Origin of the sequence: Rhizobium sp. CF142, from assembly GCF_000281145.1 — a bacterium.
In the GTDB taxonomy this organism is placed as follows: domain Bacteria; phylum Pseudomonadota; class Alphaproteobacteria; order Rhizobiales; family Rhizobiaceae; genus Rhizobium.
The window spans coordinates 57,672-115,342 of the sequence record NZ_AJWE01000102.1 but is presented as its reverse complement, the minus strand read 5'-3'; the positions used below and the strand labels follow the sequence as shown (position 1 = coordinate 115,342).

At 60.4% G+C, this 57,671-nt stretch carries 47 protein-coding genes and 2 pseudogenes (2 of these 49 cut by a window edge); 25 read left to right on the top strand and 24 right to left on the bottom strand.

Annotated elements, in window-relative coordinates; genetic code table 11:
- Together PMI11_RS23655 and PMI11_RS23650 are read right to left on the bottom strand one after the other, a co-directional pair.
- Positions 1–714, bottom strand: the 5' end (the start) of a protein-coding gene (locus PMI11_RS23655) for an NADH:flavin oxidoreductase (RefSeq protein ID WP_007822174.1). Its footprint begins 1,329 nt before the window's first position; the window shows 714 of its 2,043 coding nt (coding positions 1–714); the start codon lies at positions 712–714; its stop codon lies beyond the left edge, outside the window.
- A gap of 89 nt (positions 715–803) precedes the next feature.
- Positions 804–1,709, bottom strand: coding sequence for a DMT family transporter (locus PMI11_RS23650; protein ID WP_007822166.1), 906 nt, complete (start codon positions 1,707–1,709; stop codon positions 804–806).
- Between the two features lie 113 nt (positions 1,710–1,822).
- On the opposite strand from PMI11_RS23650, the gene PMI11_RS23645 reads away from it, so the two are divergent.
- Positions 1,823–2,698 carry a LysR family transcriptional regulator gene (locus tag PMI11_RS23645; protein ID WP_007822164.1) on the top strand — a complete coding sequence of 292 codons (876 nt, stop codon included), beginning with the start codon at positions 1,823–1,825 and terminating at the stop codon, positions 2,696–2,698.
- Here the strand turns inward: PMI11_RS23645 and PMI11_RS23640 are convergent.
- Positions 2,673–3,707 (bottom strand): GlxA family transcriptional regulator, encoded by a 1,035-nt coding sequence (locus PMI11_RS23640; RefSeq protein ID WP_081493296.1) that lies wholly within the window; start codon positions 3,705–3,707, stop codon positions 2,673–2,675. The genes PMI11_RS23645 and PMI11_RS23640 overlap by 26 nt on opposite strands.
- A gap of 56 nt (positions 3,708–3,763) precedes the next feature.
- Between PMI11_RS23640 and PMI11_RS23635 the strand changes: the two genes are divergently transcribed.
- The 10 genes from PMI11_RS23635 (at position 3,764) to PMI11_RS23590 (ending at position 17,500) form a co-directional block, all read left to right on the top strand.
- Positions 3,764–4,666 carry a 3-keto-5-aminohexanoate cleavage protein gene (locus tag PMI11_RS23635; protein WP_007822159.1) on the top strand — a complete coding sequence of 301 codons (903 nt, stop codon included), beginning with the start codon at positions 3,764–3,766 and terminating at the stop codon, positions 4,664–4,666.
- 7 nt (positions 4,667–4,673) lie between these two features.
- Entirely contained in the window at positions 4,674–6,164 is a 1,491-nt protein-coding gene (locus PMI11_RS23630) for a carnitine 3-dehydrogenase (protein ID WP_007822158.1), read from the top strand.
- Positions 6,165–6,174: 10 nt separating this feature from the next.
- On the top strand, positions 6,175–7,335 hold the full coding sequence (locus tag PMI11_RS23625; RefSeq protein ID WP_007822156.1) for an acyl-CoA dehydrogenase family protein: 1,161 nt from the start codon (positions 6,175–6,177) through the stop codon (positions 7,333–7,335).
- 3 nt (positions 7,336–7,338) lie between these two features.
- Entirely contained in the window at positions 7,339–9,393 is a 2,055-nt protein-coding gene (locus PMI11_RS23620; protein WP_007822154.1) for an acetate--CoA ligase family protein, read from the top strand.
- Between the two features lie 6 nt (positions 9,394–9,399).
- Positions 9,400–10,182: a carnitinyl-CoA dehydratase gene (locus tag PMI11_RS23615; RefSeq protein WP_007822153.1), complete on the top strand. Its 783-nt coding sequence runs from the start codon at positions 9,400–9,402 to the stop codon at positions 10,180–10,182.
- Positions 10,183–10,303: 121 nt separating this feature from the next.
- Entirely contained in the window at positions 10,304–11,893 is a 1,590-nt protein-coding gene (locus PMI11_RS23610) for an ABC transporter substrate-binding protein (RefSeq protein ID WP_007822150.1), read from the top strand.
- Positions 11,894–11,984: 91 nt separating this feature from the next.
- Positions 11,985–12,992: an ABC transporter permease gene (locus PMI11_RS23605; protein ID WP_007822149.1), complete on the top strand. Its 1,008-nt coding sequence runs from the start codon at positions 11,985–11,987 to the stop codon at positions 12,990–12,992.
- The gene (locus tag PMI11_RS23600) at positions 12,989–13,816 is read left to right on the top strand and encodes an ABC transporter permease (protein ID WP_007822147.1); all 828 of its coding nucleotides are present in this window, start codon (positions 12,989–12,991) and stop codon (positions 13,814–13,816) included. The genes PMI11_RS23605 and PMI11_RS23600 overlap by 4 nt, the downstream gene beginning before the upstream one ends.
- Positions 13,809–15,440 carry an ABC transporter ATP-binding protein gene (locus PMI11_RS23595; RefSeq protein WP_007822146.1) on the top strand — a complete coding sequence of 544 codons (1,632 nt, stop codon included), beginning with the start codon at positions 13,809–13,811 and terminating at the stop codon, positions 15,438–15,440. The genes PMI11_RS23600 and PMI11_RS23595 overlap by 8 nt, the downstream gene beginning before the upstream one ends.
- 56 nt (positions 15,441–15,496) lie before the next feature.
- Positions 15,497–17,500 carry a CocE/NonD family hydrolase gene (locus tag PMI11_RS23590; protein WP_007822144.1) on the top strand — a complete coding sequence of 668 codons (2,004 nt, stop codon included), beginning with the start codon at positions 15,497–15,499 and terminating at the stop codon, positions 17,498–17,500.
- Between the two features lie 3 nt (positions 17,501–17,503).
- On the opposite strand, the gene PMI11_RS23585 is transcribed toward PMI11_RS23590, so the two are convergent.
- Positions 17,504–18,418, bottom strand: a complete 915-nt coding sequence (locus PMI11_RS23585) for an alpha/beta hydrolase (RefSeq protein ID WP_007822142.1) — start codon at positions 18,416–18,418, stop codon at positions 17,504–17,506.
- Between the two features lie 405 nt (positions 18,419–18,823).
- On the opposite strand from PMI11_RS23585, the gene betC reads away from it, so the two are divergent.
- A complete protein-coding gene (gene betC / locus PMI11_RS23580; protein ID WP_007822140.1) occupies positions 18,824–20,338 on the top strand; it encodes a choline-sulfatase in 1,515 nt (504 codons plus the stop codon).
- A 145-nt stretch (positions 20,339–20,483) separates the two neighbouring features.
- Here betC and PMI11_RS23575 read toward each other — a convergent pair whose 3' ends face one another.
- The 3 genes from PMI11_RS23575 to PMI11_RS23565 are packed head-to-tail and all read right to left on the bottom strand — an operon-like array spanning position 20,484 to position 23,234.
- Positions 20,484–21,734 (bottom strand): Zn-dependent hydrolase, encoded by a 1,251-nt coding sequence (locus PMI11_RS23575; RefSeq protein ID WP_007822138.1) that lies wholly within the window; start codon positions 21,732–21,734, stop codon positions 20,484–20,486.
- A gap of 10 nt (positions 21,735–21,744) precedes the next feature.
- Positions 21,745–22,386: a TenA family protein gene (locus tag PMI11_RS23570; protein ID WP_007822136.1), complete on the bottom strand. Its 642-nt coding sequence runs from the start codon at positions 22,384–22,386 to the stop codon at positions 21,745–21,747.
- A 5-nt stretch (positions 22,387–22,391) separates the two neighbouring features.
- Complete coding sequence (locus PMI11_RS23565; RefSeq protein ID WP_007822135.1) at positions 22,392–23,234, bottom strand: BtpA/SgcQ family protein; 843 nt, start codon at positions 23,232–23,234, stop codon at positions 22,392–22,394.
- Between the two features lie 26 nt (positions 23,235–23,260).
- Between PMI11_RS23565 and PMI11_RS23560 the strand changes: the two genes are divergently transcribed.
- Positions 23,261–24,163, top strand: coding sequence for a PfkB family carbohydrate kinase (locus PMI11_RS23560; RefSeq protein WP_007822134.1), 903 nt, complete (start codon positions 23,261–23,263; stop codon positions 24,161–24,163).
- 3 nt (positions 24,164–24,166) lie between these two features.
- Here PMI11_RS23560 and PMI11_RS23555 read toward each other — a convergent pair whose 3' ends face one another.
- The 8 genes from PMI11_RS23555 to PMI11_RS23520 all read right to left on the bottom strand — a co-directional run bounded on the left by PMI11_RS23555 (position 24,167) and on the right by PMI11_RS23520 (position 34,095).
- Positions 24,167–24,937: a glutamine amidotransferase gene (locus tag PMI11_RS23555; RefSeq protein ID WP_007822133.1), complete on the bottom strand. Its 771-nt coding sequence runs from the start codon at positions 24,935–24,937 to the stop codon at positions 24,167–24,169.
- A 28-nt stretch (positions 24,938–24,965) separates the two neighbouring features.
- Positions 24,966–26,036: a phosphotriesterase family protein gene (locus PMI11_RS23550; RefSeq protein WP_007822127.1), complete on the bottom strand. Its 1,071-nt coding sequence runs from the start codon at positions 26,034–26,036 to the stop codon at positions 24,966–24,968.
- Entirely contained in the window at positions 26,036–27,040 is a 1,005-nt protein-coding gene (locus PMI11_RS23545; protein ID WP_007822125.1) for an ABC transporter permease, read from the bottom strand. The genes PMI11_RS23550 and PMI11_RS23545 overlap by 1 nt, the downstream gene beginning before the upstream one ends.
- Positions 27,037–27,843 carry an ATP-binding cassette domain-containing protein gene (locus PMI11_RS23540; RefSeq protein ID WP_085990561.1) on the bottom strand — a complete coding sequence of 269 codons (807 nt, stop codon included), beginning with the start codon at positions 27,841–27,843 and terminating at the stop codon, positions 27,037–27,039. Before PMI11_RS23540 ends, PMI11_RS23545 begins: the two co-directional genes overlap by 4 nt.
- Positions 27,843–28,793, bottom strand: coding sequence for an ABC transporter substrate-binding protein (locus PMI11_RS23535; protein ID WP_007822116.1), 951 nt, complete (start codon positions 28,791–28,793; stop codon positions 27,843–27,845). Before PMI11_RS23535 ends, PMI11_RS23540 begins: the two co-directional genes overlap by 1 nt.
- Entirely contained in the window at positions 28,790–29,851 is a 1,062-nt protein-coding gene (locus tag PMI11_RS23530) for a LacI family DNA-binding transcriptional regulator (protein ID WP_007822114.1), read from the bottom strand. The genes PMI11_RS23535 and PMI11_RS23530 overlap by 4 nt, the downstream gene beginning before the upstream one ends.
- A 336-nt stretch (positions 29,852–30,187) precedes the next feature.
- Positions 30,188–32,242, bottom strand: a complete 2,055-nt coding sequence (locus PMI11_RS23525; RefSeq protein ID WP_007822112.1) for an ATP-binding protein — start codon at positions 32,240–32,242, stop codon at positions 30,188–30,190.
- 317 nt (positions 32,243–32,559) lie between these two features.
- Positions 32,560–34,095 carry a sensor histidine kinase gene (locus PMI11_RS23520; RefSeq protein ID WP_007822110.1) on the bottom strand — a complete coding sequence of 512 codons (1,536 nt, stop codon included), beginning with the start codon at positions 34,093–34,095 and terminating at the stop codon, positions 32,560–32,562.
- Positions 34,096–35,282: 1,187 nt separating this feature from the next.
- On the opposite strand from PMI11_RS23520, the gene PMI11_RS36735 reads away from it, so the two are divergent.
- On the top strand, positions 35,283–35,582 hold the full coding sequence (locus tag PMI11_RS36735) for a GCG_CRPN prefix-to-repeats domain-containing protein (protein WP_007822103.1): 300 nt from the start codon (positions 35,283–35,285) through the stop codon (positions 35,580–35,582).
- A gap of 112 nt (positions 35,583–35,694) precedes the next feature.
- Here PMI11_RS36735 and PMI11_RS23510 read toward each other — a convergent pair whose 3' ends face one another.
- Positions 35,695–37,812 carry a carboxy terminal-processing peptidase gene (locus tag PMI11_RS23510; RefSeq protein ID WP_007822100.1) on the bottom strand — a complete coding sequence of 706 codons (2,118 nt, stop codon included), beginning with the start codon at positions 37,810–37,812 and terminating at the stop codon, positions 35,695–35,697.
- A 538-nt stretch (positions 37,813–38,350) separates the two neighbouring features.
- Between PMI11_RS23510 and PMI11_RS23505 the strand changes: the two are divergent.
- The 6 genes and pseudogenes from PMI11_RS23505 to PMI11_RS23485 all read left to right on the top strand — a co-directional run.
- A pseudogene (locus tag PMI11_RS23505) lies at positions 38,351–38,614 on the top strand (transposase); the annotation flags it as partial.
- 91 nt (positions 38,615–38,705) lie between these two features.
- Positions 38,706–38,880, top strand: a pseudogene (locus PMI11_RS38190) (histidine/lysine/arginine/ornithine ABC transporter ATP-binding protein); the annotation flags it as partial.
- Between the two features lie 173 nt (positions 38,881–39,053).
- Positions 39,054–42,302, top strand: a complete 3,249-nt coding sequence (locus PMI11_RS23500; RefSeq protein WP_007822096.1) for an adenylate/guanylate cyclase domain-containing protein — start codon at positions 39,054–39,056, stop codon at positions 42,300–42,302.
- A gap of 73 nt (positions 42,303–42,375) precedes the next feature.
- Positions 42,376–43,056 (top strand): peroxiredoxin-like family protein, encoded by a 681-nt coding sequence (locus tag PMI11_RS23495; protein WP_007822094.1) that lies wholly within the window; start codon positions 42,376–42,378, stop codon positions 43,054–43,056.
- A 56-nt stretch (positions 43,057–43,112) separates the two neighbouring features.
- On the top strand, positions 43,113–43,250 hold the full coding sequence (locus tag PMI11_RS37615) for a hypothetical protein (protein ID WP_162137080.1): 138 nt from the start codon (positions 43,113–43,115) through the stop codon (positions 43,248–43,250).
- Between the two features lie 256 nt (positions 43,251–43,506).
- Positions 43,507–44,340, top strand: a complete 834-nt coding sequence (locus PMI11_RS23485; protein ID WP_007822089.1) for an SMP-30/gluconolactonase/LRE family protein — start codon at positions 43,507–43,509, stop codon at positions 44,338–44,340.
- A gap of 8 nt (positions 44,341–44,348) precedes the next feature.
- On the opposite strand, the gene PMI11_RS23480 is transcribed toward PMI11_RS23485, so the two are convergent.
- Complete coding sequence (locus PMI11_RS23480) at positions 44,349–45,041, bottom strand: GntR family transcriptional regulator (RefSeq protein ID WP_007822087.1); 693 nt, start codon at positions 45,039–45,041, stop codon at positions 44,349–44,351.
- Positions 45,042–45,197: 156 nt separating this feature from the next.
- Between PMI11_RS23480 and araD the strand changes: the two genes are divergently transcribed.
- Positions 45,198–46,934 (top strand): L-arabinonate dehydratase, encoded by a 1,737-nt coding sequence (araD, locus tag PMI11_RS23475; RefSeq protein WP_007822085.1) that lies wholly within the window; start codon positions 45,198–45,200, stop codon positions 46,932–46,934.
- 16 nt (positions 46,935–46,950) lie between these two features.
- Positions 46,951–47,673 (top strand): ribonuclease activity regulator RraA, encoded by a 723-nt coding sequence (locus PMI11_RS23470; protein ID WP_007822083.1) that lies wholly within the window; start codon positions 46,951–46,953, stop codon positions 47,671–47,673.
- A gap of 30 nt (positions 47,674–47,703) precedes the next feature.
- Here PMI11_RS23470 and PMI11_RS23465 read toward each other — a convergent pair whose 3' ends face one another.
- The 7 genes from PMI11_RS23465 to ltnD form a co-directional block, all read right to left on the bottom strand.
- Positions 47,704–48,603, bottom strand: a complete 900-nt coding sequence (locus PMI11_RS23465) for a carbohydrate ABC transporter permease (protein WP_007822081.1) — start codon at positions 48,601–48,603, stop codon at positions 47,704–47,706.
- Between the two features lie 11 nt (positions 48,604–48,614).
- On the bottom strand, positions 48,615–49,547 hold the full coding sequence (locus PMI11_RS23460) for a carbohydrate ABC transporter permease (RefSeq protein WP_007822079.1): 933 nt from the start codon (positions 49,545–49,547) through the stop codon (positions 48,615–48,617).
- A gap of 81 nt (positions 49,548–49,628) precedes the next feature.
- Positions 49,629–50,933 carry an ABC transporter substrate-binding protein gene (locus PMI11_RS23455; RefSeq protein WP_007822078.1) on the bottom strand — a complete coding sequence of 435 codons (1,305 nt, stop codon included), beginning with the start codon at positions 50,931–50,933 and terminating at the stop codon, positions 49,629–49,631.
- Positions 50,934–51,085: 152 nt separating this feature from the next.
- A complete protein-coding gene (gene ugpC / locus PMI11_RS23450; RefSeq protein WP_007822076.1) occupies positions 51,086–52,153 on the bottom strand; it encodes an ABC transporter ATP-binding protein in 1,068 nt (355 codons plus the stop codon).
- Between the two features lie 78 nt (positions 52,154–52,231).
- Complete coding sequence (locus tag PMI11_RS23445; RefSeq protein ID WP_007822074.1) at positions 52,232–53,005, bottom strand: SDR family oxidoreductase; 774 nt, start codon at positions 53,003–53,005, stop codon at positions 52,232–52,234.
- Positions 53,002–53,988, bottom strand: a complete 987-nt coding sequence (gene denD / locus PMI11_RS23440) for a D-erythronate dehydrogenase (protein ID WP_007822071.1) — start codon at positions 53,986–53,988, stop codon at positions 53,002–53,004. The genes PMI11_RS23445 and denD overlap by 4 nt, the downstream gene beginning before the upstream one ends.
- 276 nt (positions 53,989–54,264) lie before the next feature.
- The gene (gene ltnD / locus PMI11_RS23435; protein ID WP_007822070.1) at positions 54,265–55,191 is read right to left on the bottom strand and encodes an L-threonate dehydrogenase; all 927 of its coding nucleotides are present in this window, start codon (positions 55,189–55,191) and stop codon (positions 54,265–54,267) included.
- 208 nt (positions 55,192–55,399) lie between these two features.
- Here ltnD and PMI11_RS23430 point away from each other — a divergent pair, with 208 nt between their 5' ends.
- The 3 genes from PMI11_RS23430 to PMI11_RS23420 form a co-directional block, all read left to right on the top strand.
- Positions 55,400–56,338, top strand: a complete 939-nt coding sequence (locus tag PMI11_RS23430; protein WP_051034638.1) for a LacI family DNA-binding transcriptional regulator — start codon at positions 55,400–55,402, stop codon at positions 56,336–56,338.
- Positions 56,339–56,513: 175 nt separating this feature from the next.
- Positions 56,514–57,437 carry an ArsR/SmtB family transcription factor gene (locus PMI11_RS23425; RefSeq protein WP_007822068.1) on the top strand — a complete coding sequence of 308 codons (924 nt, stop codon included), beginning with the start codon at positions 56,514–56,516 and terminating at the stop codon, positions 57,435–57,437.
- A 207-nt stretch (positions 57,438–57,644) separates the two neighbouring features.
- Positions 57,645–57,671, top strand: partial view of an arabinosylfuranosidase ArfA gene (locus tag PMI11_RS23420; RefSeq protein ID WP_007822067.1) — the 5' portion only. It continues 1,482 nt past the right edge of the window; 27 of the gene's 1,509 nt are visible here — the first part of the coding sequence; the start codon lies at positions 57,645–57,647; its stop codon lies beyond the right edge, outside the window.

Genomic DNA, 57,671 nt, shown 5'->3' with positions numbered 1-57,671 from the left:
TATGCCTTCCTCCCGCGATAGTCCCTTCTCCCAGTCCTCGTCGGCGACAAGGCGCATGCCGACGATGAAATCCGGCCCGACCGCTTCGCGAACCGCCTGCGTGACCATGACAGAAAACCGCATGCGGTTGTCGAGCGATCCGCCGAATTCATCTTCACGTTGGTTCGTTGCCGGCGACCAGAAACCATCGAGCAGATGACCGTAAGCTTCGATCTCGATACCGTCGAGGCCGGCTTCCTGCATGCGCTGCGCGGCGCTTGCATAATCGGCCACGATACGCTCGATGTCCCAGTCTTCCACCTCTTTCGGGAAGGCGCGGTGCGCCGGTTCGCGGATCGGCGAGGCCGCCAGAACGGGCAGCCAGTCGCCCTTGTTCCAGCTTGTGCGGCGACCGAGATGCGTAAGCTGGATCATGACCGCCGCACCGAACTCATGACAGTCGTCGGCAAGTCTCTTCAACCAAGGCACGATCTCGTCGCGATATGCGTGGAGATTGCCGAAGGACGGCGGAGAGTCAGGCGAGACGACCGCCGATCCCGCCGTCATTGTCAGTGCGATGCCGCCTCTCGCCTTTTCCCTGTGATAGAGCCGGTAGCGATCCGTCGGCATGCCGTTTTCCGAATAAGCCGGCTCGTGAGCGGTCGACATGACGCGGTTTTTCAGCGTCAGGTGCTTGAGTTGAAACGGCTGCAGCAGGGGGTCTTTGGAGGACATGTCCGCACTCGTTGCTTGGGTGGGAGTGGCAATCGAACCGCTATTCTGACCCATGCCGCCTGAAATGACGATCCGATCGGCGTCGCTTTCTAGCCGGCATGCGCCCGCCGGCTGCGGCTGAGGTCGACGGCGGTATGCCAGAGAACGGCTGCGAAGATGATGGCGCCGCCGAAAAAGGTGGCGACAGGTGGTTGCTCGGAGAACAGAAGCCAGACCCAGAACGGGGTCAGCACGATCTCCATCGTCCCGATCAACGCAGCTTCGGCCGGCGGCATTCGCCTGGCCCCGGCCAGAAAGAGCACAAGCGCCAGCGAAAAATTGGTCGCACCGAAAGCAGCAAGCACGATCCAGTTGTGAAGATCAAGCGAGCCGACCGAGCCGAAGGGAGCGAAGATGACGAGCGTCAGGAAGGCGCTGACAACAGTCGGCGGCAGGCTCGGCACCTCGGGATTGATGCGCGGGATGATGATGACGAGCGCGAAGGAAACCGTCATCCCAAGCGCCAGCAGGTCGCCGACCCCGGTGCCACCGCCGATCGACGAGGCGACGATAACCACGACACCCAGAAGAGAAATGCCCCCGGCAATAAGCGTGCGCCTTCCGACACCCTCTTTCAGGATGATCCATCCGAACAGGGCGGCGATAAAGGGTGCGGTCGAGTAGATCATCGTCACATTCGCGACGCTGGTCATATAGAGCGCGCCGATGAAGCAGCCCTGGCTGACCGTCTGGCAGACAATCATCGCCAGGCCGGACGGATGCAGGACCGAACGCCATTGCTTTCGTGATATCCCGCCTTCGAGGAACAGGCAGGGGATCAGCAGGAAAAGCCCGCCGAACAGCGATCGCCAGGCGATCGCCGTCCAGACGTCTGTCGTCAGGAGCCGCGAGTAGACCCCGCTGGCACTCCAGGCAAGTGTCGCCCCGATGACGAGAAGGATGCCCTTCTCGCGCTCGCCGGCACCGAGGTGCCTGGCCGGATGGTCAATGGTCACGCAAGTTAGTCTCGAAGGAGGAAAGTCGAACGCACCTCCTTTCTGCACCCGCAATTGACATCAGACAAACGAATAGTAGAGATGGATGTCATCGATTTTTTCTATGGCTGTCCATGCGCGAGCCCATCGAAAGTGATCTTCTCCGGACCTTCCTCGTTGTCGTCGAGACTACCAATTTCTCTGCGGCCGCACAGCGCGTCGGCAGAACGCAATCTGCGATCAGCGCGGCGATCAAGAAGCTGGAAGACACGATCGGCGAAGCACTGTTCGAACGCGGCGCCCGCGGGGTGGTGCTGACACGTCAGGGCGTCCAGCTCGTCCCCTATGCCCGCCGCGTCATCGATCTCCTGAGCGAGGCCGCGGCGACAATCCGCAGCAAACCGCTCGGCGGACCGGTTCGCATCGGCATTCCCGAGGAATATAGCCAGACCGTGCTGCCCGCAGCACTTGCGGCCTTCGCCGTGCGTCATCCGGCTGTCGAGGTCACGATCTCCTGCGATTATACTGTCCGCAACATCGCCGCCCTGGAACGCGACGAGCTCGATCTTGCCGTCGTCTTCGACTGGAGCGATCAGATGAGTGGCGAGGTGCTCTGCATCGATCCGACCGTCTGGGTGACCTCGATCGTCCACCGGCTGCACGACATTGACCCGCTGCCGATCGCAACCTACAGAGACTCGAGCTGGTGTCGCGATTTTGCATTGAAGTCGCTGCACCAGCTCGGTCGTAACTACCGGGTCGCCTTCATTGCCGATACCAGCTCCGGACTGAAGAACGCCGTGACTGCCGGTCTTGCCGTCACCACGCTGTCGCGCAGCAACATCCCACCCGGCTGCCGGGAACTGACGACCGAGGACGGCTTCCCGCCGGTCGATTCCTCAAGGGTCGTGCTTCGTCGCAACACCTTCCGGTCCAGCGAAGCGGTTCGCGAGCTTGCCGAGATGGTGCGCGATGCCTTCCAGCCTATGGCCGGACCTCCGATGGCCTGATCAGACGCCGCAGCCGTCGCCGCGTTTCCGAGGGGCTCTCGGAATAGCTTGCGCGATAGCTTCGCGCGAAGGCTGAGGCCGAATTGAAGCCGGTTGCGGCTGCAATGTCGGCGAAGGACGCCGTCGTCTCTATCACCTTGCGCCGCGCCGCGTTCAATCTCAGGGCAAGATAGTGGATATGGGGGGGCGCACCGATCGAGGCCTGAAAGAGATCCTGCAGGTGCCGGGCGCTGATCCCGACCCTGCGGGCAAGACGCGCCAGCACGATCGGCTGCTCGATGTTGTCCTCCATCAGCCGCACGGCGTGGGCCACCCGCGGATCATCCATACGCAGGCCTGCCGACAGCGCCTCGTCGGCATGAAAGGATGGCTGCTCGTAGCGGAACAGCCGGCTGACCTCGAGCGCCAGCGAATAGCTCTGGCGCCGCCGGATGATCTCCAGCATCAGGTCCACGGTCGGCAGCGAGCCTGATGTCGTCAGCCGCTTGCCGTCGATGACGAACCGGTCCTTGACGGCCGACACCTGCGGATAGGCGAGCGCGAAATCCTCGTAATCCTCCCAATGGACGGTCGCCGACAAGCCGTCGAGCAGGCAGGCTTCCGCGAGCAGCCAGGTGCCGGATTCGATGCCGGCGATCATCGTCCGGTGGCGTGCCGCCTGCGATAGCTGCATTTTTAGGCCCGCTGTCGCGCTTTGCCGCCAGTTGTAGCTCGCTAGCACGAAGAGCGGTGTATCCGATGCCGTGGTCTGGAACGTTCCCTGCGTCGGTATGGCAATGTGGCTGGTTGTCGGCACAGCTTCTCCATCTGGAGTGAAGATGCGCCAGCGGTAGAGCTCGCTGCCGGAAATGCGGTTTGCCCCGCGCAGCGGTTCGATGACAGAGGCAATGAGGATGAGGTTGGTGTCCGGCAGGACGAGAAGATCGATGTCGAGCCGTTCCGTCGATCGCTCCAGCACAGTCCCCTCCTTGGTGTTCCGATAATGTATCGATCGATTCCGAAATTGCAAAGCATCCTCGCTCGTCCTGGCGCGTAATGCCCTCAAGACGAGGGAGAACAACAAACATGCCTCTTGCGATGAACCGCGATGTCTTCATCACCTGCGCTGTCACCGGTGCCGGCGATACGGTTTCGAAATCCAGCCACGTTCCCATTACTCCCAAGCAGATCGCGGATTCCGCGATCGACGCCGCCAAGGCTGGGGCGGCAGTCGTTCACTGTCATGTCCGCGATCCGGAAACCGGTGCCGCAAGCCGGCGCAACGACCTCTACAGGGAGGTCACCGACCGCATCCGTTCGGCCGATGTCGATGTGGTGCTGAACCTAACGGCCGGCATGGGCGGAGATCTTATTTTTGGCGATGTCGAAAGTCCCCTTCCCCTGAAGGCGGCGGGAACGGACATGGCAGGGGCAACCGAGCGCGTCAGCCATGTCGCCGAATGCCTGCCGGAAATCTGCACGCTCGACTGCGGCACGATGAACTTCAATCTCGGCGATTACGTCATGACCAACACACCCGCCATGCTGCGGGCAATGGCGAAGAAAATGACCGATCTCGGCGTGCGCCCCGAGATCGAGGCATTCGACACCGGCCATCTGTGGTTTGCAAAGCAGCTCGCAGAAGAAGGCCTGATCGAAGATCCGGTGCTGATCCAGCTCTGCATGGGCATTCCCTGGGGTGCCCCTGACGATCTCAACACCTTCATGGCCATGGTCAATAACGTGCCCGATAGCTGGACCTTCTCGGCCTTTTCGATCGGTCGCAACGCCATGGCCTATCCGGCTGCCGCGGTTCTGGCGGGCGGCAATGTCCGCGTTGGCCTGGAGGACAATCTCTATATCGGCAAGGGCGCTCTCGCCACCAATGCGCAGCTCGTCGAAAAGGCCGTGCAGGTGGTCGAAGGTATGGGTGCCAGGATCATCGGTCCCGAGGACGTCCGCAAGAAACTCAATCTGACGAAGCGCTGAGGACGATATGACAGGGATTACCAAAGCGGCCTGTATCGGCGGCGGCGTCATCGGCGGCGGCTGGATTGCACGTTTTCTGCTTGCCGGCATCGATGTCAGCGTCTTCGATCCGCATCCGGAAGCAAGCCGCATCGTCGGCGAGGTCCTTGCCAATGCGGAAAAAGCCTATGCCATGCTGACTGGCGCACCGCTGCCGCCGCGCGGCCGGCTTACCTTCGAAACGTCGCTGCAAGAGGCCGTCTCCGGTGCGGACTGGATTCAGGAAAGCGTACCGGAGCGGCTCGACCTCAAGCGCCGCGTACTGAATGAGATCGATGCTGCCGCACGACCGGACGCGCTGATCGGCTCGTCCACCTCCGGCCTGCTGCCGAGCGACCTGCAGCGCGACATGACGCATCCCGAGCGCCTCTTCGTCGCCCATCCCTACAATCCCGTTTACCTGCTGCCGCTGGTCGAAATCGTCGGCGGCGAGAAGACCTCGAAAGCGACTATCGAGGCGGCGATGGAGCGCCTAGCTCCTATCGGCATGAAGGGCGTTCATATCGCCAAGGAAATCGAGGCCTTCGTCGGCGACCGGCTGCTCGAAGCGCTCTGGCGCGAGGCGCTCTGGCTCATCCATGACGATATCTGCACCGTCGAAACGCTCGACGACGTCATCCGATATTCCTTCGGATTGCGCTGGGCGCAGATGGGTCTGTTCCAGACCTATCGCATTGCCGGCGGCGAGGCCGGAATGCGCCATTTCCTCGCGCAATTCGGCCCCTGCCTTGCCTGGCCCTGGACGAAGCTGACCGACGTCGTCGACCTCGACGACGCGTTGATCGAAAAGATCGGAAAACAGTCGGACGAACAGGCTGCCGGCCTTTCAATCCGCGCACTGGAGCGCATCCGCGACGAAAATCTCGTCGGCATCCTGCAGGCGTTGAAGGCCGGAAACGACGGCAAGGGCTGGGGCGCCGGCCAGTTGCTGAAGGATTTCGAACGGTCCCTGTGGGCGGCAGGCGGCGGGAAAACCACTGCTGCCGATCCTTCTGGCCCCCTCAAGCTCGTCGAGACGAAGGTAAGCCCCGCCTGGGTCGACTATAATGGCCATATGACGGAGCATCGCTACCTGCAGGTTTTCGGCGATACGTCCGACGCGCTTCTCCGGCTGATCGGGGTCGATCTCGCCTATGTCGAGGCCGGGCAGAGCTACTATACGGTCGAGACCCATATCCGACATATTGGCGAGGCCAAGCTCGGGCAGGCGATCCACTCGACCTGCCAGATCCTCGCAGTCGACGAGAAGCGGCTGCACCTCTTCCACACGATCCGCGACACGGAGAGCGGCACCGTGCTGGCCACTGCAGAGCAGATGCTGCTGCATGTCGATACCGAAGCCGGCAAGGCGACACCGGCGCCAGTCGCAGTCCTCGACAAGGCAAATCTGATCGCTGCCGCCCATGCAAAGCTGCCTTCCCCCGATGGGGTCGGCCGCCATGTCGGCCAGAAACGATAGGGAGATCGGCATGGATTTCGGCCTCAGCGAAGAACAGGAAATGATCGTCAAGACGGTCCGCGGCTTCGTCGAAACCGAAATCTATCCCCATGAGAACGAGGTCGAGCGCACGGGTTTCGTTCCGCCAGATCTTGCGGCTCAGATCCGGCGCAAATGCATCGACCTCGGCTTCTACGCCTGCAATTTCCCCGAAGAGGCGGGCGGCGCCAGCCTCGATCATGTCACCTTCACGCTTGTCGAGCGGGAACTCGGTCGGGGCTCCATGGCGCTGACGGTCTTTTTCGGCCGTCCCTCCGGCATCCTGATGGCCTGTGAGGGCGAGCAGCGTGAACGTTACCTGCTTCCTGCCGTCCGCGGAGAAAAGATCGACGCACTGGCGATCACCGAACCGGACGCCGGTTCCGACATGCGCGGCATGAAATGCACCGCTCGCAGCAACGGTAGCGATTTCGTCCTCAATGGTACCAAACATTTCATCTCGCATGCCGATGCCGCTGATTTCATCATCGTCTTTGCTGCAACCGGCGAGGAGGAAACACCAAAAGGCCTCAAGAAGAAGATCACCGCATTTCTGGTCGATCGCGGCACGCCAGGCTTCGAAATCCACAAGGGTTATGATTCCGTCTCCCACCGCGGCTATCACAATTGCACCCTGAGCTTTGCCGACTGCCGTATTCCGGCCTCCCAGGTGCTCGGCGAACTGCATCGCGGTTTCGAGCTTGCCAACCAGTGGCTCTATGGCACGCGGCTGACGGTCGCCGCCACCTGCGTCGGTCGGGCGCGGCGCGTCTTCGACATGGCCTTGTCCTATGCCGCCGAGCGCAAGCAGTTCGGAAGGCCGATCGGCGCCAACCAGGGGGTTTCCTTCAAGCTTGCCGACATGATCACCGAGATTGACGCAGCCGACTGGCTGACGCTTTCGGCGGCATGGCGCTTGGATGCGGGCCTGACTTCCGATCGCGAAATCGCTTCAGCCAAGCTTTACGCCTCCGAAATGCTCGCCCGCGTCACCGATGAGGCGATCCAGATCTATGGCGGCATGGGCCTGATGGACGATCTGCCGCTTTCCCGCTTCTGGCGGGATGCGCGCGTCGAACGCATCTGGGACGGCACGTCGGAAATCCAGCGCCACATCATCAGCCGCGATCTCCTGCGGCCTCTGGGAGCGTAGCCGATGACAGCACGCGCGCTCGACCGCCTGTTCAGACCGCAAACGATCGCCGTCTTCGGCGGCCGTGAAGCGCGTCGGGTGATCGAGCAATGCGACCGGATGGGGTTTGCGGGCGCGCTCTGGCCCGTTCACCCGACGCTCGACGAGGTCCTCGGGCGGCGCTGCTACAGAAGCGTTTCCGACCTGCCGTCGCCGCCCGACGCGGCCTTCGTCGGGGTCAACCGGATATCGACCATCGAGATCGTGCGCAGCCTGTCGGCAGCTGGTGCCGGCGGCGCGGTCTGTTATGCTTCGGGCTTCAGCGAGGCCGTGGCGGAGCTTGCCGATGGCAGCGACCTGCAACAGGCATTGGTTGGCGCCGCCGGCGACATGCCGATCCTCGGACCAAACTGCTACGGCTTCATCAACGGCCTCGACGGCGCGCTTCTCTGGCCCGACCAGCACGGCATGACGCGCGTCGAACGCGGCGTGGCAATCCTGACCCAATCATCGAATATAGCGCTCAACCTGACCATGCAGACGCGCGGACTGCCGATCGCCTATGTCGTGACATCAGGCAATCAGGCGCAAACTTCGCTATCCGACGTCGCCTGCGGCCTGCTTGCCGATCCGCGCGTGACGGCGCTTGGCCTCCATGTCGAAGGCTTTGGAGACAAAGCCGCGCTCGAGCGCCTTGCCGCCACAGCCCGCCTGATGAAAAAGCCGGTTGTCGTTTTGAAAGTCGGCAAGTCCGAACAGGCGAGACAGGCAACGCTTTCCCATACCGCATCCCTTGCCGGCGGTGATGCTGTTGCCGATGCCGTGCTTGCCCGCCTCGGCCTCGGCCGCGTCGAAACGCTGCCGGCGCTGCTTGAAACGCTGAAACTCCTGCATGTAGCAGGCCCCCTGCAAGGTGCCTCGATCTCCTCGATGAGCTGTTCGGGTGGAGAAGCCTCGCTGATGGCGGATGCTGCGATCGGACATGCTGTCACGTTCCGGGACCTCGAACCAAAGCAACTGCCGCGCCTGAGGGGCATCCTCGGCGACATGGTGACGCTCTCCAACCCGCTCGATTACCACACGTTCGTGTGGGGCGATCTGGCGCGTCAGACAGAGGCTTTCACCGCCATGTTCGAGGGTAGCTACGACCTCAATCTCGTCGTCCTTGATTTTCCCCGCGCCGATCGATGCGAGGCGGCAGATTGGGTGACGACGGCTGACGCGGTCACCGCTGCGGCATCTGCGACAGGCGCGCTTGCCGGGATCCTGGCGACCCTACCCGAAACCATGCCGGAGGCTGTCGCCGACCGTCTGATTGCCGAAGGCGTCGTTCCCTTCTGCGGTATTGATGAAACCCTGATTGCCGCGGAAGTCGCGGCTGGCATCGGCCATGCCTGGCGCAAACCGCCTTCCCTGCCGCTTCTCAATGTGGCGCCGGTCGAAGGGGCAATCGAAACGCTGACGGAAGCCGATGCAAAGACCGAACTCGATCTCGCCGGCGTTCCGATCCCCAAAGGCCGGGTTGCAAGTTCGCCGCTTCAGGCGGCTGATTATGCTGAGCGGCTCGGCTTTCCTGTCGTCCTGAAAGCTCTTGGTGTCGCGCACAAGACCGAAGCAGGCGCCGTCGCACTCAACCTGAAGGATGTTAAGGCCGTATCGGATGCCGCGTCAAAGATGGCTGCGACGGACGGTTTTCTGGTCGAGAAAATGATCGACCGGCCCGTCGCCGAGCTGATCGTCGGTGCATCCCGCGACCCGGTCTTCGGATTATCGCTTACGCTCGGCGCCGGCGGAATTTTCGTCGAATTGCTGGAAGATTCAGTCATTTTGCCGTTGCCGACGACGAGATCGGAAATTTCCGAGGCAATTTCGCGCCTGAGGATCGCAAAACTGATCGAAGGATATCGCGGGCGCCCGAAAGGAGACCTCGAAGCGACCGTGACAGCTGTCGCACGGGCGGCAGATTATGTCGTAATGAATGCGGCACGGCTGGAGGAACTGGACATTAATCCGTTGATGGTTCTTCCCGAAGGTCACGGCGTGGCCGCAGTCGATGCCCTGATCCGGCGAAGGAGGTAGCATAGGTTGAGCGCCCCCATTCGCACCCGACAGGTTGGCGCAGTGCTGGAAGTCGTTATCGACCGGCCGAAGGCGAATGCCATCGACCTTGCCACCAGCCGCACCATGGGACTGATATTCCGTGATTTCCGCGACGATCCATCGCTGCGCGTGGCGATTATCTCCGGTGCAGGCGAGAAATTCTTCTGTGCCGGATGGGACCTGAAGGCTGCAGCGGCAGGCGACACGGTCGACGGCGACTATGGTGTCGGCGGCTTCGGCGGTCTGCAGGAGTTGCGCGATCTCAACAAGCCTGTCATCTGTGCCGTCAACGGCATCTGTTGCGGAGGCGGGCTGGAGATCGCGCTCTCCGCCGACCTGATCCTCGCAGCCGAACATGCAACTTTCGCTCTGCCGGAAATCCGCTCCGGCACGGTTGCCGATGCCGCCTCGGTGAAGCTGCCGAAGCGCATCCCCTATCATATCGCCATGGACATGCTTTTGACCGGCCGCTGGCTTGACGTCCATGAGGCGCATCGCTGGGGCTTCGTCAATGAGATATTGCCCGCGGACAGGCTCATGGAGCGGGCTTGGGATCTTGCCCGCCTGCTCGAAAGCGGGCCGCCGCTCGTCTACGCGGCAATCAAGGAAATCGTGCGTGAATCGGAGGGTTCCACCTTCCAGACTGCTATGAACAAAATCACCAAACGGCAGTTTGCAACGGTGGACCGGCTTTATTCGAGCGAGGACCAATTGGAAGGCGCACGGGCTTTCGCCGAAAAACGAAGCCCTAACTGGAAAGGACGGTAACAAGGCGGCGGCAACCGCATCATCTTCCCGCAAGCGTGCGGGCACCTTGGACGGAAGAGGAAACCGTTCGGGGATTATGCCCGGAAATCGAAGTCAACGCACCAGAAGAAGGAGAAGGGGAATGAACGACTATACCAAATATCTCGCAAGCCGGGTGACCGCCGGCGGCCTCAGCCGCCGCGAATTCCTGGGACGTGCCATGGCGGCCGGCCTGACGCTTGCTGTTGCCGACAAGCTCTTTACCGAAAGCGCCGAGGCCGCCGAACCGAAGCGTGGCGGTCATCTGAAGCTTGGCCTGGAGGGCGGAGCCGCGACCGATTCCAAGGACCCGGCGAAATTCCTGTCACAGTTCATGTTCTGCGTCGGTCGCTGCTGGGGCGACATGCTGGTTGAATCCGACCCGCTGACGGGTGCTGCCGTACCGGCGCTCGCTGAATCCTGGGAACCGTCGAAAGATGCGGCAACCTGGACCTTCAAGATCCGTAAGGGCGTCAAGTTCCACAATGGCAAGGAACTGACCATTGATGACGTGGTTGCGACCCTCAAGCGCCATACCGACAAGGCTTCCGAGTCCGGCGCGCTCGGCGTTCTCGGATCGATCAAGGAGATCAAGGCGGACGGCGGCAACCTCGTCCTGACGCTTTCGGAAGGCAATGCCGATATGCCGCTGCTGTTGACCGACTATCATCTGGTCATTCAGCCGAATGGCGGTGTGGACGATCCGCTCGCCTCGATCGGCACAGGCCCCTATAAGATGACGAACTTCGAGGCGGGCGTGCGCGCCACCTTCGAGAAGAACAAGGACGACTGGCGCACCGACCGCGGTTATGTCGATTCCATCGAAATCATCGGCATGAACGATGCCACGGCCCGCATCGCAGCACTCTCGTCCGGCCAGGTGCACTACATCAACCGTGTCGATCCGAAGACCGTCAACCTCTTGAAGCGTGCTCCGAATGTCGAGATCCTTTCGACCGCCGGACGCGGCCACTATGTCTTCATCATGCATTGCGACAAGGCGCCGTTCGACAATAACGACCTGCGCCTGGCCCTCAAATACGCCATGGACCGCGAGACCATGGTGGAGAAGATCCTCGGCGGTTACGGCAAGGTCGGCAACGACTTCCCGATCAACAGCACCTATGCGCTTTTCCCCGAGGGCATCGAGCAACGCGTCTACGATCCCGACAAGGCGGCCTTCCACTACAAGAAATCAGGCCACAGCGGCTCGGTCCTTCTGCGCACTTCCGAAGTCGCTTTCCCCGGCGGTGTCGATGCGGCCGTCCTCTATCAGGAAAGCTGCAAGAAGGCCGGCATCGAGATAGAGGTCAAGCGCGAGCCGGGCGACGGTTACTGGACCAACGTCTGGAACGTCCAGCCCTTCTCGACCTCCTATTGGGGCGGCCGCCCGACGCAGGACCAGATGTATTCCACTGCCTATCTCTCGACGGCGGACTGGAACGACACCAAGTTCAAGCGCCCTGACTTCGACAAGCTGTTACTGCAGGCCCGCTCCGAACTTGATGAAGCCAAGCGCAAGGACATGTATCGCGCCATGGCGATGATGGTCCGCGACGAGGGCGGCGTCATTTTGCCGATGTTCAACGACTTCGTGAACGCCTCCACCAAGCAGGTGAAGGGCTACGTGCACGACATCGGCAACGACATGTCGAACGGCTACGTCGCAACCCGCGTCTGGCTGGAGGCCTGACGCCGGGCGTCTGCCCTCCGATCTCCAGGCAAGCCGGGACCGCGGGACAAAACCCGCGGTCCTCCTGACGTTTCAGCGCGAGGCCATCACCATGTCCAGTCCGACCTCAGGCAATATCCTGCCCGGTCTCAGGTTCCGGCAGCGTTTTCCGCTGCTTGCCCTTATTCTCGAGCGCTTCGTGCTCAGCATCATCCTGCTCTTTGCCGTCTCAATCCTCATTTTCGGCGGCCTGGAAGCTCTTCCCGGCGATTTCGCCACGACCTATCTCGGCCAGTCGGCAACGCCGCAGGCGGTTGCCAATATTCGCAAGGATCTCGGGCTCGACCGGCCGGTGACGACGCGATACGTCGAATGGCTCGGCAATGCCGTGCAAGGGGATTTCGGCACATCCTGGGCCAGCAAGAACTCCGTCAGCGAGCAGATCGGCAAGCGGCTCGGCAATTCACTGTTCCTGGCGGGCTTTGCCGCACTGATCTCCGTGCCGCTCGCTGTCGGACTTGGCATGGTCTCGGTGCATTTCCGGGGCCGCCTGCCGGACAAGATCATCAACATCATTTCGCTTGCGGCGATCTCATTGCCGGAATTCTTTATCGGCTACCTGCTGATCATGTTTTTCGCGGTGAAATTCGGCGTCGCCACCTTTCCCGCCACCGTCTACGAGAGCATGGGCTTTGCCGACAGGCTGAAGGCGATCGCCCTGCCGACGGCGACCCTCGTGCTCGTCGTGCTTGCCCACATGATGCGCATGACGCGTGCTGCGATCCTGTCCGTCATGTCGTCGGCCTATATGGAGACGGCGGAACTGAAGGGCCTTTCTGCGTTCCGCTCAATCGTCAAGCATGCCGCGCCGAACGCGCTTGCGCCGATCATCAATGTCGTGGCGCTGAACCTTGCTTATCTGGTCGTCGGTGTGGTCGTGGTCGAGGTGGTCTTCGTCTATCCCGGCATGGGCCAGTACATGGTCGATGCCGTGACCGTGCGCGATATGCCGGTGGTGCAGGCCTGCGGCCTGATCTTTGCCGCTGTCTACATCTTCCTCAACATGCTGGCCGATATCCTCGCCATCATCGCCAACCCCCGGCTGAGGCATCCAAGATGAGATTGAGAGATATCCCTATCACCGCCTGGATCGGCATGATCGGCATCGCGATTGCCTTCATCTTCGCGCTCTTTGCGCCCTTGATCGCGCCTTACGGAGAGACCGAGGTCGTCGGCAGCGTCTGGCAGATGCCGGACGCACAGTATGTCTTCGGCCTCGACAATCTCGGCCGTGACATCCTCTCGCGGCTGATCTACGGCGCGCGCACCACGCTCTTCGTGGCCCTTGCGGCAACGGTCATCTCCTTCTCGCTCGGCGTCATCTTAAGTTTCACGGCCGCCGTCTCGCGCGGGCTGATCGACATGGTCTTCTCGCGCTTCAACGACCTGATGATGTCGATCCCGACACTGATCTTCGCGCTCGTGGTGCTTGCCGTCCTACCGCAGAACATCATCGTCCTGATCCTCGTCATGGCGATCCTCGATTCCACCCGCGTCTATCGTCTCGGCCGTGCCGTGGCGCTCGATGTCGCTGTCATGGAATTCGTCGAGGCGGCGAAGCTGCGCGGCGAAGGAAAGATCTGGATCATCTTCCGGGAGATCCTGCCGAACACGCTGACGCCGCTGCTCGCCGAGTTCGGCCTGCGTTTTGCCTTTTCGATCCTGTTCCTGTCGACATTGTCCTTCCTCGGCCTCGGCATTCAGCCGCCATCGGCGGACTGGGGTGGCATGGTCAAGGATAACAAGGACGGCATCATCTTCGGCATTTCGGCGGCTCTCGTGCCGGGTAGCGCGATCGCCATACTTGCCGTCTGCGTCAATCTGGTCGTCGACTGGCTTCTGAAACGAACCTCGAGTCTCAAGGGAGGGCGCGGCGATGCCTGATCTTCTTTCCGTCCGCAATCTCAAGATCGAAGCCACCAGCTACCCGCCAGGCGAAGCGCCGAAGCGCGTGACCATCGTCGACGGCGTTTCCTTTGATCTGCAGAAAGGCCGGGTGCTCGGCCTGATCGGCGAATCCGGTGCCGGCAAGTCGACGATCGGGCTTTCTGCACTTGCCTATGGTCGAGGCGGTGCCGAGATCACCGGTGGCGAAGTGCTGCTCGATGGCGACAATATCCTTGCCCTCGGCAGGAACGGTATCAGGAAGATCCGCGGCGCCCGCGTCTGCTACGTCGCCCAGTCGGCCGCGGCCGCCTTCAATCCCGCCCACCGGCTCGGCGACCAGGTGATCGAGGCTTCCGTCAAACACGGGCTCATGAACAAACAGGAGGCGAAGAACAGAGCGCTCTACCTGTTTCAAGTGCTTGGCCTTCCCCATCCCGAAAGTTTCGGCGAACGCTTCCCGCACCAGGTCTCGGGCGGCCAGTTGCAACGCGCCATGACGGCTATGGCGCTTTGCTCCAACCCCGAACTGATCGTCTTCGACGAACCGACGACGGCACTTGACGTCACCACGCAGATCGACGTGCTGGCGGCTATCAAGCATGCGATCGAGGCAACCCATACGGCGGCCCTTTATATCACCCATGATCTCGCCGTCGTCGCCCAGATCTCCGACGACATCATGGTGCTGCGCCATGGAAAGACTGTGGAATACGGCAGTGTCCAGCAGATCATCGAAGCGCCACGGGAGGACTATACCCGCGCGCTCGTCAACGTCCGGCAGACGCTGAGGGACGAAGCTCTTGATCAGTCCGATGCGCTGCTGAAGATCGAAAACGTCAGCGCAGAGTATTCCAATGGCTTCAAGGTCCTGAACGATGTCAGTCTGCATGTGCCGAAGGGGCAGACATTGGCGATTGTCGGTGAATCGGGCTCGGGAAAATCGACGCTCGCCCGCGTCGTCACCGGGCTCTTGTCACCCAGCGCCGGGTCGATCTCTTTTGCCGGCAAGCCATTGACGGCCGACGTCCGACACAGACCACGCGACGATCTCCGCCGCATCCAGCTCATCTACCAGATGGCCGACACGGCGATGAACCCGCGTCAGACAGTGCGCGACATCATCGGCCGGCCGCTGACCTTCTATTACGGCCTCAGGGGAGCCTTAAAGACCGACCGTGTGAAGGAGTTGCTCGACCAGATCGAGATGGGCAACGGCTTCCTGAACCGCTACCCGGCAGAGCTCTCGGGCGGCCAAAAACAGCGTGTGGCGATTGCCCGCGCGCTGGCCGCAAAACCGGAACTCATCCTCTGTGACGAACCAACCTCGGCTCTCGATCCTCTGGTGGCTGAAGGCATCCTGAAGCTGCTGTTGCGCCTGCAGGAGGAAGAAAAGCTCTCCTACATCTTCATCACCCATGACATCGCCATCGTCAGGGCCATTGCCGACAGCGTCGCGGTCATGCATCGCGGCAGGCTCGTACGCTTCGGCCCGAAATCGAAGGCGCTCTCGCCGCCCTTTGACGACTATACCGACCTGCTCCTGAAATCCGTCCCGGAAATGGAGATCGGCTGGCTGGAAAAGGTGCTGACTACCCGGCGGATGGAAAGCGCCGGCAACTGAACGTCAAGGCGGCCGGCCGCTCTCGGCCGGCTCAATGATTGCTTCCAGGGAAAACCATGAGCCAACGCTCCTTCACGACGATCGAAAACCAGTGGATCACGCTCAGCGACGGAACGCGACTTGCCGCGCGGATCTGGATGCCTGATGGTACGGATACCGATCCGGTGCCGGCCGTCTTCGAATTCCTGCCTTATCGCAAGCGAGACGGAACGAGCCTGCGGGATGAATCGACCTATCCGGTCTTTGCCGCCGCCGGCATTGCGGGCGTGCGTGTCGATATCCGCGGCTCGGGCGAATCCGACGGGGTGATCGACGGCGAATATACTGAACTCGAGCTTGCCAATGCCTGCGAACTGATCGCCTGGATCGCCGGTCAGCCCTGGTGCAATGGCTCGGTCGGCATGATGGGCATTTCCTGGGGCGGGTTCAACAGCCTGCAGGTCGCAGCGCTTCGCCCCCCGGCGTTGAAGGCCGTCATTTCGATCGCCTCGACCGTCGACCGTTACAATGACGACATCCACTACAAGAACGGCTGTCACCTTTCCGCCCAGCTTTCCTGGGCCGCGACGATGCTCGGCTATCAGTCTCGCCCGCCCGATCCCGCTATCGCCGGCGATCGCTGGAAGGATATGTGGCTGGAACGGCTGGAAAACGAACCGTTCTTCATGGAGGAATGGCTTGTCCACCAGCGACGCGACGCCTTCTGGAAACATGGTTCGATCTGCGAGGATTTTTCAAGCGTCGAGATCCCTGCATTGGTGATTGCGGGCTGGGCCGACGGCTATCGCAACACACCACTGAAGGCGATCGCCGGGCTCGGGACTGAGGCGAAGGCGTTGATTGGTCCCTGGGTTCACAAATATCCGCATTTCGCCTTTCCAAAGCCACGCGCCGATTTCCATGGCGAAGCGATCGCCTGGTGGAACCGCTGGCTGCGAGGCGAAGAGAATGGTGCGGAAAATACGCCGCAGCTTCGCGCCTATATTCTCGATGCGGTACGCCCTGCCCCGCGCCGCGATGCCGATCCCGGTTTTTGGGTCGCCATGGACGCATGGCACGAACCGGCAATGCAGTTCTTCCACATCGGTTCGTCCAACTGGCTCGAGGAAGGCAAGGCCGAGCCGCAGGTATTGGCGCATGAGGTTCATCTGCGCTCGCCGCTCGATACCGGCACGGCGTCGGGAGAATATTTCACGCTGAAACCGGATGCCGAAATGGCGATCGACCAACGTGGAGACGATGCCGGTTCACTCATATTCGAAACCCCGCCGCTTGTCGAAGATTACGACTATCTCGGCCAGCCTATTGTTACTCTGGCGCTACGCTGCGAGGCAGAGACCGCAAATCTCTGCGCGCGGCTCGTCGACGTGCATGAAGACGGCACAGCCACACGCGTTTCCTTCGGCGTCCTCAATCTTGCTCACCGTGATGGCAATGCCGATCCCAAACCCATGAAGGGCGGAGAGCAGACGACGGTGCGCCTGATGCTCGATGCCTGCGGCTATCGCTTTCGCGCCGGCCATCGCATACGCCTTTCACTTTCGACGGCCTATTGGCCGATGATCCTGCCGCCGCCGACGGATTCCGGCCTCGTCATCGATACCGCCTCGATCGAACTTGCGCTGCCGATACTTGCCGGTCACCGCCTCATCACCGTGAAGGAGCCGGCTAATCCCGATCCGCTGCCGAAATATATTGAGCATGCGCCGGGTAAGACCAGAAGGCAGGTCATCAGGGAGCTTTCCGCCAATCGAACCGAATACCGTATTTACGAGGATACCGGTCTTTTCGAGCATCCCGACACCGGACTCAGCACCCGTCAGGTACGCGATGAAATATGGTCGATTACACCGGGCGATCCGCTCTCGATGACGGGGCGATCCACCTGGACCTGCGACATGCAACGTCCCGGCTGGTCCGTGACGACGGTTGCAACCGCATCGATCGCCTGCACGGCAACGCACTGGATCATCGCCGCCACGGTCATTGCCCATGAAGGCGGGATAAAAATCTTCGAGAAGGATTTTGGCGAGACGGCAATCGCCCGCGATCTGATGTAGCCGTCAGCGCGAAGCAAAGAGCCGCACCGCCTCGCATACCGCCTTGAAGCCTGCCCGAGCACCTTCGCTCATGTGGCGCGCGCGCAGCCACGCATGCACCATCTGCGGTTCCTCCCGGAACCAGACTTCCACCCCAGCTTCCGCAAGCTGGGCGGCGTAGGCTCGACCGTCGTCTCGCAACGGATCGAACCGCGCGACCGTGATGAAGGCCGGCGCAAGCCCTTCGACCGATACCGCGTGAAGCGGCGCGGCGACAGGATGGTGCATTGGTGCCTGCAAAACATTGCGATAGTAGGCGACATCGGCCGTAGTCAGGCCCGGTGCATTTGCCATTTCAACATAGGAGCCCTTCTGCAGGTCGCCGCCCAGCGCCGGATAGACGAGAACCTGACCGGCGATACCGGGTAAGGCCTCCCCCAGCGCCCTGATGGCGAGCCCTGCCGCCAGGTTGGCACCGGCGCTATCGCCGATGATCACGACCTTGCTGCCGGTGGACGACAGCAGATGCTTCAGGACGAGGAAGCAATCCTCGCTCTGCGCCGGCCAGCGGTACTCAGGCGCCAGCCGGTAGTCGACGGAAACGAGTTCGGCGCCGGCGAAATCGGCGATTTCAGCGCAGATCGAGTGATGGCTTTCGAGCGAGCCGACAACAAAGCCTCCGCCGTGAAGATAGAGGAGGACGGTTGATGTGGTGATTGTCCTTGGCCGATACCGGCGGATCGGTATCCGCAGCACCATGCCATCCGCATAGACCATCCCCTGCGGCAGGGCGTGGTCAAATCGCGCGCAGAGTGCGTCATACCATTGACGTTGCTGCTCGATCGATGCCTCGACTGCGTCCGGCGGATAAAAGCCTTCGCAGACATCAAGGAATTCCAGAATGCTCTCTTCGGTGGGCATCGGTCGGTCGATCGACATGAAGATCCTTCCGCGTGCTCGCAAGATGCTGTCAGGCGGCAGCCAGCTAGCCGATACTGCATCATGCACGCGCTCAGCCACGACGCCTGTCTTGCTGCGACCCCCGGTGTCGCCGGCAAGTTCGCCCCTGTAAAACACGCAGGCGCGAGCGCCCGGAACAACGGATGTCGGCAAGGCGATAGTGTGCAATCATCAAGTTGGTTATCGTGAAGTCACAACTGCGACCCACGCCGCCGAGAGGATCACTCATGCGACGACCAGTGCCGCTTCTGAAGAGGATAATGGATCCGATCGGCACTTGCCCCGCCGACAAGACGGTTCCGTCAGGCGTTCGCCAACTGGTGGCGGACGCATCCGTAAGCCCTTCCGCCTAAAGCCATCGAACACGAGCAGTAGCGACATATCATGGCCCGTCCCAATATTCTCATCATCATGGTCGACCAACTGAACGGCACGCTGTTTCCGGACGGGCCGGCCGACTTCCTGCATGCACCACATCTCAAGGCACTCGCGGCACGTTCGGTCCGCTTTGCCAATGGCTACACGGCAAGCCCTCTGTGCGCTCCGGCGCGCGCCTCCTTCATGTCGGGTCAGCTACCGAGCCGAACGCGCGTCTACGACAACGCGGCCGAATTTGCCTCGGATATTCCGACCTATGCGCATCATCTCAGGTCCGCCGGCTATCACACCAGCCTGTCGGGCAAGATGCATTTCGTCGGCCCCGACCAGCTGCACGGCTTCGAGGAACGCCTCACGACCGATATCTACCCGGCAGATTTCGGCTGGACGCCCGATTACCGCAAGCCTGGCGAGCGGATCGACTGGTGGTATCATAATCTCGGGTCCGTGACCGGCGCAGGCATCGCGGAAATCACCAACCAGCTCGAGTATGACGACGAGGTCGCCTACAATGCCACTCGAAAGCTCTACGACCTGTCACGCCGGCAGGACGAGCGCCCCTGGTGCCTGACCGTCAGTTTCACCCATCCTCACGATCCCTATGTCGCCAGGCGCAAATTCTGGGATCTCTACGAGGACTGCCCGGCCCTTGAACCGACTGTTCCGGCATTGCCTTTCGACGAGATGGATCCGCATTCGAAGCGCCTGCTCGAGGCCTGCGACTATACGGCCTTCGATATTACCGCCGAGCAGATTCGCCGGGCCAGGCGCGGCTATTTCGCCAACATCTCCTATATCGACGAGAAAGTCGGGGAAATCCTCGAAGTGCTGGAGCGGGGGCGGATGCGCGACAACACCGTCATCCTGTTCGTCTCGGACCATGGGGACATGCTCGGCGAGCGCGGCCTATGGTTCAAGATGTGCTTCTTCGACGGGTCTGCGCGCGTGCCGCTGATGATATCGGCACCCGACTGGCAGCCCACCTTGATCGATCAGCCGGTCTCCACTCTTGACGTCACACCGACGCTCGCATGCCTTGCCGGCCTGGATATTTCGGCGATTGCCAAATGGACGGATGGCGAAGATTTGGCGCAACTGCTGAATGGCGCGAAAGCCCGCAGTCCGGTTTTGATGGAATATGCCGCCGAAGGATCGATCGCACCGCTGGTGGGCATTCGCGCCGGGCGCTTCAAACTGACGGTCTGCGAGAAGGATGCACCCCTGCTGTTCGACCTTCGGGCCGATCCCCACGAGCTTATCAATCTGGCCGGAGATCCGGCCTATGCGAACACGCTGGGCACGCTTCTCGATCAGGCGAAGCTACGTTGGGACCTTGCAGCTTTCGATGAAGCGGTTCGAGAAAGTCAGGCTCGGCGCTGGGTCGTCTATCCGGCCTTGCGCGAGGGGTCCTACTATCCCTGGGATTATCAACCGCTGCAGAAAGCCGCCGAGCGATATATGCGCAATCATATGGATCTGAACGTGCTGGAGGAGAACCAGCGGTTTCCTCGGGGCGAATGACGCTCAGGCACGCCATTGGGTACTACATGCATCCACCGGCCTGACCACCCGCACACCGCACCTTCCTCAAGCGCGCAACCATCTCTGCGACGGGCCGTCTATCGATGCAGCGTTTGCGGCCATCAATCCCGATCCGAAGCCTTGCTCAAACCTCGGTTTCCAGGATTTCGATCGTGGATAGCAGCAGCATGCGTGCCCCCGAGACTACATGATGCGGCGCCGCATATTCGGCTTCGTTGTGGCTGAGGCCATCGCGGCAAGGCACGAAGATCATTGCTGCAGGCGCGACCCGGTTGACGAACAGTGCATCGTGGAAGGCACCGGACAACATTCTCCTGGTTGTCAGTCCGCCTTTCACCGCGGCCCTGTCCAATGCATCCAGCACCTTTTGAGGAAAGTTGGCCGGCGGCATATCGAAGGTCTGCCGGAGCGCGACCTGGCAACGTTCTGCTTGGGCTCGTTCGCCAAAGACTTGTTCGATGGTCGCGCTCAGCCGATCGATCTCTGTTGTATCCGGGTGACGGATGTCGATGGTGCATCGCGCCGTCTGCGGGATGGCGTTGATGGCGCCGGGTTCTACGGCGATACGTCCGACGGTAAACCGGGCACGATCGTCCTGAGGCATGATATTGGCGTAAAGTCCGTCGAGGGCCGCGATCATCGCGCGAAGCGGATCTCGACGATAGTTGAGCGCGGTCGTCCCGGCATGGGCGGTCTGGCCCGACACTGTCACTTCCAGCCACCGCGTCCCCTGAATGCCCGTGACGATACCGATAGGGATATCCTCTTTCTCCAGAGAAGGTCCCTGCTCGATATGCACTTCGAGATATGCGTAAGCAGGAAAGCCGAGGGCGCGCATCGCGGCCTGCGGAAGGCTGGCAAGGGTTGCTCTCAACTCGCCGTCAAACCGTGCGCCGTCGGTTGCGATGATGTCGGACCACGCAATCGGAATTTCGCCTGCCGAGAAGGCTGACGACCCCATGCAGCCGGGTGCGAAGCGGCATCCCTCCTCGTTCGTCCAGGCCACCACTTCGATCGGCCTTCCGGTTTCAACGCCCGCATCCTCAAGACTTTCCAGGACCTCGAAGGCAGATAGCGTTCCGAGGGCACCATCAAAGCGGCCTCCAGACGGCTGGCTGTCGAGGTGGCTGCCGATCAGGAGCGGCGGTGCCGCCTCGTCCATGCCCGGGCGGCGGATGAAGAGATTGGCGGCGGGATCCTGGAACACGCCGAAACCGCGCGCCTCTGCCAACTCTGCCAGCAGCAGCCGGGCCTTTCGATCCAGCTCCGTCAAAGCCTGGCGATTGACGCCGCCGCCCGCGGTCGCGCCGATCTCGGCAAACCGATCCAGGCGTTCCAGCAGACGTGCTCCATTGATAACGGGATTGCCAGTCATGGCGCGGCTCTCAGGAATAGGCTGCTTCGTGGAAGTCGATCTCAAGGCGTTGCGCACGGCCGAAAATGGCGCTTAATCGCTTGCGTTCGGCAAGATCCATTGTCTCGCCGGCCTCGTCCAGCACCGCCTTCAGCCAGCGCGCCTGCGCTTCGAATTCCGGTTCGGCATGAAGCCTGACCCATTCCTTGAGAAGCGGATCGCTGATGACAGTTCGATTGGCCTCGGTCGACCACGTCCAGTACATCCATTCAGCGGCAAACATGGCGGCAATCGTATCGAGAAAGCCGCCATCACGAGCAATTGCCAGCATTCCATCGCGGAACGCAGCGACATCAGCCCGGCCGGTATCATAGCGGGCAGGATCGATGGCGCGAGCTGCGAAGGTTTTCTCGAAATAGGCGATCTGCTGGTTTGCAAGCGCATCGAGCACACCGATCAGCCAGCGCTTCTCGGCAATCGTGCCGGCCTTGGCGGTGGCATAGGAGAAGATCGCAATCGCGGTGTCGACGAAGGCGCCTTCGAAGACGAGATATCGTTCGAAGGCTTGGTTCGAAAGCCGGTCGGCCTTGATATCTTCGACGAAGCGGTGGTGGACCATGTCTTCGAAGACGTCGCGGTTCTCGTCGAGCATCTGTTCGGAGAGAGATAGCATGATCGTCACGACTCCAGACCGGGTTTTGCGGCTTCGACGAAGGCTGCGACGCGGGCCGGCTCCACAGGGTTCCACCAGACGCCACCCTCCTTCAGCGACGAGGCGACGATGACGCCGTTGGTGCGCTTGAGGATCTCGACGATATTATCCTTGCTCACGCCCGAGCCGACGAGCAACGGAAGATGGGTTGCAGCACCGATTTCCTCGATCTCCTCCATCGTTGCACTGTTGCCCGTTCGCTGGCCGGTAGCGATCACCACATCTGCATCGAAGAAGGCCAAATCGCGGGTCAGCTCATCGATCGTCCGGTCGGCAGTGATGGCGTGTGCCCCATGCTTGACATGGCTGTCGGCAAACACCTTGATATGTTCGGCACGCAGCAGCGAGCGATAGCGCATGGCCTCGGCAGCGCGCCCCTCCATGAAGCCCTCATTGGCGACATAGGCGTTCGCCCACTGGTTGACGCGGATGAAGCGTGCGCCGCCGGCGGCCGCGATCGCGAAAGCGGGGATCGGCGCATTGGCAAGCACATTGATGCCGAGCGGTACGCCGACATTACGAGCGATGCGATCGGTTACGACAGACATGAAGGCTGCGGTTTCGTGGCCGATATCCTCGGGCTTGGAAAAGGGGATGTCGCCGTGATTTTCGACGATCAATCCATGAATGCCGCCTTTGACAAGCGCCTCGGCATCGCGCATGCAGGTGTCGTAGATGGAATCCATTGCCGCGTTGCGGTAGCGTGGAGCACCCGGGAAGGGCGGGCAATGGATCATGCCGATCAGCGCCTTGTCAGTGCCGAATATTTCCCGTATGGCGCTTGTGGCCTTATCCGATATCTGCTGCATTTTTCTTTCCCTTCTGAAAGCCCGCCATGCGTGCCTATGTCATCGGTAACGTCGCCATCGACGAAACCATTTCTGTAATGTCCATGCCCCAAGCGGGTGCCTCGATCCTCGGTCGGGAGGAAACTCGCGACCTCGGCGGCAAGGGCGCCAATCAGGCCGTCGTAATGGGCCGCACCGGCCTTCCCACGACGCTTGTCACAGCCGTCGGCGAGGATTTTCGCGCCCAGACGATCCGTGACCGACTTGCTGGTGAAGCACTGGACGCCCGGTTGTTGGGCAGTCCTCACCGCTCCAGCGACTTCTCCATCATCTTCACGACGCCCGATGGCGAAAACGCCATCGTCACGACGACGGACTCGGCCGAGGCACTGACCCTGTCCGAGGCGCTTGCGCCGCTCGACGATGCGGTCGGCGGCGACCTCGTCGTCCTGCAGGGCAACCTCAGCGAAGACGTGACCCGCGGCATTCTTGCCGAGGCCAGACGCCGCGGCCTGACGACCGCCTTCAATCCATCGCCGCTCAGGCCCTATTTCGCCGAGCTCTGGCCGTTCATCGACATCGCCTTTCTCAACAGGGGCGAGGCCGAAAGCCTGACCGGATCATCCGGCGAGGCCGCGATCCACCGCCTTGCCGAAGCCGGCGTGGCGCAGACCGTGCTCACCCTCGGCGGCAGCGGTGCAATCCTTGCCAGCGGCAATCAGGTGCTGGCAACCGTTCCTGCCCGTGCCGTTGAGGTCGTCGATACGACCGGTGCCGGCGACACATTCATGGCCGTCGCCCTCGCCTCTGCCGCGCTCAGATCGACCACGCTCGACGCCAAAGCCATTCATCATGCAACTGCGGCGGCGGCCATTACCGTCAGCCGCCGCGGAACGCGTTCGGCCTTTCCGAGCAGGACCGAACTCGCCGGCATCCTCGCCGGCGAATGACGCCTACTTCGCCTCTGTCAGCCAGCCGAGGATATTCTTCCACAGACGCCCATAGCCTTCCCACTCGCAGAAGGCAGGCGAAAGCCAGTGCGGCCCAATATCCGAAGTCCAGGCGGCGGTTCTGCCTTTGCCGAAGCGTCCGGTCACCAGGAGCGGATGGCCGCCTTCCGTATCCGGCAGGCGAGCAATGACTTCGACATCGTCGCGCTTGCGCACTTCTACCTCATTGACGCCCAGAAGCAGAGGCCATTCACCTGACAGGCCGGCAACCGTGGCGTGATCGGACTTGACGAGGACCGGCGTCGTTCCCTCCGGAATTTCCACTCGGTCATCATAGGGCAGACACGTGACCGGCAGGACATCCTCGACCGGCGTGCGGCGCCAGCGCGCCTTTCCGTCGATGCCCTGGAACGAGAAATAGCCGCCGACCATCAGCAGACCGCCGCCCTTTTCAACCCAGGCTTTGAGCAGCTTCAACCGGTTCGGAACCGTCTTCGAATGCAGCCAGACCGCGGGGGGAAGCAGCAGGGAATTGGCGCCTATATCGGAAAGAATAATCGCGTCAAAGGCGTCGAGTCCCACCATGTCGAAGGGGAATTTTTCAACGGCTTCGTGGGCCGGCATGTAGGTCAGCTCGAATGCGCTGCCCTTGAGGGCTTCAACGAGCGGTTCGGCGCCGAGATGAAACGTGACGCTCCCGAACTGGTCGAAACCCTTATAATGCGTGGCGGAACTGACCCAGCTTTCGCCGACGAGAAGAACCTTCTTTGTCATGATGTTTCCATTTCTTTTTATGCGGCGGTCAGGCGCTGGCCTGAAAAACCGACCTTGGATTGGCGCGCATGAAGATGTCGAGCATCGCATCATCGAGACCGTGACGCTTCAGGCGCGGCAGGAAGTGGCGCAGGATATAGGCATAGCCGTTGCCCCCGTAATGCTTGAGCATCATTTTCAGGAAGACGTCGTGGGAGAGCAGGAGGCGATCCGCATGCCCCATCTCGACGAGCTTGACGAGCGCGCGAGCCGACTCCTCGTCACTCGGGCATTGCACCTGCTGATCGGCATAGAAGAAGTCCATGCCGATCATGTCATATTCGAGAAACGCGCCGCGGGCGGCAAGCTCGGACTGATAGGTGAGATCGTCATGTGACGGGTTCATGTGGCAGAGCACGGTGTGCCTGAGATCCCCGCCTTCGGAGGCGACGACATCGAGGACCCTGTGGCCCAGCCGGAACCAGCCGGGGAGATGGACCATCAGCGGTAGACCGGTGCGCACCTGCGCCTGGGCAGCACCGCGCAGCGATTTTTCCTCGGCGGCGGTGAAATCGGACGATACGCCAATCTCACCGATCAGGCCGATCTTCACGTCGGTACCGTCCGCGCCGATAGTGGCTTCGGAGACGATCTCGTCCGCGATCTCGGAAGCAGACATGCCGGCGACCTTGGCCGGATGCGAGGAACCGAGATAGAAGCCGGCACCCATGACGATGTTCAGTCCCGTCGCCCTGGAAATCCGCCGCAGGGCAAGAGGATCGCGGCCAATGCCCTGGCATGTCGGCTCGACAACCGTTCGACCGCCGAGGCCGGCGAAGTCCTGGAGTTCCGTGACTGCAAGCCGCTCATCATCGAGGGTGATGTTGTGCTTGTTGACGAAAGGATCCTGCGTGAGTTCGCCGAGGATCTCCATGCAGACGAAACCTTCGGCGAGATATTGCCGCTCGGACGTCTTCGGCGCGTGCCACCAGCAACGGCAATCGTTGAGGATGTGCTCGTGCATCAGCGTGACGCCGATCTCCGATACGGGAACCGGCCCCGAGACCGTCATCACATTTCCGGATCGCACATGACCCGGCGAAAGCTCGTCCGCCACCATCAGCTTCTCCTCCTGCCCATCAGGCGGAAATTGGTGGTGAAGATGCGGGTGTTCAGCCAGATGGCAACCAGAATGATGGCACCAGTGACGATTTGGGTGAAGAAGGGCGAGATGTGCATCAGGATCAGGCCGTTGCCGATGACGGCAATGGTCATCGTGCCGAGGACGGTTCCGATCATCGTGCCGCGTCCGCCCATCAGCGAGGTGCCACCGAGCACGACGGCCGCGATGACCTGAAGTTCGAAGCCGACGGCCGCATTCGACGAGCCGGAACCGAGCCGGGCAGCAATCAACAGGCCTGCGAGCGCCGAGGCAACGCCTGATACCAGATAGACCGAGGCGACGATCCATTTTGCCGGCATGCCGACCCGGCGCGCCGCCTCCATGTTGGATCCCACCGCGACGATCTGCCGGCCGTATTTGGTGACTGCCATGATCACATAGCCCACGATCGCGACCAGGATGGCGATCAGCGCCGGAACGGGAAAGCCGGCCAGTTCGCCGCGTCCCAGATAGAAGAAGCCGGGCTCGTTGTTGATCGGGATCGAATAGCCCTGGGTCAGATAGAGTGCCACGCCGCGCAGGATGGAAAGCCCGGCAAGGGTGACGATGAAGGCGGGAATATTCTGATAGGCGATGAACCAACCCTGCAGAAGGCCGACGATGCCGCCGAGGGCGAGCATGCCGAGGCAGACGACCGGCCAGGGAATGCCGGTGGCGAGCGCGATGGCAGCAACTGCGTTGATCAGGGCCAGCATCGAGCCGACCGACAGATCGATGCCCCCGGTCACGATGACGAGCGTCATGGCGACCGCGACTGCGAGAATGGGGGCAGCCTGCCGTACGATGTTCAGAATATTGCCGGCCGTCATGAAGGTCGTGGTCGTCAGCGAAAAGAAGACGAGGCAGGCCAGAAAGAAGAAGGCGATCGACAGGACCTGGGCGTTTTCACTCAGGAAGTCGGCCATCGGCGAGCCCTTGGCGCGTTCGGTGTAGACGGTCAATGTCTTTCTCCCCCGACGATGAGCTTGACGAGGTCCTCGAGATTGGTCTTGGCGATATCGCGCTCGGCGACCTTTGTACCCTCGTACATGACAGCGATGCGATCGCAGACCCGGAACAGGTCCTGAAGGCGGTGGGTGATGAGGACGACGGATACACCCTTTGCCTTGACCCTGTTGATCAGAGCGAGCACAGCTTCGACTTCGGCGACCGCAAGGGCCGAGGTCGGCTCGTCCATGATCAGGACCTTGGGATTGAACGATGCCGCGCGGGCGATTGCGATCGCCTGGCGCTGGCCGCCCGACAGCTTCTCCACCTTGGCGGAGAGACGCGGAATGCGGATCTCGAGGGCGTCCAGCATCCTGCGCGCCTCGTTCATCATTTTCTGCCGATCGAGAAAGGGACCCTTGGTAAGCTCCCGCCCGAGAAACAGATTGCCGACAACATCGATGTGATCACACAGGCTCAAATCCTGGAAGACCATCTCGATATTGCGGTCTCGGGCATCGGCAGGCCCGGAAAAGTGAACCTCTTCGCCGTTGAGTGAAATCGTTCCCTCATCCGGTAAGTAGGTTCCGGAAATGATCTTGGTCAGCGTCGACTTGCCGGCAGCATTATCGCCGACAAGGCCGAGGCATTCGCCCGGAAAGAGATCGAGGTCGACGCCACGCAGCGCCTGATGCGAACCGAAGGTCTTGCGGATGCCGCGCAGCGAGACAGCAGGCGTTCGCGCGGACGAGCCGGAGGAATGCGGGGAGGCTTGCGCCTCCCCGGCTCCGGCATAAACAGGCCGGTTGTCACTCATCATTTGAAGACGGCCCGGTACGGCTCGACATTATCTTTCGTCACGATCGTGATCGGAATGGAGATGCTCTTTTCGACGCTCTGACCTGCGCTCAGCTTGGCGAGAGCCTCGACTGCCGCCTTGCCCTCACCGGCCGGATCCTGCTGGACGACAGCAACGACATAGCCGTCGTCAAGACCGGAGATTGCCTGTGCAGTCAGATCCCAACCGAAGACCTTGATGCTGTCTTGCTTGCCCTGGCTCTGAACTGCAGCGATCGCGCCCAGCAGAGCCGGCTCGCCGGTAGCGTAGATCGCCGTCATGTCCGGATTGCCGGTGATGAGGTTCTCGGCAGCGGCAAGTGCGTTATCCTGGATATTCTGGCCATCAACGACCCCGGATGTCTCGATGCCATCGCTCTTGATGGCGTCCTCGAAGCCCTTCTGGCGAATGTTCTGAATGTAGGAGTTCAACGCACCGACAATGCCGACCTTGGCCTTGCCGCCCATGTTCTTCTTCACGTAATCCAGGAAATAGGCGCCCATGTCGGCGCCGGCCTTGCCGTTGTCGACGCCGATCTGCGACTTCTGAGGGCCGTCCGGCAGGACCGCATCGATGGCAACGACCGGGATGCCGGCATCCGAAGCCTGCTTGACGGCCGGCATGATGCCGTTGACGTCGATCGCAACGACGATCAGGCCATCAACCTTCTGCTGGATGTAGTTTTCGATGGCGCTGTTCTGGGCGGAAGCTTCATTGTTGGCGTTGAAGATGACCAGCTTGTCGCCTGACGCATCGGCCGCCTTCTGGGCACCTTCGTTGATCTGGTTGAAGAAAAGCGCCTGCTGATTGATCTGCACAAGCGCATAGGTCTTTCCGGCCGCCTGAGCAAGAGACGCTCCGAGCGTGGCGCTGGCGAGCGCGGTGAAGGCAAGAGCGGCGGTAAACGCCCGACGTCTGATCTGTTTCATGTTCTCATCCTCTGGTTTTGTTCTCGTTGCTTATTATGGGTCGACGGCGGCGCAACGGAGTTCCGCACGACGATTTCGACTGGCACGAGTTCCTCGGTGGCGAGCGATTTGCTCTCCTGCCAGTTTGTTTCGAGAAGAAGGGATAACGCACGCCGGCCGATGGCGCGCACCGGCTGGCGGATCGCGGTTACTGGCGGCGCAAAGAGGTGCAGCGGACTGACATCGTCGAAGCCGATGATCGACAGGTCCTCGGGGATCGATATTCCTTTCTCCCTCAGGACTTCGATCATGCCAATGGCGATTTCGTCGGAGCTCGCGAAGATTGCGGTCGTCGGCATGCCTTCTTCCAGGAAGCGGTGTGCCATGTCCCGCCCGCAGGCGATCGTATATTCGCCGTTGTAGCGCCGGATCGAGGTATCGTCACCGAAACGCTCCTGCAGGCCCTTGCGCAATCCGTTGAAACGCCGCTGCGTGCTGATCATCGCATCGGGGCCGCCGACATAGAGCACATCGCGATGACCAAACTCCGCCAGATGACGTCCCGCGAGATGGCCACCCTGGAAGTTGTCACAGAAGAGCTTCGGGACACTGGCAAGCGGAACGTCTTCGTCGACGACGATGACCTTGCCTGTTCGATTGATGAGAGCCGCGAGATCCCCGTTATCAGGGTGGTTGGTGACGAAAACCAGGCCATCGACGTGATTATGCTCGAGCAGCCGGAGATAGGCGACTTCACGGCCGGTCCGGTTGAGGGTGGCATAGAGCGAAACGGCAAGCCCCCGGTCGTTCGCCTCCTCTTCGACCGCCGCCACCATGGTCGCGAAGAATGGGTTGGCGATATCGGGCACGACCAGTCCGATCGTGTCGGAACGACCGCGGCTCAGCCGCCGCGCGTGAGGGTTCGGCTGGTATTTGAGGGAAGTGATAGCATTTTCAATCCGCTGCTTGGTGAGCGCGGGCAAATCCAGCGAACCGTTCAGCATGCGCGAGACGGTCGTCACCGACACGCCGGCAGCTTTCGCGACATCTTTCAAGCCTGGGGTCCGTCCATGCGCCATCAGTTTTGTAAACCGCTTTAGTAAAACGCTTTACTTACACTCCATGACAAGGGTTTGCCTGTCAAGAGCCGTTATCAGCTGTGGGCGATTCGGTTTGAGAGGCTGACTATGCCGCGCGGTGGAGATGCGCCGCTTCGGTTTCGACTGCGCTTCGCCATCCGTTCGACGGGAGCCATGAATTCGTGAGCAGGCGAAGGGTTTTTAAATCAGTTGGTTAGCTTCCGGAGGAATACGGCGATCTCCTCCTGCTCGAAGTCGCAGACCATTAGGCGCTGCGAAGCCGCCCGCGACAGTCGAGACCGCGAAAAATGAATCCCACGCAGACGTCGAAGCTGATCAGCCCTTCGTCGGAATTTCCAGACGCACGACGTTTGCCGATTGGACCACCGAGGTCTTCGCCTTATCGAGGCAGGCGGCCAGATCCTCGACCTTGAAGGGCTTCGGGACGACCGGACGTCCAACCTCTGTACCGGCTTCCAGCCTGTCGCTATAGCCGGTCATCAGCACGACGGGCAGAGACGCGTTTCTGCGGCGGATCTCCTCGGCGAGCTCGATGCCCGACATGCCTGGCATCATGATGTCGCTAACGATCGCCTCGATTTCGGGATGGTGGTCCAGGATCTCGATCGCCTCGGATCCACCTGCGGCTACGAAGATCGTCGGCACGATGCCGTCGAGCGCCAGTCGCACGGATTCCAGCGATGCCGGTGTGTCGTCGACGACCATAATCGTACGGGGAAGGTTCGCCGAAGGGCCTGGATCGGCACGCACCGCCCGCGGCTCGTTTGATCGCGGCAGAAGCAGGGTAAAGGCGCTGCCGTGGCCGGCCAGACTTGCGACCTTGACTGCACCGCCGTTGCCGGTGGCGAAACTGTGGACCTGCGTCAGACCAAGGCCCGAGCCACCATTCTTCTTGGTGGAAAAGAACGGCTCGAACACCCGTGCGAGATTTTCCGGGGCAACACCTGTCCCAGTGTCGGAAATCGTCAGCGCGACGAACGGCCCCTCCAGCCCGGAATCCTCCGTGGCGGCGTCGAGCACGTTGCGGGCGGAAATGGTCACCTTTCCGCCTCCCGTCATGGCTTCGCGCGCATTCGTCAGTATGTTGATCAGGGCAATTTCAAGCCCGGCAGGATCGACGTGAACCGGCCAGGTATCTTCCGGCACCCTGATTTCCATCAGGATCGCGTCGTTGACGGCTTGGCGCAATAGCGGAGACAATTCGGCAAGCCTGACGTCCAGCTCGACCTGGGAGGCGCCCTGGTTGGAGCGCCTTGAAAACGACAGCAGCCTTTGCGTGATCGCCTTTCCCCGAGCCACGCCATCGCTCATATGCGCCAGAAGCTGCGTCACGCGCTGTTCATCATTTCGTCGCCTCTTGATGCCCTCCACCCCGGACTGGAAAACCATCAGGAGATTGTTGAAATCGTGGGCCGCCTGCCCCGTCAGCTTTCCAAGCGCATCCATCCGCTGCCAGTTGGCCATGCTCTCCCATTCCCGGTTTCTGGCGCGCACTTCCCTATAAAAGAGGAATACAGCCGAGCCGGACAGCAGGAGCGTGAAACAACTCGCCGTCACAAGTAGCATGGTGGCCCTGCGCGCCAGCCGCTCATAGTCGGAGACCGGCAGGCCAACCCTTACCCGCCAGGGCGTGTCGGCGAGCGCGACTTCGGCGACCCGAAGCTCCATCCCGTCCTTGAGGGTGGCCGAGCCGATGTCCTGGCCTGAAAAGGTTGCGAATTCGCTGGCCGGATTACCGGCAAGCGCGGGAGCGCCGGTCGATGCCACCAGGCGGTCCTGTCCATCGACAATCCAGGCCGACCAGGATCCTGGAAGTCCATTGGCATAAAGCAGTTTGGTCACGATCGTCGGACGGATCACCACCGATAGGACGGCTCTCAAACGATCGGTTCTCTGGATCGGAGCGCGCAACGCAAAGGCCGCCTGGCCCTTCGGGCCGATGGCGATATTGCCGACCAGGGCGACACCTGTGCGAACCAGGGCGTCATGGCTTTCCATGTCCACAACGCGCGTATCGACCGACGGATCAAGCGGTGGAAACGACAGAACCACCTCGCCTTTCTCGTTCGAAATCCGGATCTGCTCCCATTCAGGCACCCGGTCGCGCAGACGCCGCGCAGTCTCGGCAAAGGCGGCGCGCGGAATCGGTGGGTCGAGGCGGGGAGAGTCGGCGACGATCGAGAGCAGCTGGATCTGGCTCTTGAGTTCACGTTGAAGAGTGGCGGCCAGCGTTGCTGCCCGGCCGCGAATGTCATCGTCGAGAGCGGCTTGCTGCTCCTTGATGAAGAACCTTCCCATCAGCGCCGCCAGTATTATGACCGGAATGAGCGACGCCGTAATGAGAAGGAGCGCTGGCCGGGTTTTGTTCAACAGACACTCCGGATGTATTCTTCGAGCCCTATCAAATAATCCAGGGCACGAAACTTGCAATGCCAAGCTGCGAAGAGACCGAACTTTCCCCCTAAAGATACGCGGTGACAGCAGAGCTGGTATCATAACTCGGCTTCCGAATGGGTATGCTTCAACCCGTCAGACCGCGTCGCCAGCCGGCTGTCGATGCGAATCACGCACGTCATTTGTCTAAGTCTTCCAGATCGCCAGCAGATCACCGTAGATCTGAGGTCCATAGACGTGTGGCGTCAGACCGCCGCACACGTTGTCCGCCGCTCCAAATGTCCGGCACTCAGCTACCGTGCAGTAATCGACAATAGAGCGGTAAAGACCGTACCTTGAGCCCGCTCGGTATCGTAGGTCCCATCCATCTGGCCGACGAAGGATTTGATCAACCTGCTTCCCATGCCGGTTTCCGTTGCAACCGGCTCATATCCGACGCCGTCGTCTGCCACTTCAAGCAGGACCTTGCCGTCGGGACGCTGAAGCAGCCTGATGCGGATATGTCCGTCGGCCCGGCCGACAAAGGCGTATTTCATGCTGTTTGTCAGAAGTTCGTTTAGCAGCAATGCAAATGGCGTAGCCTTATCCGCATCGATCCTGATGTCGTCGATCTCGAAGGTCAGCTTGATTTCACGATCATGCAGCCCGACCAGCGTGCGAACCAGGTTGGGGACGAACTGCCGTGCAGTGACGCTACTGAACTGATCGAAGCCATACATTTGTTCGTGCACCGCCGACATGGCGACGATCCGCTCGTTCACCCTTCGAACGGTTTCAGGCCGCAAGCCTTGCAGCCGGATGAGCGCCATCACGGTCTGCAGATTATTTTTCACCCGGTGATGAATTTCCCGCATCAGCACCTGATTGGTTCGAAGCGCCTCGGCAAGTTCGGCGGTGTGGCGCGCGTCCGCATGCGCCAACCTCAGGATCTTCAACCCGCCGATCACGGCCGCACAAAGGGCCAGAAGAACGATCAGCGCGGCAATCGAAACATCGGTCCAGAAGGGCTTGAGGATTGCCGCGGTGTCGGCCGATGCGATGGCGACGAAGGGCGTCCGCTCGACGATGCGGTATGCCACCAGCCTTTCGACCTTGTCGACGGGGGAGACAGACACATAAGAGCCCGACGTTGCCTTACGCATATAGTCGGTAAACAGGATGTAGTTGCCGAGATCGACAGCCTCTTTCGGCTCGGGATACCTGGCGATCAGCTTTCCATCGCGCCTCAGGAAGCTCACCGTCGAGTTTGGCCCGAGCGACGCAGCGTCCCAGATCGACCGCAGCATCCCGACATCGAACGCCAGGATCGCGACGGCTTCGAACCTGTCGTTCCGCTCGATGCGCGCAGCCGAGAGGAAGACGTGGCGATCCGTGTTGCGCATGACGGTCATCGCCGACGTATAGTCTTCTGCGCCATTGGCCAGGCGGCGGAAAAAGGTCTGGTCGACGATGTCGGCGGGGCTGCTTTCCCGATCGGTCGAATAGAGCACGGTCCCGTCCGCAGCGACCACATAGGCGGTTGCCGTGGTCGGCAATTCGGCCGTCGCGGCGTTGAACCTTCGAACGCGATCCCCGTCTGATAAGGCATCCGCCGTTCCGAACGCATCGTCCATGCGGTGAAGGGTCTGGCGCGCCAGGGAGTTGATCCAGATCGCGTTGGCTGCAACGATCTTGGCCGTGGCTGTGACCTGATCTTCTCCACGCCTGACGGCGGACATGTAGCTCGAATGCAGCCAGAAGCCCAAGACAAGCGAGAGCGCAAGGAACATTGACACGAGGGCGGCTATCGCAGCCCTGCCGACAATCGTGAAGCCTTTCGTGAGGCCCATCGAATCCCCATGGATTTAACAGGCAGCACTGTCGGATAGCAGGCTATCAGAGTCAAGGATAGGTTGCAGCCGCCCCACTCCTCCCAGTCTTTGCAACCCGATTTAGGGCGCTAACACACGCTTTCCGAGCTTGCTGGCCGAGGGTTCCGGCTCACGAAATCGGCCCTCAAGACAGTGTCGTCATGATCGGTGACCCAACGGCTCAGGCCCAGTGTCAGCGTGGAAGGCAAGCGATCGGACAAGTCCGGAAGGCTCGATTGTGAAGCGGCTGACATTGCTGCCTCTCGACGAGAATTGTGGTATTCTCAAAATTACAGTTATCCTTGGCTGGGAGGCAGTTGATGGTCGCGCGAAGGGACATGACAAGCGACGAATGGAAGTGGCTTGTGCGGCTCTGCCAGCACGAAGCGGATAGCATTCCCAAGGCGATCGAAGCGAGGTTAACCGAGCTGGGACTATCCGGGCCGAATGGTCTTTCAAACGAAGCGAGAGACCTGGTCCAACATGAATTGTTGAATGAGCGGCGGAATCGGCTGCAGGGCCTTCATTGAGTTATTGATCAGACACGGGAAACAGTGCTTGCAGCAGCATGCGATCTGTTCGCGACAGTCAAGATCGGACTGAACGATACAGTCGTCTGCATCGTCACACACAAGCCAAAGCTTCACGATAGGAACTATCGCCTCGACCCTTCGTTACCTCCGCACAAGCGAGGTAACGTCATGAAGAAAATCATAGGACTATCGGCGGCTATCATTGGATTGATCTCCACTTGCGCCTTTGCGCAGGCCCCAGATGAACCATCGCCGCCTCCACCCGCATCGCCGGAATCCAGTCGGGAAAATCCACCACCTCCGCCGAATTCTTCACGCAAAAACGAAGACCGAGCGGACGCTGATTGGCGGTCGCAGCCGAGGGAGCGCGGCGCCCGGTTCCACATCGAGAACGGCCAGACCAGGATCGACCTCAGGTGCGCCGACGGGGACTCCACGAAGGACTGCGCCGACGCAGTTCTGCAGGTGCTGGAGCATTTACAGACATCCAACTCCGGTAACAACGATCGACGCGGCGATGACCGGCGTGATCGCTGGGAGCGCGACTAGCAGGTGAAGCTCAGGTGAACGGTGTTTTCAGCCTCGGTTCACTGGGACAGGCGCTAAATCCCTCCGACAATCGGAGAAACGAAGATGCGAAAGCTTCTAGTCACTATAGCCCTTCTCGCAGCCGGAATAACAGCTGGAGCCGCAAATGCCATGCCTGTTGGCAGTGTCGCGGCGCCGGCGGTCTCAAACATCATAACGGTCGACTATGCATGTGGCCGCGGTTATCATCTGAGCCCGCGCGGCTTTTGCCGACCCAACCGGTGGGCACCGCCGCCGCGACGCTACTACGGGTGGGATCGCAGTTACGGTTGGGATCGTCCCCATCGCGGCTGGCGCGAATACAGACGCTACGATCGCTGGGATCGCGACCGCGACTGGCGGTAGTCACGCCTTTCGCCAGTCGGAATCTCGATCATCTGCTTTATTTCATGCCGGTGGTCGACCGCCGCCGTCATGGCTGGCCTACCCGGAGCCCCACGAAATTGATCGGGTATGACTATTTCCCGTTCGTGTCCCCAGATTGTTTCGTAGCTGCCCGCAACACGCCTTTCTGTAAATCCGCCTCGTCGGCAAGAATGGCCACTGCCTCGTTCAGCAAGACGTCTTTTGCTTTCTTGCGTGCATTTTCAATGGCAATATCAGCGCTCAGGCTGCGCTCGTTTGACTCCAGGCCATCATCTCCACCGGGACCTTCGCCATCGCCTAACTCGGCTCGAGACTTCCGTCGATTTTCTCGAGCAGTCGCTTCTTTGCGACGTTCGGCTTCATTGAGAGAGATAATCCCCTTCTCGCGCTGCGCCTTCAGGTCGGCAATGTCTTTCACAAGACCTTGGAAGTCCGGATCGCTCCCAACCCGCGCATCGTGGCGGCTTTGCAGTGTCGGCAACAACTTCGTGACCGTGTCGGCGGGCGCGTAATTCGCGGGCTTGATCTGCGCCCACGGCAGGGCATTGTCATAACTGGTCTCGCCGAAGCTCGTCGGATCGGAAAGTCCAGGCAAACTGATATCAGGCGTCACACCGCGCAGCTGCGTCGTACCGCCGTTGACCCGGAAAAACTGGGCAATCGTCACTTTCAGCTCCCCAAATTCGGGTTTACTGTTGCGAACCATCTGGTCAAGATCAACGACGGTCTGAACCGTCCCCTTCCCGAAACTGGGTTCGCCGACGATCACGCCTCGACCGTAGTCTTGAATTGCTGCAGCAAAAATCTCTGAAGCCGATGCCGACCCGCGATTGATCAGGACACCCATCGGGCCTGTCCAGACAGGCGCTGCGAACTCAGCGCTTCTGACCTCGACCTTACCATCGCTACCGCGTTGCTGAACCACCGGGCCATTGCCGATGAACAGACCGGTCAGATCAATCGCCTCGTCCAATGAACCGCCGCCATTATTGCGCACGTCGATGAGAACGCTATCGACCTTTTCTTGCTTCAGTTCGTCGAGAAGCTTGGCGACATCGCGGCTTGCACTTTTATAGTCCTTGTCGCCTTTGTGCCGGGCCTCAAAATCCTCGTAGAATGTCGGCAGAGTAATCACCCCGATTTTGCGTGTGACGTCGCCGACGTTCACGGACAGCACGGCCTTCCTGGCAGCCTGCTTGTCGAGACTGATTTTATCACGCACAAGGCTGACAACGCGGTGCGTGCCATCTGCTCCGGCATCCGCCGGCAAGATGTCCAAGCGCACGACGGAGCCTTTTTTCCCGCGGATCAATTGCACGACTTCATCAAGGCGCGTGCCGACCACTTCTTTTATCGCACCATCCTTGCCTTGACCAACGCCGGTAATGCGGTCTCCGACCGAGAGCTTGCCGGACAATTGGGCCGGACCGCCAGGCACGAGTTCACGGATCGTCGTGTAGTCGTCGCGCTCCTGCAGTACCGCACCGATCCCAAACAGTGAAAGCTTCATCGAGATATTGAAGTCGGCCGAAGCACTCGCGCCGAAATAGTCCGTGTGCGGGTCGATCGACGTCGCATAGGCGTCCATGAACAACTGGAAAACGTCGTCGCTTTTATACTGATAGGCGCGCTCGAGAGCGTTTGCGTAACGTTTGTCGAGCGTTTCGCGAATGACCGCGTCGGTTTTGCCGGCGAGTTTCAACGGCAACCAATCGCTTTTGACGCGCTTGCGCCAAAGCTCATTGCTCTCGGCTTCCGACTGCGGCCAGGGCTCTTTGTCGCGCAGCACCGAATAATTTTCCTGCACACCGAAATCGAAGTCCTGCTTCAGCAAATTGCGCGCGTAGTTCATGCGATCGACAATACGCTGTTCATACGCGTTGAAGATCGCAAACGGGATCTTCAAATCCTTCCGTTCGATGGCATCGTCGATCTCGCTGCGCTCAGACATGAACTTGTCGATGTCCGCTTGCAGGAAGAGCACATGGTCCGGATCCAGTGATTTGATAAACTGATCCATAATTCTGGCTGACAAGGCGTCGTCGAGTGGAATGGGCCTGTAACTGTATCGCGTGAGAAGTTGTGCACTCAACTGAGCGGCTTGCGCCTGTTGCTTTAGCGGCGCCAAAACAGGCGGTGATGCGACTTCAGCATAGGCGGACTGCGCGACTGCAAGAAATGCAGCAAGAAAAACGTATGGTATGCGCATTCAGCTTCGATCCAATTCTTAGTGCCTGTTGTCGATGTGCGATCTAGGCGGGTAATTATGGTTTTTTGGCAACCAAATGGTAAACGGCATGGTTTGCAAAGCCGCGAAAAACCATAGGGCACGGTCGGTCGGGAGACAATGGAGCCTATCGGGGCTTCAGCATAGCACCGCGCGAAGCGCGCAGGAAAGCGGGAATTCACGTCACACGAGGTCGTGACAAGGGCAGCCGCAGGAGCTTCGGCATAACGTTTTGCGAGGAAGCGTGACCAACCGCCCCACGGCTTCGCGTTCCGCATTGGGGCCATGCTCGCCATAAGACGCTATCCTCGCGCCTGCCAACCAGCCAGCACTGCCTCACCTTCTTCAGTTCACCCCGGGTTCGGCAAGTGACCGCCTACCGACGCATGTCGTATTGATATACTCATGCATTAGCGCTTTAGAACCTCTTTGCGTAGCATGACGTGCCCCCGTTGAATTAGGCCATTCAGACTTGGAATTTTCCACTTATGATCCCTGTTGGGCAGAAGAGGAGAATTCGATGAAGGCCTCGAAGTTTTCGGAAGCGCAGATCGCATTCGTTTTGAAGTAGGCAGAGGACGGAATGCCGATCGGTGAAGTCCGCCGCAAGGCAGGAATTTCGGACGCGACCTTCTACAACTCGCGCAAAAAATATGCAGGGCTGATGCCCTCGGAGATGAAGCGTCTGCGGCAGCTCTAGGAGGAGAATGCCAAGCTCAAGCGGATGGTGGCCGACCTGTCGCTGGACAAAGCCATGCTTCAGGACGTGTTCGTCCGACGGGCTGATAGTGCCGCAAGCGTGGGGCGCTCACAATTGCGCCAATAGTTTCGATTTTATTGCGAAATTTGAAATGGTGACGGTGATCGACGGTCCCGATGGCCGCAGTATGCTGATCGTGACGCACGAGATGGCGTTTGCGCGCGACGTTTCCAATAAAGTTTCTTCACGAGGGTGTCATCGAAGAAGCCGGCGCGCCTGCCGAGCTTTTCACGCAGCCGAAATCCGAACGATTTCGGCAGTTTCTGTCAGGGCGAGGCGACGCCGTTTGACGTGCGCTTCAGATCCCGTTCGCAGCCTGATATTCAACGCTGACACGTCAATCCGACCACTTGTTTAGTGCTTGCAGGCAAGTGGCAGCAGGTTCATGCTTGTCTTCGCTTTTGAAGCCCGCCAGTAGCGGCTGATCAGCCGAACAAAGTGGGCTCTTCGTGAGACGCGTGCGATGGAATGCGCCGGCTGTGGTTTCGACATTCAAAGCGGTTTTGCTTTCTGTCCGCGATGCGGCGCAAAGCAGCCGCTCTTGTGTGCTGGCTGCGGCTACTCATGTCAGCCCGATTTCGCCTTCTGCCCCCGTTGCGGCGCGTCGCTTGCCAGCAAAATGCAGCCCGTCCTGAAGTCAAGTACCGAGGTGGCGGTACCGGAAAAATCAGACAGCGATGCCGATCGGCGGCCGGTGACCGTGCTCTTTGCCGATCTCTGCGGCTTCACCACTCTGAGCGAGCAGATCGACCCCGAAGTCATGCGGGCGCTGCAGAACGAATTGTTCGAAGAGATGACCCGGGCGGTTGAAACTTATGGAGGCTTCGTCGACAAGTTCGTCGGCGATGCGCTGCTGGCGTTGTTCGGCGCGCCTGTGGCGCATGAGGACGATCCGATCCGAGCGCTTAACGCGGCGCTCGACATGATCGATCGGGCCACCGAGGTCGGCACGCGCTGGCGTTCACGCGCGCGCGTACCGCTGCGGCTGCATATCGGCATCAATAGCGGACCTGTCGTCACCGGCGGTTTCGGTGCGGTTGGCGCAAAGTCCTATTCTGTCACCGGCGACACGGTGAATACGGCACAGCGCCTGCAGTCCATGGCCGGCGAAAACGACATCCTCGTCGGGCCGCTGACCTATCGCCTCACCCGTCATGCCTTTGCCTTCGATAGTCTCGGCGCACAGACACTGCGGGGCAAAAGTGGTAACGTCCATGTCCATCGACTGACAGGGCTCCTGGAAGCGCCGCATACCGCGCGGGGGCTCGAAAGTTTCGGCCTGCAAGCGCCGATGATCGGACGGGACGCGGAACTGTCGCGGTTGCTGACATGCCTCGATCTTGCCTGCGGCGGCACGGCACAGCTTGTTCGCTTGATCAGCGAAGCGGGCATCGGCAAATCACGCCTGGCGAATGAATTCGTGACAATCGCCGGCAATGCCGGCCGTTTCCCGGGCCTCGCCATTCGCAAAGCCACTTGCTCTCCCCTCGGCGAACAATCCTATGGTACGCTTGCCGCCGTGGTGCGGAGCGCCTACAGCGTCGGCGAGCGGGATGATCCCGACAGGACGCGGCAACTGCTGTCGACGGGGTTTCGCGCGTTGGATTTCACGCAGGAGGAAGTCGAGGGGCTTTTGCCGCTCTTCCTGCATGTCCTCGGCCTCGGTGACCCCGACGGCGCGTTGCGGCATATCGAGCCGGAGCAGTTGCGGCGGCAGATCTTCTATGCGGTCCGCACCGTCTTCGAGCGGCGGCTGGGACAGGGTCCGCTGCTGCTCGTTATCGAGGATCTGCATTGGGCGGACGCCGCCTCGCTGGAAGTGCTTCGCTTCATGATGGACCGGCTGGAGCGCAGCCGGCTGATGCTGCTTGCGATCTACCGGCCGACATCGCAGACCGACCCGCTGAATTCCGATCGTGTCAGCGTCACCGTGCAACGCCTTGGTCCGCTCATGGCAGCCGACGGGCAGAAGCTGCTTGCCGCGTTTTTCGGCGAGGCTCACGGAAAGCTGCCGGTCTTGATGCGAAAGCGCATCCTTGAGCGGGCCAGCGGAAATCCGCTTTTCATCGAGGAAATCCTTCGGGGACTGATCGACATGGGCACGTTGCATCATGACGGTCAGCACTGGCATGTTGCGGCCGAAGACACGGATGTCGATATCCCGGTCAATCTGCAAGCGCTGCTGCTTGCCCGCGTCGATCGTCTGCCGCAGGAGATAAGGCGGTCGGCGCAAGAGGCGGCGGTGGTGGGACCGAAGTTCGATACCGCGCTCCTGCGCACCGTCGCCACCGATCCGGCCGGCATCGATGCTGCATTGGATTACCTCTGCGACGCCAATATCATCGAGGAACTGCGCGGCCCCGATGCCGCTGTATCGCCGGGCTATCGATTCAGCCAGACGCTGATGCATGACGTCATCTACCATAATCTCCTGCTGCAAAAACGCATGGAGCTTCATCGACGGATCGGCCAGTTTCTGGAACGCCAATATGGCGCCTCTCCCGACCGGCCCGAGCATCTGGCGCTGCTCGGCCACCACTTCAGCCTAACCACCGAAAGAGCCAAGGGAGCAGCCTATCTGATGGCGGCGGGCGATCTGGCGCGCAAGACCTACGCCAATGACGATGCGATGCGCCTTTACCGCCAGGCGCTTGCTGCCTTCGCAAACGAAGCCGAGGTGACGCCGGAGCAACCGGCACTCCTGGAGCGCCTTGCCGATCTCTGCGGCCCGGCCGGTCTGCGCGACGCTGCCTTGAACCATTACCAATGCGCGCTTGCGATCCATCGCTCCAAGGACGACCCTATCGCCGCAGCGAGGATACTGCGAAAGATCGGCCGCCTGCATCTCGATGCCGGGCGCCGCGATCAAGCGGAGACACATTGCGCCGAGGCTGAAGCACTGATCGCGGCGATCGATGCGCCGGTCGAACATGCGCATCTTCTACAGGAGCGCGGTCATCTGGCCTTCCGCATGGGGGATCAGGCCGCTGCCGCCGAGTGGGCCACGCAAGCCCTACAACGCCTGCAAACGCTACCGATCGACGGAACGACTGAGGCCGGACGGGAGGCAGCGCGCGCGATGGCGGAGGCGCTGAACACCAAGGGTGCCGCACTTGCGCGGCTCGGGCGGCGGCGCGATGCCGTGCTGGAAGTGGAACACAGTCTTTCCGTCGCCGAAAAGGCCGATCTGCAAAGTGCCGCCTGTCGCGCCTATTCCAATCTCGGTGTCCTCTACACCATCGTCGATCCGGGCAACGCCATCAGGATCTGCCGGCGCGGACTAGAGGTGGCGACCCGTATCGGCGATCTCGGCTTCCAGGCGCGCCTTCTCGCCAATCTCGCAGTCTCCTGCTGCACTTTCACCGATCGCTGCGCCGCCGAAGGCGTGCCGGCGGCGGAAAAGGCCGTCGAAATCGACCGGGCGCTCGATCAGCGCGATCATCTCTCCGTGCCGCTGATTGTGCTCGCCCAGATTCATCAGTGCCATGGGCAGCCGAAGCTAGCTCGTAAGTATTACGAGGAAGCCCTTGAGGTTGCGAAGGAAATTGACGAGCCGCAATTGCTCTTTCCGTGCTATGATGGTCTGGCGACACTCAGCCTCGAGCATGACGACATAGACGAGGCGGAACGGTATTTCACGCTGGCACAGGATGTATGCATCCGCCACAACCTCGATCCAGCCACGCTCGTCGTATTGCCGTTCCTCGACTGACTGTCCCCGTTGCAACGACTGCAGGAGATCGATGAGGAGAATCGTATCCAACGCATAAAGGGAGGAATGAAAGATGCAGGAGAACCACGTAGCAAAACCATTGCAGCCAGGAGATCGCGCGCCGAACGTGGTGCTGGATGCGATCACCCGCCAGGGCAAGATCGCCATTGACGATTTTCGCGGCCAGAAGCCGGTGCTCGTCGGGTTGTTCCGCGGACTGCATTGCCCCTTCTGTCGCCGGCAGATCGCCGCTATGGCCGAACTCACCGATGCCTTACAGGAGAAAGGCATCGATAGCCTGACCGTCGTCAACACGCCGATCGATCGCGCCCGCCTCTATTTCCGCTACCACCCGCTTCCCAATCTGCTGGCGGCTTCCGATCCGGAACGGGTATCGCACAAGGCCTTCGGCCTGCCGAACCTTCAGTTCACGGAAAACGAGAACGACTGGCCGCACAAAGTCAGCATGAGCACTGTGTCCTCGATGCAGATCGACATGCCGGGCGAGCTTCCGGCGCCCATGGGCGTGATGGAGGCGGTGGAATATCTCGACAAGGCGGATGGCTATGAATTCACCGAGGACGACACGCAGATGATCGCCACCGGCCACGGCCAACTTGTCGGCGAATTTCTGCTCGATCGAGATGGCGTCGTGCGTTGGTGTTTCACCGAAGTCGAGGATGGTGGCCGCCATATGTTCGGCGGCCCCGCCCCGCGGGAGGTGATGTCGGCAGCTTCGAACATGGCAGTCTGAGACGAATTGCTGGTGCGACAAGCGACGACAAGATTATGTCGTCGCTTGAGGGACTGATGGTGACCGATCTTCTGGTTACCGAGAACATGGATGGGGAAAACACAACCATTCATCGTGGCGGATCCCACACCCGCAGTCCTGACAACCGCTACCACCCGTCGCGTAAAAAGCTGCCGCGCAAACCTCATCCCTGAGGCCCAGAGGATCCTTGTCCGCCGCCCACGCCAAAATCCCGTTCGTTTGGATAAAATCTCAATTAGTTTGGATGTCATCGCAGGGCTGAAACTGGAAACGCAGGTCGCGGGCACCTACCTAAATTATTGGTCCTACGCAGTCGGCGTTTGAGAATACGATTCTGGAATTCCAATAAGCTTAGCTAGAATTACGATTTTTTTTGATCCAGAATTCCCTTCTTTTGGTGCGGACACGGCGAGGCAAGCCTGGGGCGAAATGACGATCACATTCGAAGTCTTCTCCGACCACTGGGCGCATCTCGGCGAGAGCCCGATCTGGTCGGAGACTGAAAATTGCATCTGGTGGGTTGATACCGATGGCCGCAGGCTGCTTCGCACTGATTCGACAACCGGCAAGACCTCGACATGGGACGCACCCGAAGCAGTCGGCTGCATTGCGCTGCGGACAGATGGAACGTTGCTCGCAGGCCTTGCGACCGGCATTTTCCTCTTTGATCGGCGGACAGGCCTGTTCACGCGCGTCTGTGCGCCGGAAAGCCGCGCGGATGTGCGCTTCAACGATGGTACGCTCGATCCCGCCGGCCGGCTCTGGGCCGGCACGATGCAACGAGAGATCGCAGCGCCAGCGGGAGCGATCTTCTGCATCGAGCCCGATTTTAGCCACCGCAGGGTTTTCGAAGATTTCTGGACGCCAAATGGCCTAGCCTTCGATCCGATACGACAGAGAATGTATTTTTCCGATTCCCATCCTTCGGTTCAGGCCATCTGGACCTGCGACTATGATCTTGCCACCGGCACGCCGTCCAACCGGCGGGTCTTTGCGACCACGCATGCCTTTGCCGGACGGCCCGATGGCGCATTCGTCGATGAGGACGGCGTCTACTGGATTGCCGGTGTCGGCGGCTCGCAGTTGCTACGCTTTGCGCCATCGGGTGAACCGCTTGAGCCGGTGGAGCTACCGGTAACCCATCCGACCAAGCTCGTGATGAACCGGACAATGCCGCGCATAGTCTTCGTCACCACGCGACGCATGGCCGCTCCGGATCAAAGCGACGCCTCCGGCCATCTTCTGCGCTGCCTGCTTGTCTGAGGCTGCCCTTAGCGCTGGACGAAATCGGGATATTGTTCGCAGATGAAATCGATGATCGACAGCGTACCGGACAGGTGCTTGCGCATGGCCGCGACCGCCCTTTCAGGTTCGCCGGAGCGAACCGCTTCAACAATGGCACGGTGATCGGCAAGCACCGTCTCCAACTTGCCGGGCATCGGCAGGTTGAGGCGGCGCAGCCGGTCGAGATGGACGCTCAGACGCCGCACCGTTGCCCAGAGACCCAGAATGCCGCTGCGCTCAAAGAGCGCGCGATGGAAATCCCTGTCGAATGAATCGAACTGATCAAACTGATCCGGCGAGGCCACCGCCTCCTGCTGCCGAAGTATCCGCTCCAATACCTGCGCCGTCTCGGCCGGGCTTTCGAGCGTCAGCCGGCGGACCGCCTCGAGTTCGATCGACAGCCTGAGGAAATGCGCCTGGGCGGCGTGGTCGATATCGATCTTGGCGACAACAGTCGCATATTGCGGATAGACCTCGACCAGTCCCTCCTCTTCAAGCCGTATCAGGGCGTCGCGCACCGGCGTCTGGCTGACATTGAACTCGCTCTGCAGCGCGATGCGGGACAGAACCGTTGTCGGCGTCAGATCCATGGAGAGAATGCGGGAACGAAGGATTTCAAGAATTTGCGGCGCGACCTGGCGTGTTCGGTCAAGGGCAAATTGCGTCCGGTTAACTTTCACGCCTAGCCATCCATCCTGTCGAAGCACTGCCGATCGTTTAAACATATTTTGTGGCTTGATGCACTGATACATTAGTGCTTTAGTCAAGCCAATGCAAAGCCGTTTCGCCAGAAACGGGACGGCATTTTCTTCAGTTCGAGACAGGACTTCAAAACGATGAAGGCCAGAAAGACACCTTCCAAGCTGCGCAGTGCCAGATGGTTCGCGCCCGACGACCTCAGAAGTTCAGGCCACCGTTCGCGTACCATGCAGATGGGCTACGCGCCGGAGGAATGGGCGGGCAAGCCCGTCATCGCCATCCTCAACACCTGGTCAGATGCCAACCCCTGCCATGCGCATTTCAAGCATCGCGTCGAGGATGTGAAGCGCGGAATCCTCCAAGCCGGCGGTTTCCCGCTCGAACTGCCGGCGCTGTCGCTGTCGGAAAGCTACGTCAAGCCGACGACCATGCTCTATCGCAACATGCTCGCCATGGAGGCGGAAGAGCTGCTGCGTTCACATCCGGTCGATGGCGCGGTGCTGATGGGCGGCTGCGACAAGACCACGCCCGGTCTTGTTATGGGTGCGCTCAGCATGGGCCTGCCGATGATCTACCTGCCGGCTGGCCCGATGCTGCGCGGCAATTATCGTGGTGAATATCTGGGCTCCGGTTCGGATGCATGGAAATTCTGGGACGAGCGCCGTGCCGGCACGATTTCTGAAGCCGAATGGGTCGAGGTGGAGGCCGGCATCGCCCGCTCTTACGGCCACTGCATGACCATGGGCACGGCGAGCACGATGACGGCAATCGCCGAAGCGCTCGGGCTGACGCTGCCGGGCGCGAGTTCCATTCCGGCCGCCGATTCCAACCATATCCGCATGTCGTCGGCGGTCGGCCGGCGCATTGTCGAGATGGTCTGGGAAGACCTCGTGCCCGCTAAGATCGTTACACAGGCGGCAGTCGACAACGCCGTGACGGTCGCCATGGCGACAGGCTGTTCCACCAATGCCATCGTGCATCTGGTCGCGATGGCACGCCGTGCAGGCATACCGCTGACGCTTGACGATCTCGACCATGCGGGCCGCACAACACCTGTGCTCGCCAATATCCGCCCGACCGGCAAGACCTATCTGATGGAGGATTTTTATTATGCCGGCGGTCTGAGGGCGCTGATGGCAAAGCTCTCCTCCAAGCTCGATCTCTCGACGATGACGGTCACCGGCGCAACACTCGGCGAAACGCTTGAGGGTGCCAGATGCTATAATGACGATGTCATCCGCTCTCTCGACAATCCACTCTACCATGAGGGGTCGCTCGCGGTGCTGAAAGGCAATCTTGCGCCGACCGGCGCCGTCATCAAACCCGCGGCCTGCGATCCGCGCTTCCACAAGCATGAAGGCCCCGCCCTCGTCTTCGACAGCTATCCGGATATGAAGAAGGCCGTCGATGACGAAACCCTCGACATCACCCCGGACCACGTCATGGTTCTGCGTGGCGCCGGCCCGCAGGGCGGCCCCGGCATGCCGGAATGGGGCATGCTGCCAATGCCGAAGGCGCTGCTGAAAAAGGGCTATCGCGACATGCTGCGCCTCTCGGATGCACGCATGAGCGGCACGAGCTACGGCGCATGCATATTGCATATTTCGCCGGAATCGCATGTCGGCGGCCCGCTCGCTTTGTTGAAAACCGGCGATATCGTCCGCCTCGATCTCGAAGCCCGCCGTATCGACATGCTTGTCGACGATGAGGAACTGGCGCGCCGCCGCGCAGCCTGGGTCAAGCCGGCGGAAAAGTTCGGCCGCGGCTATGGCTGGATGTTTGCCCGCCACATCACCCAGGCCGATACGGGCTGCGATTTCGATTTTCTGGAAACCGGCTTTGGCCCCACCCCCGGCGAGCCGGACATCTATTGATTTCAGGAGACAAGATATGACCACCACTTTGAGCCAGCAAACGCGTGAGAAGCTGAAGGGCGTTTCGACCGCAACGCTTTGTACCGCTCTTTTCAAACGCGGTCTGCGCAACCAGTTCATCCAGGACGTGCGCCCGCTCTCGCCGAAGAGAACCAACATGGTCGGTCAGGCTTTCACGCTGCGCTATATCCCGGCGCGCGAAGACCTGAACACGCTTGATGTCTTCCGCAATCCGGAACATCCCCAGCGCGCCGCCGTCGAGCGCTGCCCGCCGGGCGCCGTGCTGATCATGGATAGCCGGCGGAATGCGCGTGCTGCCTCCGCCGGCTCGATCCTCGTCTCGCGCCTGCAGGTGCGCGGCGTTGCCGGCGTCGTTACCGACGGTGGTTTCCGCGATAGCCCCGAAATCGCCGGTCTCGATATTCCTGCCTATCACCACCGGCCTTCGGCGCCGACCAACCTGACCCTGCATCAGGCGATCGAGATCAATGTCCCGATCGGTTGCGGCGACGTTCCTGTCTTCCCCGGCGACGTCGTGGTCGGCGACAATGAGGGCGTCGTGGTCATCCCCCTGCATCTTGCCGAGGAAATCGCCGCCGAAGCCGTCGAGATGACGGCCTACGAGGATTTCGTCACCGAGGAGGTGCTCGGCGGCGCGACCATCATCGGGCTCTATCCGGCGACCAGCGAAGCACCGCGCGAAAAGTTCGCGGAATGGCGCAAGAAGAATAACCGATAGGTGCGGAAAGGGGCAGCTTTTACCCCTTTTTCATTCCTTGACCGCGCCTGTCATCGACGAGACGTAATAGTCCACGAAGAACGAATAGAGGATGACAACGGGCAGCGAGCCGAACAGCGCTCCCGCCATCAGCGATCCCCATTCGAATACGTCGCCACGCACCAACTCTGTCAGCACGCCAACGGGGATCGTCTTGTTCTCCGACGACTGGATGAAGGTCAGGGCGTAGATGAACTCGTTCCACGACAGGGTGAAGGCGAAGATGCCGGCCGAGATCAGGCCGGGCACTGCCAATGGCAGAATGATCTTCGTCAGGATCTGCCAGCGATTGGCGCCATCCACCAGCGCGCTTTCCTCCAGTTCGAACGGGATCGAGCGGAAGTAACCCATCAGAAGCCAGGTGCAGAAGGGAATGAGGAAGGTCGGATAGGTGAAGATCAGCGCGAGCCGCGAGTCATAGATCCCCAGCTTGAAGACGATGAAGGCAAGCGGGATGAACAGGATGGATGGCGGCACGAGATAGGCAAGAAAGATAACGAGGCCGATGGAACGGGAGCCGGTGAAGCGCACGCGCTCGATCGCATAGGCGCCGAAGACCGACGCCACAAGCGACAGGAAGGTCGAGCAGACCGCGACCAGGATAGTGTTCCACATCCAGCCCGGATAGGACGTTTCGAGGAACAGATATTTGATATGTGCAAGCGTCGGCCCGACCACCCAGAACGGGCTGTAATTGCTGTAGTCGGTCAGTTGTTCGTTTGGCTTCACCGCGGTGACCGCCATCCAGTAAAATGGGAAGAGCAGCACGAAGACAAAAACCGCCATCGGAAGGTAGAGCAGCACGACCCGCCGAGGCAGGCGGTTGAGATAGCTCATGCCCTCGGCATTATCGGTCAGGACAACGTGAGTGGTGTTGGAATTGGTCGACATTATTTCTCTCCCTAATCCTGTCCGCCCTGCTGCCATTTGCGGCGCTGCAAGCCGAAGAAGCTGAACATGATCGCGCCGAGCAGGAAGGGGATCATGGCGACTGCGATCGCGGCGCCCTCGCCGAGCTGGCCGCCGGGAATGCCGCGCTGAAAGGACAATGTTGCCATCAGATGCGTGGCATTGACCGGCCCGCCCTTGGTCAGCACGTAGATGAGCTGAAAATCCGTGAAGGTGAAGAGCACGGAGAATGTCATCACGACGGCGATGATCGGCGTCAGCATCGGCAGCGTCACATAGCGGAAGCGCTGCCAACTGGTCGCCCCGTCAAGCGACGCAGCCTCCTGCAGCGAGGCTGGAATGGTCTGCAGGCCAGCAAGCAGCGAGATCGCCACGAAGGGAATGCCACGCCAGACATTGGCGATAATGACGGAAATGCGCGCATTGGTGGGATCACCGAGGAAGTTGATCGGCGCGGAGATAAGACCAAGCTGCATCAGCGACCAGGAAATGATCGAGAACTGGGAATCGTAGATCCACCAGAAGGCCAGGCCGGACAAAACGGTCGGCACGACCCAGGGCAAAAGCACGATCGCCCGGAAGAAGCTCTTGAACGGCAGATGCTGGTTCAGAAGCAGCGCCAACCAGAGACCAAGCGCGAACTTCAGTATTGAAGCGACGAAGGTGTAGAGGACAGTGTTGAAGACCGACAGCCAGAAGACATCATCGTCCATCAGGTATTGGTAGTTCTCCAGCCCGATGAAGATGCCGTCGCGGCCGATGCGCGTATCGGTGAAGCCGAGCCAGACGCCGAGCCCCAACGGATAGGTCAGGAAGCAGACCAGGAAGACCGCCGCCGGCAGCATGAACAGGAAGCCGAGCACGTTGTTGTTCTGCAGGAGCGAGGATGTCGGTCCGCGCGTATCTCCGGAATTCACCGTCGACATTGCTTATCTCCAGATTGCGATATGCCCTAGAGACTTGCGGCAGGCCGTTTCCAGCATGCCGCAAGTCTTGGAAAAGTGGGATCAAACGCGGTAGTAGCGGTTCGCCCGGCGCTCGGCCTCCTTCATCGCATCCTCTGGCGACCTCTGGCCCGTGACGGCCGCCGCATACATGTCGACCAGCACGTAGTCGGCCATGGTCGCGGCCGAGGCATAGCCGAGCGGGCCGGCATAGCCGTTCGGGCGCAGCTTTTCCGAGGCACGCGCGTAAGGCGCATGGATCGGATCAGCGGTCCAGATCGGGTTCTTGGCGAATTCCTTGAGCGGCTGGCAGCAATAGGCGCTGGAGCCCTGGATCCAGGCATTCATCTGATCGGCTTCCATCATGAACTTGATGTAGGCCTTTGCTGCTTCAGGATATTTGCTGTGCTTGAAGAGAAGCAGCGAACTTGTCTGGTAAAGCTCGACGCTCTGGCCGACAGGGCCGATCGGGAAGTTCGTCGTTCGTATATCCTTGGTGATTTCTGCGAGCTTGGGATCGCCCTTGGCAGTGTAATAGACCGACACACCGTTGGCGATCAGCGAAACCTGGCCGGCGAGGAAGGCGCGATTGTTGTTGACGTCCTGCCAGCTTTCCGTGCCCGGAATGAAGGTCGCATAGAGCTCCTTGGCATAGTTGATCGAAGCCAGCGTTTCCGGGCTGTTGATCGTCACCTTGCCGCCTTCGTCGACCATCTTGCCGCCGTGGCTCCAGAGCAGCCAATGGGCGTAGTTGTTGCCATCGCCGACAGCCTTGCCGTGCGGGAAGCCGGCGGGCGTGCCCTTAGCCTTCATCGCCTTGCAAAGCTCAAGGAAGCCTGCAGTATCCTTGGGGAACTCGCTGAAGCCAGCCGCCTTCACATGACTGTCGCGATAGACCACGGCATTGCCGATCGCCGTCAGCGGCATGGCGATGAACGTATCTCCGCGTGAGGCATAACCTTTGACGCCATCGTACCAGCCGCCATATTTGTTGCCGAGATAATTGGCGAGCTCGGTCAGGTCGACCAGCTTGTCCGGATACTGATGAGCATCATCGAACCAGCACATGATGAGGTCAGGACCGGAACCGACATTGGCCGCAACCGCAGCTTTTGGGCGAATGTCCTCCCAGCTCTCCTTGTCGACGCGGACCTCGACACCGGTCGCCCCGGTGAATTTCTTGGTGTTTGCAAGCCAGGCTTCCTCATCGCCTTTCACGAAGGGTGTCCAGCGCAGCAGGCGCAGGCTCGCTCCGCTCTCCGGCGTATAGGTCGGTTCGGCCTGTGCGAAAGAAGGCCTGATGCCCAGACCGGCAACACCGGCTGCGGCTGCCGAAGCAGCAAGAAATTCACGTCTCTTGATCGTCATGATATTCCTCCTCCTTGAAAAAAGCGGGAGAGAATTCTCCGACATTCATCTCCCGCTTGATGAACGGCGGTACCTGCATCCGGAAATGGGACGCCTGCCATCTGGCGACTGAACGGGAAGACTCCTCCTCTCCCGCGCCCTGCCTGAAGGCGTCAGCTGGTCAATCTCTGGCCACTTTCGGCATCGAAAAGATGAACATGCGAGGCGTCGATTGCGACATTCAGGCTTTCGCCTGGGCGGGCGTTGACGCGTTCACGGAAGACGCAGTTGAGATCGCTGCCGCCGAACTTCAGCGTGAGATGCGTCTCGTAACCGGTCGGCTCGATCACAACGATCTCGCCCGGCAGGCCGCCCGCATCGAGCGAGATATATTCCGGACGGAGCCCATAGACGAGGTCACGCCCTTTTGCGTTGTCTGGAGGATTGGCGACCGGTAGCGCCGTGCCGTCGGCGGCGATGAACCGCCTGGGGTTCTCCGGGTCGAGCCTGCCCTTGATCATGTTCATCGCAGGTGAGCCAATGAAGCCGCCGACGAAGAGATTGGCCGGCTTGTCGTAGAGTTCCAAAGGCGAGCCCACCTGCTCGACGATCCCGTCATGCATGACGACGATCTTGTCGGCCATGGTCATCGCTTCGATCTGGTCGTGGGTGACGTAGACGGTGGTGGTCTTCAGCCGCTGGTGCAGTTCCTTGATCTCGGCGCGCATGGCGACACGCAGCTTTGCATCGAGATTGGAGAGCGGCTCATCGAAGAGGAAGACTTCCGGATCGCGCACGATGGCGCGGCCCATGGCGACACGCTGGCGCTGGCCGCCGGAAAGCTGGCGCGGATAGCGGTCGAGCAGTGCGTCGAGCCCGAGAATGCCGGCAGCGTATTTCACGCGCTTTTCGGCTTCGGCCTTCGGCGCCTTGTTGAGCATGAGCGAAAAGCCCATGTTCTGCTGCACCGTCATATGCGGATAAAGCGCATAGTTCTGGAAGACCATGGCGATGTCGCGATCCTTCGGCGGCAAAGTGTTCACCACCCGCCCGCCGATCCGGATTTCGCCGGCGGAGATGTTTTCCAGCCCCGCAAGCATGCGCAGCAGCGTGGACTTGCCGCAGCCGGAAGGCCCGACCAGGATCACGAACTCCCCGTCGGCAATATCGATGTTCACGCCTTTGATGACCGGAAACGCACCGAACGATTTGCGCACATCCGCGAATTGAACGCCTGCCATACTCCCTCCTCCCAGATATCGAGCACTACACGCTATGTATGCGTATTCTCACGCCTTTTCCCGGCGGAGCACCGCCAGTCATCCACGCCCGACAAAGGGCATCTTCGTCGCCATCACAGTCATCGTCAGCACGTTGGCGGTAAGCGGCAGGCCTGCCATATAGACGACCGCATCGGCGATATGGGCAGGATCGATGGTCGCCTCCGCGGCAGTCGTACCATTGGCCTGAAGAACGCCTGTGGCCATTCTTTTCGTCATGTCGCTTGCGGCATTGCCGATATCGATCTGGCCGCAGGCGATGTCGAATTCGCGCCCGTCAAGCGCGGTCGATTTCGTCAGGCCGGTGATCGCGTGTTTGGTCGCCGTATAGGGCGCGGAATTGGGACGTGGCGTCGTTGCCGAAACCGAGCCGTTATTGATGATGCGGCCGCCGCGTGGTGTCTGGCTCTTCATCAGTCTGAACGCCTGCTGTGTGCAGAGAAAGGCGCCTGTCAGATTGGCCGAGACGATGGCGCTCCAGTCTTCGAAAGTTACATCCTCCAGCGGCATGCCCGGTACCGAGACACCGGCATTGTTGACCAGCAGATCGAGGCGGCCATGCTGATTTGCGATCGCATCGAACAATGCTCTGACTGAGACCGGGTCGCCGACATCGGCACGAATTGCGGTAACTTCCGCACCTGTCGCGCTGCCGAGTTCGGCGGCGGCTTTTTCGAGAATCTCGGCACGCCGTCCCGAGATGACGACCCTGTAGCCGGCAGCCCCGAGCCCCTTTGCGATCGCTCGGCCGATGCCCGTACCGCCACCAGTCACCAGGGCAATCTTCGACTGCCTGCCAGTACTTTCACTCATGCAATCCTCCCGCCGAGCTCATCCTCGATATGCACCTGCAGGATCTCGTCAAAACTCGCCTCCGCCTTGAAGCCGAGCGCGGACGCTCTCTTCGCATCGAACTGCGTCGGCCAGCCGGCCACGATGCGTTCGATCACCGGATCGGTCTCGCGCTTAATCAGCGCAACGGCCTTGTCGCCCGCAATCCGGCGCAACGCTTCGATCTCTTCCGAAACCAGGGCCGAGAGACCCGGCATGGTCAGGTTGCGCCGCAACCCCACCTTTGCCGTGTCGATCCTCGCCGCGTGAACGAAGAAACCGACTGCCGCCCGCGGGCTTGCAAACCAATGCCGGACGCTGTCGCTGACCGGCAACACAGCTGGTTTGCCGGAGAGCGGCTCACGCAGAATGTTGGAGAAGAAACCGGAGGCCGCCTTGTTCGGTGCACCCGGCCGCACGCAGATCGTCGGCAGGCGAATGCCGATGCCATCGAAAATGCCACGGCGCGAATAATCGGCAAGCAGCAGCTCGGCAATTGCCTTCTGGGTGCCGTAACTCGTCAGTGGCGTGGAAAAGAATTCGTCGGGAATGACATCAGGAAAAGGCGTGCCGAACACGGCGATGGAGGAGGCGAAGACCACGCGCGGCACATAGGCGGACTTCAGGCCCTGATGGCGGATCGCCTCGAACAGTGCGCGCACACCATCGAGATTGACGGCATAGCCTTTATCGAAATCGGCCTCCGCCTCACCGGAAACAATCGCAGCCAGATGAAAAATCAGACCGGGCCGGGTCTCGATCAGTTTGTCGGCAATGCCGGCCTGGGCGAGGTCGATCGTTAGGGTGCTCGACACGAACCGAAGAGCCTCGGGAACCGGCGGCTGAACTGCATCGACCAGCGTCAATCGACTGATCGCGGCGCCAAGCGCACCAGGCTCACGGGCAATTCTTTCGACCAGCTTGCGGCCGATCATGCCTGCCGCACCCAAAATCATCACATGCATATTGACTTACCTCCCAGCGCTGCCGGCGTCATTTTTTCGAGACGATCTCAATGTTTGATCGGAATCCGTTCTCCCCAGTCGGATTCCGCGCACGTCGCGCCAGGCGCAACGCCATCTCTCCTTCAAATTTTCCACTGCTTCGGACCGATACTCCGGAATGTTAGCGGCCAGACGAAACCAAACAAAACTGCAACCTGCAGGTCAACTTAACTTGCACGATCTGCGGGTGGTAGCAATCGAACATAAGTCTCATGCGCATTTTGCCCAGCGCAGCCATCAGCCCACAACCGTCATGCCCGGCAGGACGACGCCGCTCTTTTCTGCGAGGATCTTTGCCACCGCGGCATCATCTTCGAGGCCGAGACCAGCGTCGGACGCTTGCCGGAAGAGATCGAGCGCGGTCGCCGCGAGCGGCGTGACTGCACCTGCCCGATCTGCTTCAGAGGTGACGATGCCGAGATCCTTGACGAAGATGTCGACTGCCGAGCGCGGTGCATAGTCACCCGAGACGATATGCTCGCCCCGGTTCTCGAACATCCAGGAGGAGCCGGCCGAAACCCGCAGCACATCGTAGAGCGTCTTCAGGTCGATCCCGGTCTTGGCCGCAAACGTCATCGCCTCGGCGGTCACGGCGATATGCACCCCGGCGAGGAGCTGGTTGATCATCTTCACCTGCGAGCCGGGACCAGGCCTGTCCCCCAGCCGAAAGACTCTGCCGGAGACTGCATCGAGCGCCTGTTTGGCACGCGCGAAAGCTTGCGGCGAACCAGAGCCCATGACGACCATCTCTCCGGAAAGTGCCTTGGCGTGGCCGCCGGAAACCGGCGCGTCGACGACAAGCATGCCGGCGGTTTCCAGCCGATCGGCAATCTCCACCGTGGCGCTCGGCGCCATGGTGGCGCAAAGCAGAAAGACGGTGCCTGCACGAGCCGTCTCCAGCGCGCCGCCAGGCCCGAACAACACATCCTCGGTCTGGCTGCTGTTGACGACAAACACAAAAACCGTGTCGGCTGTACTGGCGGCCTCGGACGGCGTTTTACACGATTTGCCGCCGGCCTGTGAAAAGCGCTGAAGAACATCCTGGCGGACATCGCATCCGTTGACGACAAATCCGGCCCGCAAGAGAGACAGGGCAGCGCCCCATCCCATCGAACCGAGGCCGATGACTGCAGCCTTGCCGACGTCTTGCAAAGTTCTCTCCATAACACCAATCCGCCGATTGATCTTGTGTTACCGATACCGGTATCGATACCAATCCCTACAATCGCTATAAATGTCAAGCGCTGCCAGTTCCACTTCAATCGCAACAAGCTTATGAATACTGGCGGCAGACGCCCTGCTATCGGGAGATCCCTTGCATACGCACAAATCCACTCTGGAAGAGGTCGCTGCGGCAGCCGGCGTCAGCAAGATGACCGCATCGCGAGCCCTACGTGGCGCGCCCGACGTCTCGATAAAAACGCGGGATAAGGTGCTGCAAGCGGCTGAGCGGCTGAATTATCTCGGCAATCGGCTGGCGCTGTCGCTGTCATCGCAGCGAACCGACCTCGTTGCCGTCGTGGTTCCAAGCATGTCCAACATCGTCTTTCCCGAAGTCCTGGCCGGCATCTCGACTGGCCTGGAAGGGTCGGGCATGCAGGCCGTGTTCGGCATTTCCGATTACGATGTGACTAAGGAGCGCAACATTATCCGAGACATGCTGTCCTGGCGGCCTTCTGCCATCATCGTCACGGGTCTCGACCAGCCGGATGAGACCGTGAGGATGTTGAAGAACGCGGCTATTCCCATCATTCAAATCATGGACCTCGACGGCACGCCGATCGATTTCAATGTCGGGCTCTCGCACGGCAAGGCGGGCGAGGAGATGGCAAGCGCACTGATTGCCGCCGGCCGGAAGCGTTTCGGCTACATCGGCAGTGCACTGGACCGGGACTTGCGCGCCGGAAAACGCAAGGCCGGCTTCGAGCGCGTCCTGCATGAGAACCGTCTCGCCTTCATCGGGCAAAGGCTCGGCGACACCCTTTCCTCTGTCGGCCTCGGCAAATATCTAACCCATCAGTTGCTGAGCGCTGAGCCGAACCTCGACTGTATCTATTATTCCAATGACGACATGGCAGCCGGAGGCGCATTCGCCAGCATGGAGGCGTCTCGCACCGACGACATTCTGATGGCAGGCTTTAACGGACTGGAACTCGCGGCCGCGCTTCCAGTGAAGATCGCCACATCCCGATCGCCGCGTCATATGATCGGTGAAGTCGCGGCGCGTTTGGCGCGCGGCTCCACGGCGCCGGACGCTCCATTGGCCAGCAAGATCACCGCCTTCGTCCCGGAGATTGCGGGCATCATATAGCTTGCGTCCCTCTCGAAATCAGGCGGCCAACTGGAGAACGGCTGCGGAAAAGCGCTCTTATCATTTAAACGAATACTGAGATTTAAATCAAATAAATCGATCCATAGCTGCCTCTGCAACTTGCTGTATCAGCGTTGTCGATATAAAGCCGTATGTGACGCAGCATGGAGAAATCATGGAACGCTCGTTTTTGACGATCGATGCCGGAGTCAACGACACCGTTATCAAAGCTCTCTCTGCGCCGGGGCGCCTGCAGCTCCTCAAACTTTTGTGCTCAAAGGGCCCCATGAACGTCAACGACATGGCCCGAACTCTGTCGTTGCCGCAGTCAACCGTCGCAACCGGAATTCAGATTCTGGAAGACGTGGGACTAGTCGAATCTCGCCTCGCCAAAGGCCGGAAGGGCAATCAGAAAATCTGCTCGGCAGTTTATGACGAAATCCTCATCAGCTTTGAGGACAAGTCCGTCAACAAGGCAGACGACGTCATCGAGGTTGAGATGCCGGTTGGGCTCTATACGAGTTGCGACATCCACGCCCCTTGTGGCCTTTGCTCAAGCGACAGTGTAATCGGCTTGCTCGACGTCCCCGACTATTTCCTTGATCCACAGCGTATGCAGGCCGGTCTCGTGTGGTTCGGAAGGGGCTTTGTCGAATACAAGTTCCCGAACAATGCCAAGGTTTTGAATAAGGACGTGCGCGCCATCGAATTTTCGATGGAACTGTCTTCGGAAGTACCGGGAACCAATCCCGACTGGCCTTCCGACATCACGCTCTGGGTCAATGGAATGCCGGTCGGCACCTGGACTTCCCCGGGCGACTATGGTGACAAGCGCGGCGCCTATACGCCTGACTGGTGGAAGCTTAAAGGCTCCCAATACGGCAAACTGAAGACCTGGCGCATCTCCACACGAGGCACATTCATCGACGGCGTCTCAACCTCCAATGTCACGGTTGGAGACCTTGCCCTCGCGCAGCATTCCTCGATCCGTCTGCGCGTCGGCATTGCCGAGAATGCCAGCCATACCGGCGGCGTGAATATATTCGGCCGTGGATTTGGGAATCATGGCCGCGACATCGTTATGCGGCTCTACATTTAACGAACAATATCGGAAATCCTGATTTCAATAGCGCGATATTTTTTTCCGCCGAAAGGCGACAACCCCGATCTAAATCACTGTGAAGTAATAATTATTTCTAACAATCCAGCAACCAATAGCCCACGCGCTGTTCAATTGACTCCCTCCCATCAAGCCATCAAGATAGCTGTATAAGAACGAAGAAATCGATATTTAAGGGAGGGTTCGTTGAAAGCGAATGTTATCGTTCATCGC

Excerpts from the sequence above, each read along its gene's own strand:
- PMI11_RS23625 (WP_007822156.1), top strand. The coding sequence starts at position 6,175 with ATGGATTTCGGCCTCAGCGAAGAACAGGAAATGATCGTCAAGACGGTC.
- PMI11_RS23460 (WP_007822079.1), bottom strand. The coding sequence starts at position 49,547 with ATGTCGACGGTGAATTCCGGAGATACGCGCGGACCGACATCCTCGCTC.
- PMI11_RS23495 (WP_007822094.1), top strand. The coding sequence starts at position 42,376 with ATGCAGGAGAACCACGTAGCAAAACCATTGCAGCCAGGAGATCGCGCG.
- betC (WP_007822140.1), top strand. The coding sequence starts at position 18,824 with ATGGCCCGTCCCAATATTCTCATCATCATGGTCGACCAACTGAACGGC.
- PMI11_RS23570 (WP_007822136.1), bottom strand. The coding sequence starts at position 22,386 with ATGCTATCTCTCTCCGAACAGATGCTCGACGAGAACCGCGACGTCTTC.
- PMI11_RS23555 (WP_007822133.1), bottom strand. The coding sequence starts at position 24,937 with ATGACAAAGAAGGTTCTTCTCGTCGGCGAAAGCTGGGTCAGTTCCGCC.
- PMI11_RS23565 (WP_007822135.1), bottom strand. The coding sequence starts at position 23,234 with ATGCAGCAGATATCGGATAAGGCCACAAGCGCCATACGGGAAATATTC.
- araD (WP_007822085.1), top strand. The coding sequence starts at position 45,198 with ATGAAGGCCAGAAAGACACCTTCCAAGCTGCGCAGTGCCAGATGGTTC.
- PMI11_RS23445 (WP_007822074.1), bottom strand. The coding sequence starts at position 53,005 with ATGAGTGAAAGTACTGGCAGGCAGTCGAAGATTGCCCTGGTGACTGGT.
- PMI11_RS23610 (WP_007822150.1), top strand. The coding sequence starts at position 10,304 with ATGAACGACTATACCAAATATCTCGCAAGCCGGGTGACCGCCGGCGGC.
- PMI11_RS23630 (WP_007822158.1), top strand. The coding sequence starts at position 4,674 with ATGACAGGGATTACCAAAGCGGCCTGTATCGGCGGCGGCGTCATCGGC.
- PMI11_RS23530 (WP_007822114.1), bottom strand. The coding sequence starts at position 29,851 with ATGGCGCATGGACGGACCCCAGGCTTGAAAGATGTCGCGAAAGCTGCC.
- PMI11_RS23600 (WP_007822147.1), top strand. The coding sequence starts at position 12,989 with ATGAGATTGAGAGATATCCCTATCACCGCCTGGATCGGCATGATCGGC.
- PMI11_RS23635 (WP_007822159.1), top strand. The coding sequence starts at position 3,764 with ATGCCTCTTGCGATGAACCGCGATGTCTTCATCACCTGCGCTGTCACC.
- PMI11_RS36735 (WP_007822103.1), top strand. The coding sequence starts at position 35,283 with ATGCGAAAGCTTCTAGTCACTATAGCCCTTCTCGCAGCCGGAATAACA.
- PMI11_RS23550 (WP_007822127.1), bottom strand. The coding sequence starts at position 26,036 with ATGGTGGCGGACGAGCTTTCGCCGGGTCATGTGCGATCCGGAAATGTG.
- PMI11_RS23425 (WP_007822068.1), top strand. The coding sequence starts at position 56,514 with ATGGAACGCTCGTTTTTGACGATCGATGCCGGAGTCAACGACACCGTT.
- PMI11_RS23595 (WP_007822146.1), top strand. The coding sequence starts at position 13,809 with ATGCCTGATCTTCTTTCCGTCCGCAATCTCAAGATCGAAGCCACCAGC.
- PMI11_RS23535 (WP_007822116.1), bottom strand. The coding sequence starts at position 28,793 with ATGAAACAGATCAGACGTCGGGCGTTTACCGCCGCTCTTGCCTTCACC.
- PMI11_RS37615 (WP_162137080.1), top strand. The coding sequence starts at position 43,113 with ATGGTGACCGATCTTCTGGTTACCGAGAACATGGATGGGGAAAACACA.
- PMI11_RS23500 (WP_007822096.1), top strand. The coding sequence starts at position 39,054 with ATGGAATGCGCCGGCTGTGGTTTCGACATTCAAAGCGGTTTTGCTTTC.
- PMI11_RS23585 (WP_007822142.1), bottom strand. The coding sequence starts at position 18,418 with ATGTCGATCGACCGACCGATGCCCACCGAAGAGAGCATTCTGGAATTC.
- PMI11_RS23590 (WP_007822144.1), top strand. The coding sequence starts at position 15,497 with ATGAGCCAACGCTCCTTCACGACGATCGAAAACCAGTGGATCACGCTC.
- PMI11_RS23605 (WP_007822149.1), top strand. The coding sequence starts at position 11,985 with ATGTCCAGTCCGACCTCAGGCAATATCCTGCCCGGTCTCAGGTTCCGG.
- PMI11_RS23510 (WP_007822100.1), bottom strand. The coding sequence starts at position 37,812 with ATGCGCATACCATACGTTTTTCTTGCTGCATTTCTTGCAGTCGCGCAG.
- PMI11_RS23465 (WP_007822081.1), bottom strand. The coding sequence starts at position 48,603 with ATGTCGACCAATTCCAACACCACTCACGTTGTCCTGACCGATAATGCC.
- PMI11_RS23540 (WP_085990561.1), bottom strand. The coding sequence starts at position 27,843 with ATGAGTGACAACCGGCCTGTTTATGCCGGAGCCGGGGAGGCGCAAGCC.
- PMI11_RS23645 (WP_007822164.1), top strand. The coding sequence starts at position 1,823 with ATGCGCGAGCCCATCGAAAGTGATCTTCTCCGGACCTTCCTCGTTGTC.
- PMI11_RS23620 (WP_007822154.1), top strand. The coding sequence starts at position 7,339 with ATGACAGCACGCGCGCTCGACCGCCTGTTCAGACCGCAAACGATCGCC.
- denD (WP_007822071.1), bottom strand. The coding sequence starts at position 53,988 with ATGCATGTGATGATTTTGGGTGCGGCAGGCATGATCGGCCGCAAGCTG.
- PMI11_RS23430 (WP_051034638.1), top strand. The coding sequence starts at position 55,400 with ATGACCGCATCGCGAGCCCTACGTGGCGCGCCCGACGTCTCGATAAAA.
- ugpC (WP_007822076.1), bottom strand. The coding sequence starts at position 52,153 with ATGGCAGGCGTTCAATTCGCGGATGTGCGCAAATCGTTCGGTGCGTTT.
- ltnD (WP_007822070.1), bottom strand. The coding sequence starts at position 55,191 with ATGGAGAGAACTTTGCAAGACGTCGGCAAGGCTGCAGTCATCGGCCTC.
- PMI11_RS23455 (WP_007822078.1), bottom strand. The coding sequence starts at position 50,933 with ATGACGATCAAGAGACGTGAATTTCTTGCTGCTTCGGCAGCCGCAGCC.
- PMI11_RS23560 (WP_007822134.1), top strand. The coding sequence starts at position 23,261 with ATGCGTGCCTATGTCATCGGTAACGTCGCCATCGACGAAACCATTTCT.
- PMI11_RS23470 (WP_007822083.1), top strand. The coding sequence starts at position 46,951 with ATGACCACCACTTTGAGCCAGCAAACGCGTGAGAAGCTGAAGGGCGTT.
- PMI11_RS23485 (WP_007822089.1), top strand. The coding sequence starts at position 43,507 with ATGACGATCACATTCGAAGTCTTCTCCGACCACTGGGCGCATCTCGGC.
- PMI11_RS23520 (WP_007822110.1), bottom strand. The coding sequence starts at position 34,095 with ATGGGCCTCACGAAAGGCTTCACGATTGTCGGCAGGGCTGCGATAGCC.
- PMI11_RS23575 (WP_007822138.1), bottom strand. The coding sequence starts at position 21,734 with ATGACTGGCAATCCCGTTATCAATGGAGCACGTCTGCTGGAACGCCTG.